At 70.0% G+C, this 43,261-nt stretch carries 44 protein-coding genes and 1 tRNA gene; 18 read left to right on the forward strand and 27 right to left on the reverse strand.

Features of this window, described 5'->3' with window-relative positions; genetic code table 11:
- Positions 1-18: 18 nt before the first annotated feature.
- From EXE41_RS14590 to EXE41_RS14610, 5 genes are all read right to left on the reverse strand, one after another.
- Positions 19-684, reverse strand: coding sequence for a translation initiation factor IF-6 (locus EXE41_RS14590; protein WP_049929508.1), 666 nt, complete (start codon positions 682-684; stop codon positions 19-21).
- A gap of 1 nt (position 685) precedes the next feature.
- Positions 686-964, reverse strand: a complete 279-nt coding sequence (locus EXE41_RS14595) for a 50S ribosomal protein L31e (RefSeq protein WP_049929507.1) — start codon at positions 962-964, stop codon at positions 686-688.
- Positions 965-1,117 carry a 50S ribosomal protein L39e gene (locus EXE41_RS14600; protein ID WP_004050128.1) on the reverse strand — a complete coding sequence of 51 codons (153 nt, stop codon included), beginning with the start codon at positions 1,115-1,117 and terminating at the stop codon, positions 965-967.
- A 102-nt stretch (positions 1,118-1,219) separates the two neighbouring features.
- Positions 1,220-2,338 (reverse strand): M20 family metallopeptidase, encoded by a 1,119-nt coding sequence (locus EXE41_RS14605; protein ID WP_086216484.1) that lies wholly within the window; start codon positions 2,336-2,338, stop codon positions 1,220-1,222.
- Positions 2,339-2,419: 81 nt separating this feature from the next.
- Positions 2,420-2,704 (reverse strand): DUF357 domain-containing protein, encoded by a 285-nt coding sequence (locus EXE41_RS14610; RefSeq protein WP_086216485.1) that lies wholly within the window; start codon positions 2,702-2,704, stop codon positions 2,420-2,422.
- Between the two features lie 71 nt (positions 2,705-2,775).
- Here EXE41_RS14610 and EXE41_RS14615 point away from each other — a divergent pair, with 71 nt between their 5' ends.
- From EXE41_RS14615 to EXE41_RS14645, 7 genes are all read left to right on the forward strand, one after another.
- Entirely contained in the window at positions 2,776-3,591 is an 816-nt protein-coding gene (locus EXE41_RS14615; protein WP_086216486.1) for a DUF6498-containing protein, read from the forward strand.
- Positions 3,592-3,714: 123 nt separating this feature from the next.
- Positions 3,715-4,467, forward strand: a complete 753-nt coding sequence (locus EXE41_RS14620; protein WP_086216487.1) for an RNase P subunit p30 family protein — start codon at positions 3,715-3,717, stop codon at positions 4,465-4,467.
- Entirely contained in the window at positions 4,448-5,071 is a 624-nt protein-coding gene (locus tag EXE41_RS14625) for a class I SAM-dependent methyltransferase (RefSeq protein ID WP_094582988.1), read from the forward strand. The genes EXE41_RS14620 and EXE41_RS14625 overlap by 20 nt, the downstream gene beginning before the upstream one ends.
- Positions 5,072-5,078: 7 nt before the next feature.
- The gene (locus tag EXE41_RS14630) at positions 5,079-5,558 is read left to right on the forward strand and encodes an Rpp14/Pop5 family protein (protein ID WP_049929501.1); all 480 of its coding nucleotides are present in this window, start codon (positions 5,079-5,081) and stop codon (positions 5,556-5,558) included.
- Between the two features lie 4 nt (positions 5,559-5,562).
- Positions 5,563-6,324 carry an archaeal proteasome endopeptidase complex subunit alpha gene (gene psmA, locus EXE41_RS14635; RefSeq protein WP_049929499.1) on the forward strand — a complete coding sequence of 254 codons (762 nt, stop codon included), beginning with the start codon at positions 5,563-5,565 and terminating at the stop codon, positions 6,322-6,324.
- A gap of 54 nt (positions 6,325-6,378) precedes the next feature.
- Positions 6,379-6,855, forward strand: a complete 477-nt coding sequence (locus EXE41_RS14640) for a GNAT family N-acetyltransferase (RefSeq protein WP_137691378.1) — start codon at positions 6,379-6,381, stop codon at positions 6,853-6,855.
- 45 nt (positions 6,856-6,900) lie between these two features.
- Entirely contained in the window at positions 6,901-7,767 is an 867-nt protein-coding gene (locus tag EXE41_RS14645; protein ID WP_137691379.1) for an SDR family oxidoreductase, read from the forward strand.
- 34 nt (positions 7,768-7,801) lie between these two features.
- Here EXE41_RS14645 and EXE41_RS14650 read toward each other — a convergent pair whose 3' ends face one another.
- The gene (locus tag EXE41_RS14650; protein ID WP_137691380.1) at positions 7,802-8,317 is read right to left on the reverse strand and encodes a hypothetical protein; all 516 of its coding nucleotides are present in this window, start codon (positions 8,315-8,317) and stop codon (positions 7,802-7,804) included.
- 221 nt (positions 8,318-8,538) lie between these two features.
- On the opposite strand from EXE41_RS14650, the gene EXE41_RS14655 reads away from it, so the two are divergent.
- The 4 genes from EXE41_RS14655 to EXE41_RS14670 all read left to right on the forward strand — a co-directional run bounded on the left by EXE41_RS14655 (position 8,539) and on the right by EXE41_RS14670 (position 11,841).
- Entirely contained in the window at positions 8,539-10,464 is a 1,926-nt protein-coding gene (locus EXE41_RS14655) for a beta-CASP ribonuclease aCPSF1 (RefSeq protein WP_049929494.1), read from the forward strand.
- A gap of 16 nt (positions 10,465-10,480) precedes the next feature.
- The gene (locus tag EXE41_RS14660) at positions 10,481-10,708 is read left to right on the forward strand and encodes a hypothetical protein (protein WP_137691381.1); all 228 of its coding nucleotides are present in this window, start codon (positions 10,481-10,483) and stop codon (positions 10,706-10,708) included.
- A gap of 117 nt (positions 10,709-10,825) precedes the next feature.
- Positions 10,826-11,206, forward strand: coding sequence for a methylglyoxal synthase (locus tag EXE41_RS14665; protein WP_049929493.1), 381 nt, complete (start codon positions 10,826-10,828; stop codon positions 11,204-11,206).
- 47 nt (positions 11,207-11,253) lie between these two features.
- On the forward strand, positions 11,254-11,841 hold the full coding sequence (locus EXE41_RS14670; protein ID WP_137691382.1) for a hypothetical protein: 588 nt from the start codon (positions 11,254-11,256) through the stop codon (positions 11,839-11,841).
- Between the two features lie 7 nt (positions 11,842-11,848).
- Here the strand turns inward: EXE41_RS14670 and EXE41_RS14675 are convergent, their stop codons facing one another.
- The 3 genes from EXE41_RS14675 to EXE41_RS14685 form a co-directional block, all read right to left on the reverse strand.
- Entirely contained in the window at positions 11,849-12,379 is a 531-nt protein-coding gene (locus EXE41_RS14675; RefSeq protein ID WP_137691383.1) for a hypothetical protein, read from the reverse strand.
- A 71-nt stretch (positions 12,380-12,450) separates the two neighbouring features.
- A complete protein-coding gene (locus EXE41_RS14680; RefSeq protein ID WP_049929490.1) occupies positions 12,451-12,771 on the reverse strand; it encodes a transcription factor S in 321 nt (106 codons plus the stop codon).
- 123 nt (positions 12,772-12,894) lie between these two features.
- Positions 12,895-13,689, reverse strand: a complete 795-nt coding sequence (locus EXE41_RS14685) for an alanyl-tRNA editing protein (RefSeq protein ID WP_086216495.1) — start codon at positions 13,687-13,689, stop codon at positions 12,895-12,897.
- A 154-nt stretch (positions 13,690-13,843) separates the two neighbouring features.
- Between EXE41_RS14685 and EXE41_RS14690 the strand changes: the two genes are divergently transcribed.
- Positions 13,844-15,673, forward strand: a complete 1,830-nt coding sequence (locus tag EXE41_RS14690; protein ID WP_137691384.1) for a hypothetical protein — start codon at positions 13,844-13,846, stop codon at positions 15,671-15,673.
- Between the two features lie 36 nt (positions 15,674-15,709).
- On the opposite strand, the gene EXE41_RS14695 is transcribed toward EXE41_RS14690, so the two are convergent.
- From EXE41_RS14695 to EXE41_RS14725, 7 genes are read right to left on the reverse strand one after another with little or no spacing between them, the layout of a single operon-like run.
- Positions 15,710-16,471, reverse strand: coding sequence for a hypothetical protein (locus EXE41_RS14695; protein WP_089307620.1), 762 nt, complete (start codon positions 16,469-16,471; stop codon positions 15,710-15,712).
- Positions 16,468-16,953, reverse strand: a complete 486-nt coding sequence (locus EXE41_RS14700; protein ID WP_089308081.1) for a hypothetical protein — start codon at positions 16,951-16,953, stop codon at positions 16,468-16,470. The genes EXE41_RS14695 and EXE41_RS14700 overlap by 4 nt, the downstream gene beginning before the upstream one ends.
- Positions 16,946-17,932 (reverse strand): hypothetical protein, encoded by a 987-nt coding sequence (locus EXE41_RS14705; protein WP_137691385.1) that lies wholly within the window; start codon positions 17,930-17,932, stop codon positions 16,946-16,948. Before EXE41_RS14705 ends, EXE41_RS14700 begins: the two co-directional genes overlap by 8 nt.
- Entirely contained in the window at positions 17,920-18,531 is a 612-nt protein-coding gene (locus EXE41_RS14710) for a hypothetical protein (protein WP_089307618.1), read from the reverse strand. The genes EXE41_RS14705 and EXE41_RS14710 overlap by 13 nt, the downstream gene beginning before the upstream one ends.
- A gap of 1 nt (position 18,532) precedes the next feature.
- Positions 18,533-19,060 carry a hypothetical protein gene (locus EXE41_RS14715; RefSeq protein WP_094494740.1) on the reverse strand — a complete coding sequence of 176 codons (528 nt, stop codon included), beginning with the start codon at positions 19,058-19,060 and terminating at the stop codon, positions 18,533-18,535.
- Positions 19,050-21,086 (reverse strand): type II secretion system F family protein, encoded by a 2,037-nt coding sequence (locus EXE41_RS14720; protein WP_086220380.1) that lies wholly within the window; start codon positions 21,084-21,086, stop codon positions 19,050-19,052. The genes EXE41_RS14715 and EXE41_RS14720 overlap by 11 nt, the downstream gene beginning before the upstream one ends.
- A gap of 27 nt (positions 21,087-21,113) precedes the next feature.
- On the reverse strand, positions 21,114-24,899 hold the full coding sequence (locus tag EXE41_RS14725) for an ATPase, T2SS/T4P/T4SS family (protein WP_137691386.1): 3,786 nt from the start codon (positions 24,897-24,899) through the stop codon (positions 21,114-21,116).
- A 108-nt stretch (positions 24,900-25,007) separates the two neighbouring features.
- On the opposite strand from EXE41_RS14725, the gene EXE41_RS14730 reads away from it, so the two are divergent.
- Positions 25,008-25,706, forward strand: a complete 699-nt coding sequence (locus EXE41_RS14730; protein WP_137691387.1) for a DUF1405 domain-containing protein — start codon at positions 25,008-25,010, stop codon at positions 25,704-25,706.
- Between the two features lie 163 nt (positions 25,707-25,869).
- Here the strand turns inward: EXE41_RS14730 and EXE41_RS14735 are convergent.
- The 3 genes from EXE41_RS14735 to EXE41_RS14745 form a co-directional block, all read right to left on the reverse strand.
- Positions 25,870-25,942: transfer RNA gene (locus tag EXE41_RS14735), tRNA-Arg, on the reverse strand.
- A 52-nt stretch (positions 25,943-25,994) separates the two neighbouring features.
- Positions 25,995-26,270 carry a twin-arginine translocase TatA/TatE family subunit gene (locus EXE41_RS14740; protein WP_049929478.1) on the reverse strand — a complete coding sequence of 92 codons (276 nt, stop codon included), beginning with the start codon at positions 26,268-26,270 and terminating at the stop codon, positions 25,995-25,997.
- 154 nt (positions 26,271-26,424) lie between these two features.
- Positions 26,425-27,342 carry a hypothetical protein gene (locus EXE41_RS14745; protein ID WP_137691388.1) on the reverse strand — a complete coding sequence of 306 codons (918 nt, stop codon included), beginning with the start codon at positions 27,340-27,342 and terminating at the stop codon, positions 26,425-26,427.
- A 149-nt stretch (positions 27,343-27,491) separates the two neighbouring features.
- Here EXE41_RS14745 and EXE41_RS14750 point away from each other — a divergent pair, with 149 nt between their 5' ends.
- Positions 27,492-27,962: a redoxin domain-containing protein gene (locus EXE41_RS14750; protein WP_049929476.1), complete on the forward strand. Its 471-nt coding sequence runs from the start codon at positions 27,492-27,494 to the stop codon at positions 27,960-27,962.
- Positions 27,963-27,997: 35 nt separating this feature from the next.
- On the opposite strand, the gene EXE41_RS14755 is transcribed toward EXE41_RS14750, so the two are convergent.
- The 3 genes from EXE41_RS14755 to gyrB form a co-directional block, all read right to left on the reverse strand.
- A complete protein-coding gene (locus EXE41_RS14755) occupies positions 27,998-30,028 on the reverse strand; it encodes an AMP-binding protein (RefSeq protein WP_137691389.1) in 2,031 nt (676 codons plus the stop codon).
- A 317-nt stretch (positions 30,029-30,345) separates the two neighbouring features.
- Positions 30,346-32,841: a DNA gyrase subunit A gene (gyrA, locus tag EXE41_RS14765; RefSeq protein WP_137691391.1), complete on the reverse strand. Its 2,496-nt coding sequence runs from the start codon at positions 32,839-32,841 to the stop codon at positions 30,346-30,348.
- Positions 32,838-34,754, reverse strand: coding sequence for a DNA topoisomerase (ATP-hydrolyzing) subunit B (gene gyrB, locus EXE41_RS14770; protein ID WP_137691392.1), 1,917 nt, complete (start codon positions 34,752-34,754; stop codon positions 32,838-32,840). Before gyrB ends, gyrA begins: the two co-directional genes overlap by 4 nt.
- 127 nt (positions 34,755-34,881) lie before the next feature.
- Between gyrB and EXE41_RS14775 the strand changes: the two genes are divergently transcribed.
- Positions 34,882-36,093: an iron-containing alcohol dehydrogenase family protein gene (locus tag EXE41_RS14775; RefSeq protein ID WP_137691397.1), complete on the forward strand. Its 1,212-nt coding sequence runs from the start codon at positions 34,882-34,884 to the stop codon at positions 36,091-36,093.
- Positions 36,094-36,108: 15 nt separating this feature from the next.
- Here EXE41_RS14775 and EXE41_RS14780 read toward each other — a convergent pair whose 3' ends face one another.
- The 5 genes from EXE41_RS14780 to EXE41_RS14800 form a co-directional block, all read right to left on the reverse strand.
- Positions 36,109-36,555 (reverse strand): nuclear transport factor 2 family protein, encoded by a 447-nt coding sequence (locus EXE41_RS14780; protein ID WP_137691393.1) that lies wholly within the window; start codon positions 36,553-36,555, stop codon positions 36,109-36,111.
- The gene (locus EXE41_RS14785; RefSeq protein ID WP_049929468.1) at positions 36,539-37,732 is read right to left on the reverse strand and encodes a potassium channel family protein; all 1,194 of its coding nucleotides are present in this window, start codon (positions 37,730-37,732) and stop codon (positions 36,539-36,541) included. The genes EXE41_RS14780 and EXE41_RS14785 overlap by 17 nt, the downstream gene beginning before the upstream one ends.
- A 78-nt stretch (positions 37,733-37,810) precedes the next feature.
- On the reverse strand, positions 37,811-38,338 hold the full coding sequence (locus tag EXE41_RS14790; RefSeq protein ID WP_049929467.1) for a hypothetical protein: 528 nt from the start codon (positions 38,336-38,338) through the stop codon (positions 37,811-37,813).
- Between the two features lie 21 nt (positions 38,339-38,359).
- A complete protein-coding gene (gene mch, locus EXE41_RS14795) occupies positions 38,360-39,298 on the reverse strand; it encodes a methenyltetrahydromethanopterin cyclohydrolase (protein ID WP_086216379.1) in 939 nt (312 codons plus the stop codon).
- A 400-nt stretch (positions 39,299-39,698) separates the two neighbouring features.
- Positions 39,699-40,175, reverse strand: coding sequence for a hypothetical protein (locus EXE41_RS14800; protein WP_049929465.1), 477 nt, complete (start codon positions 40,173-40,175; stop codon positions 39,699-39,701).
- Between the two features lie 261 nt (positions 40,176-40,436).
- On the opposite strand from EXE41_RS14800, the gene EXE41_RS14805 reads away from it, so the two are divergent.
- The 3 genes from EXE41_RS14805 to EXE41_RS14815 all read left to right on the forward strand — a co-directional run bounded on the left by EXE41_RS14805 (position 40,437) and on the right by EXE41_RS14815 (position 43,173).
- Entirely contained in the window at positions 40,437-41,171 is a 735-nt protein-coding gene (locus EXE41_RS14805; RefSeq protein ID WP_137691394.1) for a DUF726 domain-containing protein, read from the forward strand.
- Positions 41,172-41,250: 79 nt separating this feature from the next.
- On the forward strand, positions 41,251-42,093 hold the full coding sequence (locus tag EXE41_RS14810; protein ID WP_049929463.1) for a translation initiation factor eIF-2B: 843 nt from the start codon (positions 41,251-41,253) through the stop codon (positions 42,091-42,093).
- A gap of 90 nt (positions 42,094-42,183) precedes the next feature.
- The gene (locus tag EXE41_RS14815; RefSeq protein WP_137691395.1) at positions 42,184-43,173 is read left to right on the forward strand and encodes a hypothetical protein; all 990 of its coding nucleotides are present in this window, start codon (positions 42,184-42,186) and stop codon (positions 43,171-43,173) included.
- The last annotated feature ends 88 nt before the right edge of the window (positions 43,174-43,261 follow it).

Here is a 43,261-nt window from a genome sequence, read left to right on the forward strand (position 1 = left end):
GGGAAGGCGGAGCGCGGTTCAGTCGATGAAGCCGAGCGTCTCCTCGATGCGGCCGAGCTCCGGTCCGGTCGTGTCGTCACCGACGACGTACCCTTCGTCGGTGGCGAGGAGGCCGGAGCCGACGAGCGGCGCGCCGTAGTTGATGGTGCCGAGGTCGGCGCGGACGTCGAGCGCCTCCTCGACCGCTTGAAGCTCCGACTCCGTCGACTGTGGATGACACAGCACGCCCGTGTCGTTGGCGACCGCCGCGGTTCCGACCGTCCGGACGTCCCCGAGATCGCCCCGGGTCACGGGAACGTCGAGCGCGTCTTTGATCGTCCGGATCGATTCGCGCGAGAGGTCCGGGTGGACGTACGCGCCGTAGTCGTTCGCGAGGACGACGTTCCCGGCGGCGTTGATCTCGCCCGGGAGTTCGCGCACCGGGACGCCGGCGGCGTCCGCGATCCGCTCCTTCTCGCGCTCGGTCGCGCGCGAGGAGACGAGGATCCCGTTCTCGTTGCCCGTCGCGAGGGATCCGACCGTGTTGGACCTCCCGACCGTCGTCAGCAGCGGCTCCGCGCCGAGTTCCGCCCCGAGGTCCTCGGCGAGCGCCTCGTCGACGTCCGGTCGGATCAACAGGAGGTCGTCGACGGCGCGGGCGAACACGCCCACGTACGACGAGCCGGTGAAGGTCGCCCGTAACACGTTACTCGGCGTGCTCGGCCTCGACGACCGGTTCGCCGTCCTCGACGAACCGAGCCGCGCGGACCCGCACCGTGCTGGGCGGGTTCTGGCGCCCGTTCGCCCAGACGGCCTCGTTGACGGAGCCGTCGATGATCACGTCGCCCTCGTCGACGGAGAAGTGCTTCGCGAGGTGCTGCCGCGTGATCTTCATCGCGTAGTCGGCGCGCTGCTGGACGGGCTTCTCCTTGGCGTCGCGGAGCGGGACGGTGACGACGCGCTCCTCGAAGTCGTTCGTCGACATTTACTCGTCCAGGTCGTTCCGGCGCCAGTTGCGCCGCTTGGGGTTTCGCGTCACGTTCATGTCCGTCTTCATCATGACCCACGCGGGGACGCGGGTGTTCTGGCGCTCCGCCTTCGCCAGACGCTTCTTTTGAGCCTTCGACTTGTCTCCCATAGTGGCGCACACTTTCCGCGGGGCGCATAAAACCCCTTCCATACGGGTCGCGCGAGGCGCCCGTGAGTCCCCGCTCCGTCCGGGGCCTCCCCCTCGCGGCCACTACAGTTCCCGTTCGGCGACCCCCATGTAGATCCGACGACAGCGGTCGAGGGCTTCCAGGCTCGCGCTCTCAGTGTCGGTGTGTGCCTCGCCCGGCTCGGAGGCCCCGCAGACGAGACAGTCGGTCCCCGCCCCCGCGAGCCAGCCGGCGTCGGTCGCGTGCGGCTTGGTGACGTGTTCGGGCGCGTCGAAGCCCGACTCATCGTGGACTGCGCGGGCGACGTCGAGGGCGGCGTCCGCGAACGCCGCGTCGCCGCAGGCCATCGGCGGGAGGTCCTGATCGACGACGAGCTCGACCCCGGCCGTCGCGTCGGCGACGCCAGCCAGATCGGCTCGGTCGCCCGGAACGGTACGCTCGTCGACGGTCGCCTCGCAGCGCTCCGGGATCACGTTCCACGTCTCGCCGCCGTCGACGATCGTGACCGCCAGCGACCCCGACACGTCGTTCCCGAGGACCGTCGCCTCCGGGGCGTCGAGCCCGCGGACCGCGTCGATCGCGTCGCAGGCGCGGTAGATCGCGTTCTCGCCCGCCTCCGGCTCCGAGGCGTGGGCCGCCTCCCCGTGCGCGACGAGCCGCGACCCGCGGCGGCCGCGGTGGGCGACGGCGACGTCCGTCACGCCCGGCTTCGAGTAGTTCGTCGACCCCTCGGCGACGACCGCGCGTTCCGGGGCGAACCCCGCGTCGATCGCGTGGCGAGCCCCGTCGCCGCCGACCTCCTCGCCGACGAAGGAGGCGAAGATCAGCTCCCTGCCCTCCGGCGGCGTCGCGTCCCGGAACGCGAGCATCGCGGCCGCGACCGACCCCTTCATGTCGGCCGTGCCGCGGCCGTAGATCCGACCGTCGCGCCGCTCGATGACGTACTCGCCCTCCGTCCCCTCGCCGGCCGTCTGTTCGGGCGCGGGCGGGACGACGTCGTGGTGGCCGACGAGCGCGAGCGAGTCGGCATCGGGGTCGTCGGTCGCGCCCCTGACCGCGAGCACGTTGCCGGCGTCGTCGCGCTCGACGGTCGCGTCCGTCTCCGCGCGCAGCCACTCCTCGATCGCGTCGCCCGCTGCCGTCTCGTCCTCGTGCGATGGGATCGAGACGAGCCGCTCGGTGAGGTCCGCGAGTTCGTCCATGGACTCAGTGACGGCCGTCGCCGCATAAGCGCGTCCCTCACGTCGGGCGCGGCGAGCGCGGGCCCCGGAGCGGGCCGGCGCTCAGGTCGTGAACAGCTCCGTGTCGTCGGGCACCGCGAACAGCCCGAGCCGGACCCCGGCGTCGAGCCAGCCGTAGCCGTACGAGTAGGAGGCGAGCGCGTTCACCGGGTCGCCGTCGTCGCGGAAGTGGCGGCCGTCGTCGAGGTACGACTCCGCCATCTCGGTCACGTCCGCCGCGGCCTCGCCCAGCGGCGTGTCCGCCGGCGGGCGCGGCTCCGCGACGGCCAGCGCGTCCGCGAGCATCCGCTCGTAGCGGTCCGTCTTCTCCTCAAGATCGGCGGGCATGTCAGAGCGTTCCGTCGGGCGGACAAAAGCGGTCGGGTATTTTTGCGCTCGCGACCCGTTACACTGGACTGATGAAGTCCCGCCCTCCCGCAGGAGGCCGATCGGCCCTCGCCCTCGTGGTCGCGACGAACCTCCTCCCGCTCGCCGGCGTCGTCGGGTTCGGCTGGCGCGTCGGTGAACTGCTCGCGGTGTATTGGATAGAGGTCGCCGCCCTCGTGATCGCCCACGCCGCCGCCGCGATGTTCGCCGAGCGACCGATCCGGCTCGAAGGCCGCTCGTTCTACATCACCGGCTACGACGAGGACGCCGAGCGAGACGAGGTGTGGGAGACCGACGCGGAGCCGGTTCACCTCGTCTCGTGGCTCCCGCCGATCTACCGGCGGAACTTCCGCGTCGTCCGCCGGTCGCTCGGGGTGTTCGCGTTCATGATGTTTCCGCTCTTGGCGGTCGGCTGGGAGGCGCTCTCGTACCTCACGCCCACGGTCGGAGTGGCGACGCTCGGCGTCTGCGGCGCGCAGGTCGGGGAGGTGCGTCGGGAGTTCTTCGCCGAGCGCGCCTACGAGGACCAGTCGCCGTACATGGTGGTCGAGGCCGCCCAGCGCGTCGTCTTCTTCTACTTCGTCGTCGCGATACTGACGGTCGTTTCGGTGACATTCGGAATCGCCGTGATCGATGTGGTACTGGCTCCCGAGCTGCTCGACGGCGTCGCCGACGCGGTCCTCCTCGTTCCGTACCTCCTCCCGATCGCGCTCGGGAAGGCGACCGTCGAATGGAGCCGGCGGCGCGCCTTCCAGGAGGACGACCCGGACGGGATCGCGACGTGGTTTACCGGCGAGGACGCCAGGCGCGACTGGAAGAAGGACGAAGAGTCCGTCGGAGACGGCTGACGACGCGGGGCGCGGTCGCGTCGGCGATGGGAGGGAAGCGAACGCGGCGAGGAGACAGGACGCGGCCGGCGTCGCGGTGCCGAAAGCGCAACGCCGATACGCTCGGCCGCGAAACGGCGGGGCATGTACGAGGCCGTTCACGCCTATCCCGACGGGGAGGCAACCGTCGCGCGCCACGCCGCCACCGCGGCCCGGCACGGGTACGACGGGATCGTGGTGCGGACGCGCGACGCGCTGACGGCGGCCGGGGACGGCGGTCCGAGCGCTGCGGACCGCGGCGAGAGCCCGGCTCGCGACCCGGAGGCGCTCCGCGAGGAGTACGGGATCGACGTCGTCGACGCGGTCGAGATCGACGCCGACGATCCGACGAGCGCCTCGGGCGCGGTCGGAAACTACCGGTCCGACCGAACCGTGGTCTGCGTGGTCGGCGGCGACGACGCGCTGAACCGGTTCGCGGTCGAGCAGGCCCGCGTCGACGTCCTCGTCCGGCCGATGGCGGGCGGCGGCGACTTCAACCACGTCCTCGCGAAGGCGGCACGGGACAACGGCGTCCGGGTCGAGTTCGACTTCGGCCCCGCGCTCCACGAGACCGGCGGGAAGCGGGTTCGGGCGCTCGCCGACCTCCGGAAGCTCCGAGAGATCGTCGCCCACTACGACGCGCCGTACGTCGTGAGCGCGAACGCGCGGTCGCACCTCGGACTCCGCGCGCCCCGCGAGTTGGTCGCGGTCGGCGAGGCGATCGGCTTCGACGCCGAGGCCGTCCGCGCGGGGCTCCGGGCGTGGGGCGACCTGGTCGAGCGTAACCGGGAGCGGCGCTCCGAGGGCTTCATAGAGCCGGGGGTCCGACGTGGCAGGTATGAAGAAGACGGTCGCTGAACACGCCGAACGGTTCTCCGAGAAGGCCGCGTCGTACGACGACTCGAAGAGCGACGAGTACCAGGCCTGCGCGAGCCTCGTGATCGACCACGCGTCGCCGGGGGCGGACGACGTGGTCCTCGATCTGGGAGCCGGGACCGGGGCCATCGCGCTGGCGCTCGCCGAGGACGCCGAGCGCGTCCTCGCCCGCGACATCAGCGAGGGGATGATGGACGAGGGGCGGCGGAAGGCGGCCGACCGCGGCCTCGAAAACGTCGAGTTCGCGTACGGCGAGTTCCGCGACCCCGGGATCGACGCCGACCGACCGGTCGACGTGGTCACCTCGAACTTCGCGCTCCACCACCTCGCGGACGACGAGAAGCGCGAGGCGATCCGCGTGATGAGCGAGACGGGCGCTCGGCGGATCGTCCTCGGCGACGTCGCCTTCTTCGAGGAGCCGGACCCCGAGGCTCCGTTCTACAGCCCCGAGGTCGACGACCCCGCGACGGTCGGCACGCTGGTCGAGGCGTTCACCGACGAGGGGTTCGCGGTGACGGTCGTCGAGCGCATTCACGACCAGGTCGCGGTGATCGTCGCGGAGCGCGTCCGCGAACTCCCGGCGTGATCTCGCCGTGAAGCACCTCCCCAAACACCTCCGGCCGCGGTGGCGGTACCTCGCCGTCGGAATCGAGACGTGGCCCGACGCCGAGGTCGGGCGGCGCGCGTTCCAGCGCGCGCTGTGGTACAGCGCCGGCAACCTCCTCGGGGACGCCGGCAGCGCCGACGCGGACCTCACGCTGCTGTCGTTCGCGCACGCCGACGGGACCGGGGAGGCGGTCGTCCGGGTCAGACACGGCCACGTCGACGAGGCGCGCGCGGCGGTGGCCTGCGTGAGCGAGGTCGACGGCGAGCCGGTCGGAATCCGCGTGCGGGGGATTTCGGGGACGGTACGTGCCTGTGAGGAAAGATATATGGGTCGCGCGACCGCCAGTTCGACACAGCGAGACGTCGCGTTCGAGGGGTCCGAGCGGCCCGCGGTCGTGCGCGGAGACGCGTGCGACGTGGAGACCGAGTCGGACCGCGTCGGCGCGACGACGTTCGACACCGAGTGATATCATGCAGGGCCAATCCCAACAGCAGGCGTACGACCGCGGCATCACAATCTTCTCTCCGGACGGCCGACTCTACCAGGTCGAGTACGCCCGGGAGGCGGTGAAACGAGGGACGGCGAGCGTCGGGATCCGCGCCGAGGACGGCGTCGTCCTCGCGGCCGACAAGCGCGCCCGCTCCCCGCTGATGGAGCCGGAGAGCATCGAGAAGCTCCACAAGGCCGACGACCACGTCGGCGTCGCGAGCGCGGGCCACGTCGCCGACGCGCGCCAGCTCATCGACTTCGCTCGCCGGCAGGCGCAGGTGAACCGCCTCCGCTACGGCGAGCCCGTCGGCATCGAGACGCTGACGAAGAACATCACCGACCACATCCAGCAGTACACGCAGGTCGGCGGCGCGCGCCCGTTCGGCGTCGCGCTCATCGTCGGCGGCATCGAGAACGGCGAGCCGCGCCTGTTCGAGACGGACCCGTCGGGCACGCCGTACGAGTGGCAGGCGCTCTCGATCGGCTCCGACCGCAGCGACCTCCGCGACTACCTGGAGACGGAGTACGAGGAGGGCATCTCGACGGACGAGGCCGTCGGGCTCGCGCTCGACACCCTCGCGCAGTCGAACGACGGCGAGCTGTCCCCGGACGGCGTCGGCGTCGCGACGATCACCGTCGACGACCCCGAGTACGCCGAGCGGCCGGTCGACGAGATCGAGTCGATCCTCGACGAGCGCGACCTGCTCGCGACCGACGAGGACGAGGCCGACGACGAGGAGTAGCGCGGGCCAGCGCGGCACCGAAGCGACTACTTTTGCGGCCGCGAACGCCGACACATGAGCGACGACGCGGTCGATGTTGCCGACGCCGACCGGGGACTCGGCGAGTCACCGCTTTCGGACGGGTACGAGCTCCGCGAGACGACCCCCTCCGTCGAGGCGTTCCGCCGGCTCCGGCGGGAGGCGGGCATGACAGACCGGTCCCGGGAGGCCGTCGAGCGCGGGCTCCCGAAGACGACGTTCGGCGTCCACGTCGTCGAGACGGCGTCCGGGTCGACGGTCGGAATGGCGCGGCTCGTCGGCGACGGCGGGTCGGTGTTCCACCTCTCGGACACGGCGGTCGCGCCGCCGCATCAGGGCCGGGGGATCGGGACGGCGATGGTCGGCGCGCTCGTCGCGTGGCTCCGCGCGAACGCCCCCGACGGCGCGTACGTCAACCGCTTCGCGGACGTCGACGGATTCTACGAGCGGTGGGGGTTCGAGCGGACCGCGCCGGCGTCGAAGGCGATGGGGATCCGGACCGAGGAGCTGTAGCCGACCGGGACGCGGCGGGTCGGCCGCGCCCGCGTCGGGAGAGTTATGCCGTCGGAGACAGACCGGAAACGCGTGCAGAAGACGGTACTCATCACCGGCTGTTCCTCGGGCATCGGTCGCGCCGCGGCGCACGCGTTCCTCGACGAGGGATGGACCGTGTACGCCACCGCGCGGAACCCGGCGGACATCGAAGCGCTCGGCGAGGCGGGCTGCGAGCTCGCCACGCTCGACGTCACCGATCAGGACGACATCGACCGCGTGGTCGAGCGGATCTTAGACGAGGAGGGCGCGATCGACGCCCTGATCAACAACGCCGGCTACGGCCAGTTCGGCCCGGTCGAGGACGTGACCACGGAGCGGGTCCACGAGCAGTTCGACGTGAACGTGTACGGGCCGCACCGACTGATCCGGGCGGTCCTCCCGTCGATGCGCCGCGAGCGCGACGGGACCATCGTTAACGTCTCCTCCGTCGCGGGGCGGGTGTCGATCCCCGGCGGCGGCGTGTACAGCGGGTCGAAGTTCGCCCTGGAGGCAATGTCGGACGCGCTCCGCAACGAGGTCGACGACCTCGGCATCGACGTGGTCGTCGTCGAGCCGGGGCCCGTGCAGACGAACTTCTCGAAGCGCGCGGAGTCGGAAGCCGACCCCGAGGAGCGCGAGGGGATCGAGCGGACCGAGGCGTACGACGAGTTCTACGCGATGTTCGAGGACGCGCAGCTGATCGGCGGCGACGGCCCCGGCTCGGTCGAGCCGGAACTCGTCGCGAACGCCATCTACGACGCCGCGAGCGCGACGCAGCCGCCCGCGCGGGTCCAGCCGGGCACCGTCGCGAGCGTCGGCGTCCTCGCGCGGTTCCTCCCCGACGCCCTGATCGACAAGGCCTACGGGTTCATTCGGAGCTTCACCTCGTAGCGCGGGCGCGCTCCTGTCGCGCGGCGACGGCAGGTCACCCGTCCGCGTCGACCGCGAACGGGCTCTCCCCTTCCCGCCAGTTCCAGCCGGGGAGCCGCGTCTGGAACCCCGCCGCGAGCGCGGCGTCGAGGTCGTCGGCGCCGGCCGTTCCGGCGCCGGCCCCGTCCGCCTCGGCCACCGCGTCGCGGTCCACGTGCGTGTCCGCGACGTGGAACGTCGCCTGCGCGAGCAGCGAGAGGGGACGGCCGCCGGCGATCGTCGCCGCCAGCTCGCGCCCGAGGACCTCGTCGACGACGAAGCCCGGGTAGTCGCCCGCCACGTCGAGGTCGCGGAGGAGCCCGACGCAGGCCGCGACGTTGACCGCGACCTCGCCGTCGGCGAAGACGGCGTCGACCTCGCGGCGGTAGGCGTTTGGCGCCACCTCGTCCACCGTCGTCTCGAACCGTCGACCGAGGCGGTCGCGGGTGTCGTTGAGGACCGGGACGACGACGTCGGCGCGGTCGCGGACCCAGGCGTGTTCGTCGCGGACCGTCTGCGGCGTGACGCGCATGGGCGGCGTTCGGCCGCCCGGGGCTTGCCCTTTGCGAAGGCTTTTATAACGGCGGGGCAGTAGCCTGAGACAAGCGGGTTTTCGCTGGCTGTTCCCGCACGGAACACTACGGACAGTACTTCCACTATGCCTACCCGTCACGGTCGACCGATCGGCGGCGTGTCGCGGCGCGACCCGCGGCGCGATTCGACGACGGCGGCCCCGACGACCCGCAGTGAGATATGAGTCAAGTCGACAAGCAACTCGATACGTTGAAATCAGAGATCGAACAGGAGATTCCGAACGACATCACGGTCACCGACGTGAAATACGAGGGACCGGAGCTGGTCGTGTACACGCGCGATCCCAAGCGGTTCGCCGGCGACGGCGACCTGATCCGACGGCTGGCCTCGAAGCTCCGAAAGCGGATCACGGTCCGCCCGGACCCGAGCGCCCTCTCGCCGCCGGCGCGGGCAGAAGACGAGGTCCGGGACGTGATCCCGGAAGAGGCCGGCGTGACAGACCTCGACTTCCACGAGGACACCGGCGAGGTCGTCATCGAGGCCGAGAAGCCCGGCATGGTGATCGGCCGCCGCGGCTCCACGCTGCGGGAGATCACCCAGGAGGTCGGCTGGACCCCCGAGGTCGTTCGGACGCCGCCGATCGAGTCCTCCACGGTCTCGAACGTCCGCGGCTTCCTGAAGAACGAGCGCGAGGAGCGCCGCGACATCCTCGAACGCGTCGGCCGGCAGATCCACCGCGAGGAGATGTCCGACGACGAGTGGGTGCGGATCACGACGCTCGGCTGCTGCCGCGAGGTCGGCCGGGCGGCGTTCATCCTCTCGACGCCCGAGACCCGGATCCTCATCGACTGCGGCGACAAGCCCGGCGCGGAGGGCGAGGTGCCGTACCTCCAAGTGCCCGAGGCGCTCGGCGCGGGCGCGGCGACCCTCGACGCGGTCATCCTGACCCACGCCCACCTCGACCACTCCGCGCTGGTCCCGCTTCTGTTCAAGTACGGCTACGACGGCCCCATCTACACGACGGAGCCGACCCGCGACCTGATGGGGCTGCTCACGCTCGATTACCTCGACGTCGCCGCGAAGGACGGGCGGACGCCGCCGTACGAGTCCGCACAGGTCCGCGACGCGATCAAACACACCATTCCGCTGGAGTACGGCGACGTGACGGATGTCGCCCCGGACGTGAAGCTCACGTTCCACAACGCGGGCCACATCCTCGGCAGCGCGGTCACCCACTTCCACATCGGCGACGGTCTCTACAACGTCGCGTTCTCGGGCGACATCCACTACGAGGATACCCGCCTGTTCAACGGCGCGGTCAACGATTTCCCACGCGTGGAGACGCTCGTGCTTGAGTCCACCTACGGCGGCCGCAACGACTACCAGACCGACCAGGAGGACTCCGAGGAGGCGCTCAAGGAGGTCATCAACGAGACGTACGAGCAGGGCGGGAAGGTCGTCATCCCCGCCTTCGCGGTCGGGCGCTCGCAGGAGATCATGCTCGTCTTAGAGGAGGCGATGCGCGAGGGTGAGATCCCCGAGATGCCCGTCCACCTCGACGGGATGATCTGGGAGGCGACCGCGATCCACACCACCTACCCCGAGTACCTCCGCGACGACCTCCGAGACCGCATCTTCCACGAGGACGAGAACCCGTTCCTCGCCGACCAGTTCAACCACATCGACGCCGGTGAGGAGGAGCGGCAGGAGGTCGCCGACGGGGACGAGTGTATCGTCATCTCTACCTCGGGGATGATCGAGGGCGGGCCCATCATGTCGTGGCTCCGCCACATCGGCCCCGACCCGGACTCGAACCTCGTCTTCGTCGGCTACCAGGCGCAGGGAACGCTCGGGCGCCGGATCCAGAACGGCTGGGACGAGATCCCGGTCGACGGCTGGGGCGGCGGGAGCCGCGGCGACACGCTCACGCTGGAGATGGGCACCGAGGTCGTCGACGGCTTCTCCGGCCACGCCGACCGGCAGGGGTTAGAGAACTTCGTGAAGACGATGAACCCCCGCCCGGAGAAGGTGCTGTGCGTCCACGGCGACGAGAGTTCCGTCCAGGACCTCTCCTCGTCGCTGTACCACGACTACAACATGCGGACGTTCGCGCCGAAGAACCTGGAGACGTTCCGGTTCAAGTAGGCGCGCGGCGAGGGGCGTGGGCGTCTTCGGGGACAGCCGGAGGGCGGAGGCGCTCCGCCTCCCGCGTATGGGGGTAGTTCCGGGCGACATCGACGCGGCGCCGGGACTCGGCGGTCTCGTCCACCTGCTGTTGATCGCGTGGGTGTGCGTGGCGATCGCGGGCGCGATGCCGCAGTTCGCCCCGGTGTGGTCGGGGACGAGGCTCGCGGACGGAGCGCCGGTCCCGGCGGTCGCCGGCGCGTAGCCGGTGACGCTCAGTCGCTCCGGCGCGAGTCGGACGGCCCGCGGCGGGGACGGCCGCGACGGCGACAGTTCGGGCGACGAGGCCAGCGCTTAAGCGACGCCCCCGCGACTCCCCTGTATGCGCCTCGCGCTCATCGCTCACGACGAGCTGAAAGACGAGATGGTCGCGTTCGTCGAGTCGCACACCGACGCCCTCGGCGAGTGCGAACTGGTGACCACCGGGACGACCGGAAAGCGGATCGCGGAGGCCACGGGCCTCTCCGTGAACCGGCAGGCCTCCGGTCCCTTCGGCGGCGACCTCCAGATCGGCGGGATGATAGCGGGCGACCAGATCGACGGGGTCGTCTTCCTCCGCGACCCGCTGACCGCGCAGGCGCACGAGCCGGACATCTCGGCGCTGCTGCGGGTCTGCGACGTGAAGGACGTACCGCTGGCGACGAACGTCGCGTCCGCGGAGATGCTCGTCGACGGGCTGCTCGGCGGCGATTCTCTCGACTGATACCGCCGACCGCGGAGATTTAACCCGGCCGAACCAAGGGTCGACAGATGACTCGCCCCGCAGGAACCCGCGTCCGCGCCCTCGCGTTCGCGTTGCTGCTCCTCCTCGCGACCGTCGGCGCCGGCGCGGCCGCGGGCCAGCCCGCGGTGTCGGAGCACGCCGCGGGGTCGGAAACGGTCGTTCGCTTGGCGGCGGCGGGCGCCCACGCGTCGGTCGCGGGGGCCGCGGGCGGTCCGGGGACCATCGGCGCCGAAGCAAACGCGAGCGGGAGTCGGGTCGGCCCGATCACGCGGTGTTTCGCCGGAACGGGGTACCCGATCGCGATCGGCGGCGACGAGGGGAGCGCGACGATGGAGACGGTGATCCACCTCTCCGTACTCACCGACCCCGCCGCGGGCAACGAGTTCGGCGTCGAGACCGCCGGGCGACTCGGCGGCGAACCGATCGTGACGCTCGCCGCGGGCGTGCGACTGACCGCGCGGCAGGCGATCGCTGAGGGAGACCCGTTCGCGGCGTTCGACGTGCTGTACACCTACGAGCTACGGTTCCCGATGTTCACCGGGTCGGTGGGCGACGCCGACTACGAGGACGACGGATCGCCGATCGGTTCGAGCGCCGGCGCGGTCGACTGCTGACGGGTCCCTACCGCTCGACCGCGTCGTCGTCCGGGGGACGAACCCCGCGGACGAGCGACAACACCTCCCGTCGGGTCGCCTCGAAGTCGTCACCGCTCGGGTACGCGCCGCCCGCCAACAGGTACTCTCCGGCCTCCCACACCGCGAGCAGCGCCTCCACCGAGACGCGTTCGCCGTCGACCTCGCAGCGCCCGTGGGACACGGTGAGCGTCGCGCGCGACGCGTCCGGATCGTCGACGTCGATGCGTCGCTCGTCGCGCCGCGCGAGGTCGGTGATGTCCCGCTCGGCGAGGCGGTCGCGGAACCCCTCGCGGGCCCGCGACTCGACGAGTCGCGTGAGCGCCGGGTTCGGTCCGGTCTCCGGCGAGACGCGGAGTCGACTCGCGAAGAAGAACGGCCGCGGCGGCGGGGTCTCGCGCTCGTAGCGCGCCGTGCCCGCGGTGACCGAGACCGGTCCCGCCTCGAAGGGGCGCTCCGTCGCCTCCGCGACGAGCGTCCAGCCGTCGAGGCGGTCGCGGGGGACGACCGGTGGCTCCATGGACTCGTATCTCTCCGGACGGGAATAAAACGGACGGGCAGCGGGAGGCGGTCAGAGGGTCGAAGAGCCGGTCAGTGGTCGTCTTCGCGCCACTTGTGTTCGCACTCGGTACAGACGAAAAAGCGGGTCTCAGACTCGTCGGCCGCGCGGATCTGCTGCATGTACCAGTACGCCTGATCGTTGTCGCACTCGGGACACTGCGCGGTCGTCGTCGGGAGCCCCTTGTCCTCGGCGTCGCTCACGTCGACGATCTCGGACTCGACCTGCGACTGGGTCGTCCACTCGTCGTCGCCGTCCTCGCGCCCGATCTCGTACCCGCAGGAGTCGCACACCCAGTGGTCCTCGCCCGCGCCGGATTTCATCATGGATCCGCACTCGTCGCAGAACTTCATGCCCGAACCTACCGCGGATCGTATATAAACGGCGGGATCGCAGACGGACGCCGGGTGGAGGCGTTGGCGAGCGCCGGGGAGAGTCGCGGGCGGACGCCGACCGGGCCGCCGGCGTCTCCCCCGTCATTCCACGTCGACGTGTTCGGCGAGCGCGAAGCGGACGCGCTCCTCCTCGGGCCCCTTCGTCTCTCGACCGGTGACGACGACCTCGCCGATGTCGGACGTGTTCGCGACGTGCGTCCCCGCGCAGGCGGTGCGGTCATACGGCTCGTCGCCCTCGTCCGCGCCAGCTATCTCGACGATCCGGAGCTCCTCGATCGAGTCGGGGAGGAGGTCGATCCGCGTCCGGTCGGTGTCGAGCGTCGCCTCCGCGGTCTCGCGGTCCATCGTGTAGCTCGACACCGGTCGCGCGTCAGCGACGAGCTCGTTGAGCCGCGCCTCGATCCGGTCGAGGTCGTCGTCGGTGAACCGCTCGTAGGCCGCGTCGAGACGCGCCCGGTCGGCGTACAGCTGGTTCCCGGTCGTCTGCGCGTCGAACTCGTCGAGCAGCAGCGCCGACAGCAGGTGCTGTGCGGTGTGGTACCGCGAGTGCGCCACGCGGCGGTCGGCGTCGATCTCGCAGGTTACGTCGGTTCCCGGCTCCGGGAGCGCGGGTGCCTCGTCCGAACTACCAGCGTCTCCGGTCGGTTCGACCTCGTGGTGGACCGTGTCCGCCATCTCGGTGTCGACGACGCGCCATGGAGCGTCCCCGTCGCCGTCGGTCGCCCGGATCGTCCCGGTGTCGTGCGGTTGCCCGCCGCCGGTCGGGTAGAAGTGGGTCCGGTCGAGGACGATCCGGGCCGGGTCCGAGAGGACGCGCTCGACGGTCGCCTCGAACGTCGTCACCGCGTCGTCCGCGAGGTAGAGTCGCTCGGTCACGGATACAGGAAGGGTCGCCGCCGAGATATATCCACGGCTCTCCGCGGCGGCCACCGAGCGGGACCGCGGGGCGTCCGCGGACGCCCCCGTCTCGGCTATCGAGACTGATAGCCGAGAGTCCACGCTTATGCGTGCGCGAGTGCGAGGGCCGAGTATGAACGGGGGAGCGGGCGGCGCAGCGGCCGAGCGCGCGCAGAGCGAGGTGCTCGGCACCGTGTTGCTGTTGGGACTGACCGTCGCGGTCGTCGGCACCACGGTCGCGCTCGGCGGCGCCGCGCTCGACGACTCCCAACAGACCGCGGACCTCCAGCGCGTCGAGGGCGCGATGACGCAGTTAGACTCCAAGGCGAGCCTCGTCGCGCACGGCGGGTCGCCGTCGCAGCGCGCACGGGTGGATGTCGGCCGGGGCGCGGACCTCCGCGTCGACGAGGACGCAGGGTGGTTAGAGATCGAGGTGAGCGGCGGGGCGAACGGGACGTACACCAACCGGACGTCGCTCGGCGCGATTGTCTACGAGCGCGGCGGCGAGACCGTCGCGTACCAGGGCGGCGGCGTGTGGCGCTCGACCGGTGGCCGCTCCGAGATGGTGTCGCCGCCCGAGTTCCACTACCGCGGAACCGACGGGCCGGAGACGCTCACGCTCCCACTGGTGACGATCGAGAAGGGTTCGGCGGGGCTGAGCGAGACGGTTCAGATCAGCGAGAGCGCGACCGACGCCCGGCCGGTGTTCCCGAACGCCGACTACGGGAACCCGCTCGCCGACAGCAACGTGACCGTCGAGATCACGGTTCAAAGCGAGTACGCCGACGCGTGGGGTCGGTTCTTCGAGTCGCGGACGAGCGCGTCGGTGACTGATCTCACGGACGACCGGGTGCGGATCGAGCTACGGACGGCGACCGTCCACCCGACGCTCAGCGCGAGCGTCTCGGCGACGGGGCGTGCGGAGCTCCGGATGGGCGACATCGACTGGCTCTACGCCGACAGCTACAACTCGACGAACGGGACCTACAGCTCCCAGCCGCCCGGCGAGAACGCGAGCGTCCAGACCCGCGGCGAATTCGCGCTCACGAGGGGGGGTGGCGGGAACACGGAGAGGATCAAGATTCGCGGGAACCTCACGGCCGAGTCGTTCAACATCCCGCCCGGTCAGTCTGACAAGCTGAACGTTACCAATAAAAGTACGGAGACGGCGTTCGACGAGCTCGCGCCGGTCGAAGGCGGGATCAGACAGCGCATCGCCGGCGTGCGAAACCGAAGCCTCGCTGACACAGCGCCGAAACAGTCGACCGGCATCGATCTGTCCGGCGACGAGACGGCGGTGATAGACGAGACCACGTACGTCGACGGCGACGTCTCCCTCTCCGATCGGGCGACGCTCAGCGTCACCGACGGCGCGACGCTCCACGTCGCCGGGGAGCTGACCGGCGACGGGTCAGAGAGCCGGATCGAGCTCGACACGTCGAGCGGGAATATCACCGTCTTGGTGGACGAAGCGGTCGACCTCAGCGGAAACAGCACGATCAGGGCCGCCGGGAACGGTCGAGCGACGCTGTACGTCGACGACTCGATCAGCCTTCGGGACACGGCCGCGGTGACGACGGTAAACGACACCCGGATCGACATCCACAACACCGGCAGGATCGATCTGACCGGGAGCGTGAACATCGCCGCCGACCGCGACGTGGCGAGCAACCTCTGGCTGTATTCGAGCGGGGACGATGTCGACATGGAGGGCGGCCAAAACGACGCCGAGCGTATCCGGTTCACCGGCGTCTTCTACGCCCCGCAAAGCGAAGTGACGCTGAAAGACCGGATGGAAATCAACGGTTCGTTCACCTTTAGGCGGTTCTCCTTCGAGGATGGCTACATCGAGATCCACTACGACGAGGCGCTGCGAACGCGGCGACCGTTCAACGGCGAGACGGTCCCCGTCGTGAGCTACCTCCACGTCTCCAGGCACGGCGTGGTCGTCGAGTCCGGCTGAGTCCCGCGACCGCTGTCCGGCGCGCTCAGCGCCCGGTCAGTCGGAGAACTCGACGCGGGCGGTCGTTCGGTGGACGACGAACCGATCGTAGTCGTCTGCCGCGAACGTCACGGTGAGATCTGCGGGGCCGCTCATGTTCGTCGTCACCCCGTCGAAGCCGTCGTAGTACCGCTTCCAGACCGTCGCCTGCGTGGAGTTGATAGCGAGCGTGACGTTCTGGTCGGCGGTCCGATCGTCTATCGCCACCTCGCGGTCCGTGCGTTCGGCGACGACGAGGACCGTCCGGTCGCCGCTCACCGACTCCGCCGGGGGGCTGAGCCCGTACAGCGAGTAGACAATCGTGTCCCCGACGAGTAGGTCCGGTTCCTTAACCATCACGCCGTCGTTGCCCTCCATCCGGAAGACCGCGCCGTTCTCGTAGACGATCCGGGTGTCGCCGGCACCGTAGTACGTGATCGATCCGCCCTCGACTATCGCCGTCTCCGTGCCGGTGTCGTTGAGCCGGAACTCTGAGACCCGGTCGAACGCGAGCCGCCCACCGCCGAGCCGGAGTTCGGTCGCCCGGCTCGGTACGCCGTCCCGGCCGATGTCGTTGAAGTTGTCGTGGAGGACGTCGAACGCGCGCTCGACGTTGTCGTCGCGCTCCGCGAGCTGGGCGTCCTCCAGCCCCCCGAGGCCGACGGTGAACGTGACGGCGATGGTGGACGTGATCAGCGCGAACACCAGCACGAACCCGACGGTCTCGCTGACGCCGCGGTCGGCGGTCAAGAAGGCCGCCCCGCGATCTGCCCCCGTCATCGCTCGCTCACCACCACTTCGCCGTTGTCGCCGCCGGCCGGGTCCCACCAGATGCGGAGATCGCCGCCGGCGACGGTCGTGTTCCGGACGTCGACGGCATCGCTCGTGCGGAACGGGACCTCGACGGTCGCGTCGGTGCGGTCGCTTTCGAGCGCGAGCGTCCCCCGGGTGTCGCCGGCGCGCACGCGTATCCGATAGACGGTGCCGGCCGCCCTGTCGGGGAGCGTCAGCGATCGGTTGACCGTGAGTTCTCCCCGGGCCGACGCGCTCGCCGCGAGCCGGTCGACGGTGCCCAAGTCGGCCGCGACTCGCTCGCCGACGACCGTGAGTTCGCCCTGCGCCGCGCGCTCGCGCTGCGTCTCGACGAACGAGCCGCCCGCGACGAACAGGCCCGAGAGCAGCAGCGTCGATATGGCGAGCGTCATGACGTATCCGACGGTGACGGACACGGCGCGGTCCGTCCCGCCCGGGCCCTCACGCATCGCGCTCACCCGGCGCGAGCCGGACTTCCTCGCCGTAGGTCAATTCGGGCGTCCGGTGACGGATCTCGACATTGACCCTGTATAGCGCGTCGGCGACGTACGGCCGCGAGGACCAGTCCGAGGCCGTGTCGTCGGGGTCGTCGATGACGAAGCTGTACGTTCCAAACGCTTCGTCGCCGTTCCGGTATCGGATGTCATAGGTATCGTTCCCGTTCTGTACCCCCTCGGCCCAGACGAGTTGGGAGAATCGATCGCCGTCGACCGTCCCGGCGGTCAGGTCGATCGTGACGTTCGCCCCCGTTTCGTGCGGGAACCGCTTCGAGACGTTTGTGGTGCCGTTGCCGGTCCCGTTGCTCACCGTGACGTTGATGGCGTCGGGCGCGTCGTTCGACAGCGTCACCGACCAGTTCGCGCCCGGCCGCTCGGTCACGACCGCGAACGCGCCGGACTCGTCGTTCGAGACGCGCGTCGAGTCAACCGTCAACTGGTAGTCTCGGGTTTGGTTGATGTCGCTGGCGACGGTCCAGTCCGGGGTCGTCCCGCTGCGGTTAGTCATGTTGCGGAGTCCGGTGCTCGTTTCGTTCTGAAAAATCAGGGTACCGGGTTTCGTGCCCGTGACGGTCACGTCGGCTATCACCCCGTCACGGGCGCGGAGGTCGGCGACCGTTCGGGCATACGTCGCGACGCGCGCGTCGAACTCGTCGCCAACGTCGCCGGTGCTCGCGTTGCGGTGCTCGCGGTACATGATCTCGATGAGATCCTCGGTGACCCCGTCGCGGAACTCGATCGCCTCCGCGCCGCCGGCGTCGGCGCCACGGGTCGCGAGGTTCTCGGTGTAGATGACGGTGTTCAACAGGAGGACGACGGCGACGAACAGGACCGCGAGCGTCAGCCCCGTGATGAGGATGATCTGCGCCCGGTCCTCGACGCTGTCGGCGTCCTCGCGGCCGTCGCGGCGGAAGAGACTCACATCTGCCATGCGGTGATTCGCACCTCCACGACCGTGTACAGGACCTCACCGGTCCCGTCCGCCGGGGCGGCGAAGTACCCCTCGTTGGAGCCGTTCTTCGCGAGTTCGTACTGGTCGTCGGCGCCGAACCGATCGTCGCCGTACAGCGCCACGCGGATGCTGGCCGTCGCCGCGTTGTCGGTCGGCGACCCCATGTCGACCATCTCGACGTCCGTCGTCCTGTTGCCGCCGTCTGCTGGATAGTACACGTCGATGTCGAACGCGACCTGGCGCTCGCCGAACGCCTCCGTCAGCGGGTCGTGGAGCGGGTGCGTCTCCGGCGGCACGCCCGCGTAGATACCGTCGTCGCCCCCGCCGACGAAGCTCCCGTTGTCGTAGTAGAGCAGCGCGGCCGTCAGGTTCCCGCTCTCCTCGGTCGTCGCCAACAGGTCCTGAGCGGCGATCGACGCCTGGTTCTCGACGTGCTGGTTCGACGTGCTCGCCGACAGCGGCGTGACGGCGGTCGCCTGCGTCGCGAAGATGAGGCCGGTGACCAACAGCAGCGCCGCCGTGAACGCCTCCAGCGTATGGGCCTGCCCGCGGTCGTCCGGGAAGTGTTCAACGAACATCTCACCACACCCGGAGCGTGAGCCGGTAGGTCTGCGCCCCCTCCGAGTCGTTGGGGTCGTCAATGGCGACGATACGGCTCGCGGCGGAGACGCTCTCGCCCCGCGGCGGCGCGGGGCCGGCGCGCATGTGGGCGCTCGCGGCGCCCGATCCGATCGACTCCACGGTCCCGTTCCGCGTCACGGTGAGGTTGAGCCCGCGGACCTCGTCGACGCCGAGTTCGGCGTGGAGGTCGTCCGCGTTCGCCGTCCAGTCGCAGCCGAACGTATCCGCCGCCGTCGCCGGGTCCGTCCCGTTGAAGAACGCGACCGTACAGGCGTGCGACAGCGTCGCCGTCGACCCGGCGCCGACGAGCGACGACTCCGCGAGCCGCGCGGCGCCGCGCTCGGCGACGATGACGGTCGCGCCCTCACCGACGGCGTACGGCTCCAGAAGCGACGGGACGAACGCGAACGTGAACCCGACCGCGACGAGGAACACCGACATCCCGACGACGAAGTCGAGGACCGTCTGCGCGCGGTCACCCGACATAGATCCACACCCCCAGCGCCAGCGTCATCAGGACCACGGCGTACTTGACGCCGGAGACGAGCTCCGCGTCGCGGATGTAGCCGCTGATGAACCCCGAGAGGATCGCCTGGATCGTCACCGCGTGGAAGAAGAGCATCGAGAGCACGTCCGGGTCGACGCCGCCGCCGCCGCCGAACCCCGCCCCGCCGGCGCTCCCGCCGCCGTCGCTCTGGGAGACCAGATCGCCCATCACGTCGATGAACTGGGTCTGGAGAATGGCCATCACGCCGAGCAGGGTGATGTACGTCATCACGATGATCGCCACCTGCATCCGGGTGCGCGACTTGCGCTCGCGCTCGATATCGTCCTGGTTCTCCGAGGCCTGCGCGGCCGTCGTCAGCACGTCCGTGATCTGCGAGGAGGCCTCCTGCGCCTCGGCGATCAGCTTCACCGTCCGTGCGAGCCGGGGCACCGCGTACGAGTTGTTGAACTCCACTAAGGCGTCGCGCAGGCTCATGCCGTAGTTCACCTTCGCGTGGATCACCTCGAACTCCTCCGCGAGCTTCCCGGTCGACGTGTCCGAGACCGTGCGCACGGATTCGAGCAGCGTCTGCCCGGTGTCGTTCGCGGAAGAGAGCTTCCGGAGCGTCTCCGAGAGCTTCCCGGTCACCGCCCGCCGCGAGCGCTGGTGCCACTCGTAGAATACCCCGAGCGGGATCATCACGACGTAGGCGGGCACGTAGAGCCAGACGAACGCCGACCACACCGGCCGGGCGATCCAACCGTCGACCGTCGTCGGCGCCGAGCCGGCGGCGACTGCGACGCCGACCAATGCGAGCGCCGCCGGCACGGTCAACGCGAGGGTGTACAGGGGGTTCTCGCGCAGAAAGATGTGCGGCGCCGAGAGGATCTCCCTCGTCTTGTGGGTCCCCTCTCGGTCGCGGATGCGGTCGAAGACCCCGAAGCTCCCGACGAACGACTCCACGAGCCCGAAGTGGAGCAGCCCCTCCCGACTCGTCTGCCGGAGCCGCTCGCTCCCGCCGTCGGGCTGGAGGTAACCGTCGCCCGGGTCGTCCTGTTTCACCGTCGAGACCAAGACGAGGAAGCCGACGCCGACGAGCGGGATGAGCAGGTACACCGTGACGTACAGGAGCCGGTCGTCGGCCTCGCCCATCATCCCCATGATGACGAGGATGATGATGAGGAGGAGCGGGAACAGGGAGAGCGTCATGTACATCTCGCCGAACAGCTCCAGTGTCTCTAAGGTCATCTCGCGCTCCTGTTTCGACGTGCGGAGGTGTTTCTCCTTTTTGTCCTTCAGGAAGCCCTCCATGTCGCCGCCGGAGTTGACGATAGAGAGCATGTCAGCGAGGAACTGCGAGAGCTCGTCGGAGGGGGTCTCCAGCGACTGCTGGCGGATCGCGTTTCGGTAGTCGGTCCCGAAGTACTCCGTCTCGTTGACGATGCTCTGGAACTCGCGGGACACCTCCCCGTAGGTGTCCTCGGCGGTCGCCATCGCGCGGAGGATCTCGAGCTGGTTGAGCCCGCCGACCGATAGCGCGTACATGAACGACACCGAGTCCGCGAGCAGGAGGTTGATCTCGCGCTTCCGCGAGGAGGCCCGCGAGTACGGGACCGCGACGAGCCCCCCGAATCCCACCGCGAAGCCGATCGAGCCGAAGACGAGCCCGCTGAGGAGCACGGCCGTCGGCACGACGAGCGAGCGCAGCGTCGCCTGAACGCCCGGCGTCGGCGCGGGGATCCCGAGCGAGAGCGCCTCCGGATCGATCAGCCCGAGCGAGAACACGCCGTAGCCGACCAGCGTGCCGAGCGCCCAGAGCGCCCCGCCGACGAGGAGGCCGACGGCCAGCGCCAGCGAGACGTACATCTCGACCTGGTCCGGCATCCGCGCCTCCGCCAGCTTGCGCTCCACGTCCGCGACGAAGTCGCCGTCGGCGTCGAACAGCAGCTCGAATATCGGGTAACACAGCTCTGCGAGCACGTTCGCGTCCACGCCGCCGTCGCCCGCGTCCACGTCGAGGCTCACGGCTCGGCCCTCGCGACGGACACGGCGCTACCCCTCCTCCGCGGGCTCGACGGCGCCGAACCCCCAGTCGTCGATGTCGTCGGTCGCCGCGCCGTCGGCGTCGTCGGTCGAGGCGCTCTCCGCGTCGTCGGACTCCGCCTCACGGTCATCGGAGTCCGCCTCGCCGCCGGAACCGACCGCGCCGCCGTCGGCCTCCGCGTCGGCGGTCTCGTCCGTTTCGGGGTCGGCGGCGCTGAACCCCTCGCCCACGTCGGCCGACGCGTCCCCCTCGGACCGCGCCGACGGGGCCGAGAGTACGTCGACCCCGTCATCGAACGGCTCGCCGAAGTCGATGTCCCCCGGCGCGCCGGAGCCGTCGTCGGCGGGAGCGGCGCTCGCTTCTGGAGTCCGTTCGAAATCGGCGTGACTCGGGTCGGTAGGCGGCTCCGGCGAGGAGTCGGCGGCGGGGTCGGGGTCCGTCTCCACGGGATCGCTTCGGCCCGAGTCCGAGCCGCTCGGCGCTCCGTCGGCCGCGGTCGCCTCCGTGGCCGCCTCGGCGAGCGCCTCGCGGTCGCCCGTCGACTCTGCCTCGATGTCGCGGGCGTGGTCCATCTCGAGGAGCGCGTCCGCGACGGAGTCCGGCACGTCGCCCCGATAGGTCTCGAACAGGTCCTCGGCCGCGTCGAGTATCTCCGCGGCCTCCTTCTCGCCGGCCGCGTCCGGCGTCGGACGAGGGACTAGCTTCTCCTTCTCGCGGTCGACGTTGATGAGCACCGACTCCATCTCGCGGAGGTCCTCCAGCGACCGCTCCAGCTCGTCGTTGGCCATCAGCGCCAGCACCGTCTCCGGGTCGTTGATGAACGCCTGAAACGTCGCCGCCACCTGCGCGTAGCTGTTGAGTCCGCGGTCGATAAGGTACGCCAACACGACCCGGCGTTTGCGAAGCTCCTCGTCTAGCATCGCCCGACTCCAACCGCGGTCGAACATGATGTCTTCGAGCGTGTTCGAGTCGCCCATCTGGAGGAACTCGTCCGTCTCTGCCTGCCACTGGAACACGTCTTGGACGTTGATTTCGTCGTTTTCGGCGTCGTAGTGGTTGATCTCGGTGATCGACTTGTTCCGGCGCACCTTCTTGCCCTGAACGCGGGTGGAGGTCTGGATGGAGACCAGGTCCAGCGCCGTGAACATCGTCTTCGAGACGTTGATCGGGTCGGTGGTGAACCGCTTGAGCACCTCGCCCACGGAGTCGGCGTGGAACGTCGTGTAGGTGGTGTGCCCCGTGGACATCACCTGGAAGGCGGTCCGCCCCTCTTCGCCGCGGATCTCGCCCATCACGATGTAGTCCGGTCGCTGCCGGAGCGCGGCCTCCAGCAGGTCGAACTCGTCGATGTCGCCCTTGTCGTCGTCGGAGAAGGAGGGACGGGTGACGGAGGCGATCCAGTTGCGCTGGGGGAGCTCCACCTCGCGAGTGTCCTCGATGGAGACGATCTTCGCGTTCGAGGGGATAAAGAGGGAGACGGCGTTCAGACTCGTCGTCTTCCCGGAGGCGGTACCGCCGGCGAAGATCAGGCTCTTGTGGTTCTCGATCGAGAGCCAGAGGAACGCCATCTCGTCGAGCGAGAAGGTCTTCCAGTTGATCAGGTCGATCGGGGTGAACGGGACGTCGTTGAACTGGCGGATCGTGTAGTTGGTCCCGTGGTCGGAGACTTCACTCCCGAGCGTGAGCTGCGCGCGCGAGCCGTCCGGGAGGGTGGCGTCTACCTGTGGCCGGCGCTTCGAGATCCCCTTTCCTGACCGTTGGGCGAGCTTCACCACGAAGTCGTCCAGCTCGTCGGTGCCGTGGTGGACGTTCGAGATGATCTGCTCGTACTCGGAGTGGTAGACGAAGACGGGGGAGTTGTAGCCGTCACAGGAGATGTCCTCGACGTTGATGTCGTACTTGATCGGGTCGATGCGCTCGTAGCCGACGAAGTCCCGCTTGAGGTAGTACAACAGCTTCTCGACCTGGTGCGCCGAGAGTGTCCGGGCGTCCTCCGCGAGGACGGCCGGCTCGGGGCGGGCGCTGATCTCCGGCGGGTTCGCCGGCGACTCGACCGGGGGCTCGTACCCCAGTGACTCCGCGATCCGCCCGGCGATCCCCGCTGTCGGGTCGATGCCGAACCGGTCGACCAGCGTGTCCGCGATCCCCCGCTCGTCGCCTTCGTCCTCGTAGAGCCCGTAGCGGTCGAGCAGCGTGCGCGCCTCCTCGACTATCACCTCCTCGCGGAACGACTCGTCGCCGCCGGCGATCGACTCGTCGGCGTACTTGATCGAGGTCCGGAGCTTGCCGGTGAGGAACTCCGTGAGGTCCGCCTCGATATCGGTCCGGTACGGCTGGACGACGTAGTACTTCGCCTCGTTCTCCTTCCGCGACCGGAAGACGATGACGAACGCGTACGGCTTGTTCACCCAGTAGCGCTCCTCCTCGCGGAAGTGCGTCTTCTTCTGCATCGGCACCGCCTTCTCCAGGTCGTACCGGTTCGTCAGGGTGGTGTGACCCTCGTCGGTCGAGAAGAAGGCGTCCTCGTCGAGATCCGGGTTGACGTCGACGGTGCGCTCGTCGACGAGGTCCGCGAGGTCGGCCGCGGCCTCGCCGCCCGCGCCGAGTAGCTCCTCCGTGCGGTCGGGGTCGAAACCCAAGGCCTCCGTCTTGTCCTCGTGGGTGAACGACAGCGGCTCGTCCTCTCCCTCCTCGTTCTCCTCGGTCGGCCGGTTCCCGTCCTCGTCGAGGAAGAACTCCTCGCGGTAGTCGTCCCAGGTGTAGTACCCTTTCAAGACGGGGACGGAGTAGGGGTCGTAACGGGCCGCGCACAGGTCCCAGAGGGCGTCGCCGACCGCCGCGGCGGCGCGGAAGCGGTAGTCCGTCTCGCTCGGGTCGAAGCCGAGCAGCGTCGCCGGATCGAACGCGACTCGGTCCCACTCCTCGGGGGTCGGCGGGCGGGACGGGACCGACTCGACATCGGCTCCATGCGCAACGACGACGCCGGAGACGCCCTCGCGACCGACCGACCGGTCGAAGACGGTTCGTGGGATCGGTTCCGCGGCCGCTGCGGTCTCGGCACCGGCACCCGATGTCGCCTCCACGCCGTCGCGTTCGTCCTCGAAGGAGAACGTCGCGTCGTCCGGGTCAGCGTCGGCATCGACCCCCTGTCTTTCTGCGTCGTCGGTGCCGTCGCCGCCCCTCCCGTCGCCGTTGGCACCGTCTCCCTCGCCTTCGGTCTCGTCCTCACCCGCGGCGGCTGCGGGCGGGGTCACCCGCCGATCGCCGGTCGGCACGACGGCGGCACCGCTAAGAACGACCGCGTCGGGACCGACGACGAGCGTCCCTCGATCCGGAGTGCCGTGTCCGGGAACCGCCGTCTCGCCGTCCGCCGCGAACGGCTCGTCGACCCCGGCGGTTCGGATAACCCCGTCGACGCCGTCCGGCAGGTGGAGGGCGACGGCGTCCGCCGGGACTACCGGCGCGTCCGGCACGTCCGCGTACACCCGCGCCGCTGCGTCCTCGTCCCCGCGATCAGCGAGCAGCGTCCGCCACGTGTACCGGTCGGTGACGACCGGCGAGCAGTCGCTCGTTCCGTCCCCCTCCTCGAAAATCACGTTCTCGAACGCTCGGTCGTCCGTTTCGTCTGTTTCGTCCGCATCGCCCGTCTCGTCCGTCGATACCTCCTCAGCGCCTCGCGTCTCCGGTTCGGCAGGGTCCGCGTCCGAATCGGCTGACCCGGACCCGTCGGACGCCGATCGACCGCCCCCGGTGTCGGATTGGAGGGCGGATCGTTCGACATCCTCGTCGCTCATAGTTCCGGGAACGCGCGGTCCGTTGAAAAAGGTGTCTCGCAAAACACCGCGATTGATAATCGACCGCGGACGGGCGGATTTTAGTCCCCCGCCCGCCGACCCTCCGTCGTGTCACGCTCCGACAGGTTCCCGCGACTCCGCCGACTGCGTCAGCGCGCGGTCAGGCGGCGCGTCCGGGCGGCGATCGCCGAGGAACTGCTCGGAACCCCGCGGAGCCTCGCCGTCGTCTGCGCGTTTACCGCGTTCATGTTCGCGGTCGGAGTCGGGTACTACGCGCCGACCGCGGACGAGGTGCCGGTCGTCCTCTGGCCGCTGTACGCGGACTCCGCGGTCGCGGTCGCGCTCGGCGGCGGCGTCCTCGCCAGCGTCGTCCCGACCGTCCGACGCGGCGGCAGCGTCACCGCGGACGCGCCCACCTCTCGCGGACTCGCGTACCTCCACACGGTCGCGTTCGTCTGGCTGGTCCAGTTCGGGCTCTGGCCGCTGGTGTCGCTCAACCTCGCCGTCGGTCAGTACGTCTCCGCGCCCGACGCGCTGATCTACTACTGGGGCGTGATCGGGACGCACCTGTTGTTCGTCGGACTCGCGCTCCTGTTCCCTGCGTTCGGCCGCACGACCCGCGGGGCGCTCGCGACCGCGCTGGGGCTCGGCGTCGCGAACGCCGTCGCCGACTACGGACTCGGATATCACCCGCCCCTGTTGTACGAGCCCGGCCCGGGCCTCACCGCCGCGACGCTCGCAATCGCGGTCGGTGCCGTCACGCTCGCGGCGCGCTCGTTCTGTCGGGTGGGTAAGGGACCGGCGTAGTACATCGTCTGAAACGGTAGATCCCCTACACGGTGTTAAATCACAAACAGGATACGCTGATCCGAGCGCAAGCGGTACGAAAGGGCACGGCGGGATCCACGCGAGCGAACGCAGTGGGCGAGCGTGGAGCCAGTCGCGCCCGTAGCCGAGCGAGGCGAAGGAACGGGCGCGACGGGATTCGAACCCGCGATCGAGAGGTTAGGAACCTCTCGCCCTGTCCGCTAGGCCACGCGCCCAAGACGGGAGGAGAAAACGGGACCGCGGTGATCGGTCGGCGTCGGGGACGACTTACGCGCTGGTTTCTTTGTCGGTCTCGGTCTCGAGGTCGTCGAACTCGTCGTCCTCGTCGTCGAGCGTCGAGTCCGCCTGCTCGCCATCTTGCATGTCTTTCAGCTCCTCTTCGACCTGTTCGCGCCCCTTCCGGAACTCGCCCATCGCCTGGCCGGTCGACCGCGCGAGCTTCGGGATCTTGTTCGCCCCGAACAGCAGGACCAGAACGAGCAGGATGATGAGGAGCTCCGGGCCCGCCGGAATGCCGCCGATCAGTGGAATCGCACTTATCATCTCTACTCCGCTCTAGCCCTGTGGCGACTATAGTCTTTTTGCCTTATCGGGTCGGCGCGGGCGCCGCGCACGGCCGCAGCGAACGCGAGCGAACGGCGCCGCCGCTCGGTAAGCGAATGGCTGAGATCTGTCGTCAGCACCCGGGAGGACCGAATCAGTCGGAACGCGCGAGCCGTGCGAAGTACCAGTCGCCGTCGTAGCGGACGAGCGGAGCGACGCTCTCCTCCGTCGCGATCGCGTCGATGACGGCCGCGAACGCGTCGGAGTGCGGCGGGGCCTCCGCGTGCTCCGAGTCGATCGCCGCGTCGAGGACCGCGCGTTGGTCCGCGGTCGGGTCGTCGATCGATCGGCCGCGCTCCTCGCCGACGGCCCGGCGGAAGTCGCGCTGCGACGAGGCGACGCGGTCGGCACGGACGGCGACGGTCCGCACCTCGACCGACCGCTCCCCGTCGAACGCGAACCGCAGCAGCTCGCCGTCCCACTCGACCCGCTGGTCGTCGTTCCCGGGGACGAACAGCGAGCGCTCTCGCCGCTCGGCGGACGCGTACGCGAACTTGACCCCGAACGGCGGGTAGTGCGGCGCGTGGACGAGCGACGCGTCCCCGAGCGCGTCGAGGACCGTGTCCCGGTCGTGGTCCGGGAGGTCCGCGAAGGGGACGCTCGACGGGGGACCGAGGAGGAAGGAGTCGACGGCGTCGACCTCCACCGTGTACGCGTAGCCCGGTGCCGCGACGGAATCGACCGTCTCGGTTTCGATCCGGTAGTACTCGGGGCCGTCGGTGACGACGTACGGTGCCGAGACGCCGGGCCCGTAGTACCCGTCGACGGTCCCTTCTCCGCCGTCGATCGCGGTCCGGACGGCCGTCCGTCCCGCGTGTCCGACGAAGTCGACTGGGGTGCTAAACTCGTTTGAGACGCCGACCAGCGAGGCCTCGTCGAGCCTGAGCACCGTCTCCGCGCGGGGGGCGTCTCCGCCGTCGTCCGTGAAACAGCCCGACAGCGTCGTCAGCGATGCGGTCGCCGTGAGCAGTGCCACCGTTCGACGTGAGAGGCGGCGTGGAGGGCCGGACATCACCTGTCCTGCGTCGGTGGTACACTTAATTCTCCCCCCGGCTCGCCGATCTGGCGCCCTCCGGCGTCACACGACGCGAGTCGGTACCCGAGCCGGCGGCCGAGTGCCGCCGCCGAAACGGTGATACGCCCGGCCGACGACGACCCGGTATGCCAGACGTCGGCGACGACGCCCCAGACTTCACCGGATCGGTCGTGGACGGCGACATCGAGCCGTTCGAACTCTCCGAGCACGTCGGCGACGAGCCGGTCGTGCTCGCCTTCTTCCCCGCCGCCTTCTCGAACACCTGTACCGACGAGATGGAGGCGCTACGGGACGGGTTCGACCGCGACGACTGTACGCTGTTCGGCGTGAGCACCGACCTCCCGCACGCGCTCGTCGCCTACCGCGTTCAGTACGACCTCCCGTTCGCGCTCGTCGCCGACCCGGACCACCGCGCGGTCGAGGCGTACGATGTCGTCGAGGACTTCGCACACTACGGCGTGGAGACCGTCGCGCAGCGCGCGGTCTTCGTGATCGACGCCGACGGGACTGTGACGTATCGCTGGCTCGCGGACAACGCCGGGCAGGAGCCGGACTACGACGCGCTCGCCGAGGCGGTGGCGGACGCGGCCGCCTGACCGGAGGGCGGACCGAGCGGTCGGGCGGGCCGCGCTCAGGCCGGGTCGCGCAGCGAGTCGAGCGCCTCGGGGTTCTCCATCGACGAGAGGTCGCCCGGGTCCTCGTCGTTGTACACCGACTCGATCGCGCGACGGATGATCTTCCCCGACTGCGTCTTCGGGAAGGCCTCGACGAACAGGAGTTCGCGCGGCCGGAACGGCTTGCCGTGTTCGTCGCCGACCAGCGCCCGGAGCTCCTCGCGGAGGTCGTCGCTCGGGTCGGCGCCCGGTTCGAGGACGACGTACGCGACGACCGCGGTCCCGGTGGTGTCGTCGGGGACGCCGACGGCCGCGGCCTGATTGACCGCGTCGTGGTCGATGAGGACGCCCTCGATCTCGGCCGGGCCGACCTTCCGCCCCGCGACGTTGAGCGCGTCGTCGGCGCGGCCGTGGAGGAACCAGAAGCCGTCCTCGTCCTTCTGCGCGAAGTCGCCGTGGTCCCACAGGTCGGGCCACGTCGACCAGTACTCGTTCAGGTAGCGCTCGTCGCCTGACCACAGCGACTTCGTCATCGACGGGCAGGAGTCGCGCGCGACGAGATAGCCGCGCTCGCCCGACTCCCGCACCGACTCGCCCGACTCGTCGACGATGTCGATGTCCATCCCGAGTCCCGGCCCCCCGAGGGTACAGGGCTTGAGGGGTTGGTTCGGCATCGGTATCAGGAAGCAGCCGCAGATCTCCGTCCCGCCGGAGATGTTGATTATCGGGCAGTCGCCCCCGCCGACCGCGTCGTGGAACCAACGCCACGACTCTGGGTCCCACGGTTCGCCGGTAGAGCCGAGGATACGGAGCGAGGAGAGGTCGTGCTCGTCGACCCACTCGTCCCCGTGCTTTCGGAGCGCGCGGATCGCGGTCGGCGAGATGCCGAACTGCGTGATCCCGTGCCGGTCGATCAGCTCCCAGAAGCGGTCGGGCTCCGGGTGGTCGGGCGCGCCCTCGTACATCACCACCGTGCCGCCGAACGCGTGGTTGCCGATCAGCGTCCACGGCCCCATCATCCAGCCGATGTCGGAGACCCAGAAGAACCGGTCCGCGGGCTTCTGGTCGAAGCCGAAGTGGATCTCCTTCGCGCACTGCGTGAGGACGCCGGCGTGGGTGTGGACGATCCCCTTCGGCTCGCCCGTCGTCCCCGAGGAGTACAGCAGCATGGACTCCTGGTCGCTCGGGAGCCGCTTCGTCTCGAACGACGACGGCTGCGAGCCGACCGCCTCGTCCCAAGTTCGGTCGCGCTCGTCGTTCCACGGGACCGGGTCGACGTCGCTCCCGCTGTCAGCGGAGTCGGCCGCGGGCGTCGCCCCCAGCCGGTCGTACACGACCACGTCCTCGACGTGACCCGCGTCGGCGACGGCCTCGTCAGCGGTCCCCTTCAGCCGGACGCCGTCGCCCCGGCGGTAGAACCCGTCGCCGGTGAACAGGACGGACGGCTCCGCGTCGTCGATCCGCGTCGCGGTCGCCTCGCGGCCGAACCCGGAGAAGATCGGCACGGCGATCGCACCGACCTTCAGGCAGCCGTAGAGGATCGAGACGACCTCGGGCACCATCGGCATATACAGCCCGACGGTGTCGCCGGTCTCGATCCCCGCCTCGGTCAGGTAGTTCGCGACGCGGTCGCTCTGCCGGCGGAGCTCGTGGAACGTGATCTCCCGGACGTCTCCGGGCTCGCCCTCCCAGATCAGCGCGACGCGGTTGCGGTTCGGCGAGTCGACGGCAGCGTGGCGGTCGACGACGTTGTGCGCGACGTTGACCTCGCCGCCGAGGTACCAGTCCGAGAACTGCGGCCCGTCGGCGTCGTCCCGGACCGCGTCGTAGTCGGTGAAGAACTCGATGTCGAGATAGTCGACGATCTCGTCCCAGAACCAGTCGACGCCCGACGCGGGCTCGCCCGGGACCTCCGAGGTGGTGCGCTCGATGAGCTCCTCGTAGTCGTCGATCCCGTACTCGCGCATGAACGCGGCGACGTTCGTCGACTCGGCGAACGCCTCGCTCGGTTCGTGTACGACCTCGTCTATCCCCTCGTACTCGTCCATCTCGCTCGGTGATTTTCGCGGCGACAGTAAGTAACTTTCCTGAAGGACTCGCCGGAGGTGTACGTACTCGCCCGCGACCTCGACGGTCCCGCCACGTCCACCGGTGCGTCGCCGTCGTCGCGGACCGGCAGGTCGAGGCGGCTCGGCTCGGCGCTGTTCCGCCCGAGGCAGCCGGCAGTCGCGCCGGCGAGCGCACCGATTCCCGCGACGAGGCCGCTGCGTCGTTCCGTGGGCATCGCTCGTCGCGACGGAAGTTCAAGCCCGCACAGAGGACCGGTGGCGCCTGGAAAGCGAACGGACGCCGCCGAGCGCGGTGCCTACTCGTCGTCCGTCTCCGCCTCGTCGTCGCCGTCCGCGGCGGCGTGGATCGACTCGGGGACGATGTCGACGGAGGCGACCTCGTCGTCGGGGTCGAGGTTCATCACGATGACGCCCTTCGTGTTGCGGCTCACCGTCGATACCTCCTCGACGCGGGTCCGCATGATCTGACCGTCGGCGCTCATAGCGATCAGGTGGTCGCCGAGGGTCACCGCCTCGATGGCGACGACCTCGCCGTTCCGGTCGCCGGTCTTGATGTCGACGAGCCCCTTCCCGTTCCGCGACTGCGGGCGGTACTCGTCGAGGTCGGAGCGCTTCCCGTAGCCGTTCTCGGTGACGGTGAGCACCCAGTTGTGGTACTCCTCGTCGATGGCGGCGACACCCGCGACGGCGTCGCCCTCGCGGAGGTCGATGCCGATCACGCCGCGGGCCGTCCGGCCCATGGCGCGCGCCTCGGTCTCCTCGAACCGGATCGCCATCCCGTCCCGGCTGCCGATGACGATGTCTGTGTCGCCGTCGGTCACCTCGACGTCGACGAGTTCGTCGCCGTCCTCCAGCCGGATCGCCCGGATCCCGGTCGAGCGGATGTTCCCGAACTCGTCGACCGCGGTCCGCTTGATGTAGCCGCCGCGGGTGACCATCGTGAGGTACTCGTCGTCGTCCAAGTCCTCGGTGTTGACGACCGACTCGATCTCCTCGCCGTCGTCGAGGTCGAGGAGGTTGACCGCGGACTTCCCGCGCGCCGTGCGGGACATCTCCGGGATCTCGTAGGTCTTCAGCTCGTAGATCTGGCCGTGGTTCGTGAACACGAGGAGGTAGTCGTGGGAGTTTGCCGCGAACACCGAGGAGACGCGGTCCCCCTCTTTGAGCCCCGTGCCGATGATCCCCTTGCCGCCGCGGTTCTGCGCGCGGAACGTGTCGAGCGACATCCGCTTGATGTAGTCGTCCTCGCTCATCACGACGACGCACTCCTCCTCCGGGATGAGGTCCTCGTGGGTCACGTCGCCCGCGTCCTCGATGAAGCTCGTCCGGCGCTCGTCGTCGTACTCGGCTTTGATCTCCTGAAGCTCGTCGACGATCACCTGATCGAGCTCAGCGGGGTCGGCGAGGATCGTCTCCAGCCGCTCGATACGCGCCTTCACCTCCTCGTACTCCGACTCGATCTCCGCCGTCTCCATCGACGTGAGCGAGCCGAGCTGCATCCGGACGATGTGGGCCGCCTGCGCCTCGGTGAAGTCGAACGCCGACTCCAGCGCGGCCTTCGCGGCGTCGCGGTCGTCGGAGTCCTGGATCGTCTCGACGACGCTGTCGACGTTGTCGAGGGCCTTCAGCCGCCCTTCGAGGATGTGTGCGCGGTCCTCGCGCTCGGCGAGCTCGTGTTCGGAGCGCCGGCGCACCACCTCGCGGCGGTGGTCGACGTAGTGTTCGAGCGTCTGCTTGAGGTCCAGCACCTGCGGCGAGCCGTCGACCAGAGCGAGGTTGATGACGCCGAACGTGCGTTCGAGGTGGCTCTCCAGCAGCTGGTTCTTGACGACTTCCGCCATCGCGTCGCGCTTGAGCTCGACGACGATCCGGATCCCGTCGCGGTCCGACTCGTCGCGCAGGTCGCGGATCCCTTCGATCGCGCCCTCGTTGACGTCCTCGGCGATGCGCTCGACGAGCCGCGACTTGTTCTGCTGGAAGGGGAGCTCGCTGATGACGATCCGTCCCTCCTCCTCGTGGACCTCGAACTCCGCGCGGACGCGGATCCGTCCGCGCCCCGTCTTGTACGCCTTGTGGACCGCGTTCCGCCCGACGATGTTCGCGCCGGTCGGGAAGTCCGGCCCCTTGACGTGTTCCATCAGATCCTCGACGGTCGCGTCGGGGGTCTCTATCAGCTCGACGGTGGCGTCGATCACCTCGCCGAGGTTGTGGGGCGGGATGTTCGTCGACATTCCGACGGCGATACCCGACGAGCCGTTGACGAGCAGGTTCGGGAACGCCGCGGGCAGCACCTCCGGCTCCTCGAGGCGGTCGTCGTAGTTCGCCTGGAAGTCGACGGTGTCGCGCTCGATGTCCGCCATGAGCTCCTCGGCGATGGGGGCCATCCGGGCCTCCGTGTACCGCATCGCGGCCGGCGGGTCGCCGTCGACGGAGCCGAAGTTCCCCTGCCCGTCGACCAAGGGGTAGCGCATCGAGAAGTCCTGCGCCATCCGGGCGAGGGTGTCGTAGATGGCGCTGTCGCCGTGCGGGTGGTAATCGCCCATCGTCTCGCCGACGACGGAGGAGGACTTGCGGTGCGCGGAGTTGCTCGTCACGCCCGCCTCGTTCATCGCGAAGAGGATCCGGCGGTGGACGGGTTTGAGCCCGTCGCGCACGTCGGGGAGCGCGCGACCCGCGATGACGGACATCGCGTAGTCGATGTACGACTGCTCCATCTCGTCTTCGATGCGGGCGTTCGTCACCTGTGCTGCGCGGACGTCGCCGGGGTCGGCGTCGGGCGTCTCCGAGCTCATATGTCCACCCACTCCGCTTCGGTCGCGTGCTCCTTGATGAACTGCTTGCGCGGCTCGACCGCGTCACCCATCAGCACGTTGAACATGCGGTCCGCGGCGGCCGCGTCGTCGATGGTGATGCGCTTGAGCCGGCGGTTCGTCGGGTCCATCGTGGTGTCCCACAGCTGGTCGGGGTTCATCTCGCCGAGCCCCTTGAACCGCTGGACCTGCGTGGGGTTGCCGTCGCACTCCTCCTCGACGATGCGGTCGCGCTCCGCCTCGGTCATGGCGTCGTACGTCTCGCCGCGGTACCGGACGCGGTACAGCGGGGGCTGGGCCGCGTACACGTAGCCGGCCTCCAGAAGTGGCTTCATGTGCCGATAGAGGAGCGTGAGGAGCAGCGTCCGGATGTGGGCGCCGTCGACGTCGGCGTCAGTCATCAGGATGATCTTGTTGTACCGGACGTCGTCGAGGTCGAACTCCTCGCCGATGCCCGCGCCGATCGCGGTGATCAGCGCGCGGATCTCGTCGTTCTCTAGGATGCGGTCGAGGCGGTGTTTCTCGACGTTGAGGATTTTCCCCTTCAGCGGGAGGATCGCCTGGTTCTCGCGGTTCCGGCCCTGCTTGGCCGAGCCGCCCGCGGAGTCGCCCTCGACGACGAACAGCTCCGCCTCGGTCGGGTTGCGGGTTTGGCAGTCCGCCAGCTTACCGGGGAGCGCGGTCGACTCCAGCGCCGACTTGCGGCGGGTGAGCTCCTCGGCCTTCTTCGCGGCCTTCCGGGCGCGCGCCGCCTCCGCGGCCTTGTGGACGACCTTCTCGGCGGTGTCGGGGTTCTCCTCGAAGAAGGTGCCGAGCTTCTCGTGGGTCGCGGACTCGACGACGCCGCGGACCTCGCTGTTGCCGAGTTTCGTCTTCGTCTGCCCCTCGAACTGCGGGTCCGGGTGTTTCACCGAGACGACCGCCGTGAGCCCCTCGCGGACGTCTTCGCCCTTGAGGTTGGCGTCGAGGTCGTTGACGAGCCCCTGTTCGTTGGCGTAGTCGTTGACGGTCCGCGTGAGGGCGGTCTTGAAGCCGGTGAGGTGGGTGCCGCCCTCGCGGGTGTTGATGTTGTTGGCGAACGCGTGGACGGAGCCCTGGAGCTCCTCGGTCGCCTGCATCGCGACCTCGACGTGGACGCCGTCGGTCTCGCCCTCGAAGTAGATGACCTCCTCGTGGATCGGCGAGCGCGTCTCGTTGAGGTACTCGACGAACTCGCGGATGCCGCCGTCGTAGCGGAACGTCTCCTCGCTGTCGTCGCGGTCGTCGGCCAGGCGGATCTCGACACCGGAGTTGAGGAAGGCGAGCTCGCGGAGTCGGTTCGCGAGCGTGGAGGTCTGGAACTCCGTCGTCTCGAATATCTCCTCGTCGGGCCAGAACCGGATCTCGGTCCCGGTCGACTCGCCGGCGTCCATGTCGCGGACGCGCTCGAAGCCGTCCTCGTCGGGTTCGCCGCGCGCGAACCGGTGGCGGAAGACGCCGCCGTCACGTTTGACCTCGACCTCGAGCCGCTCGGAGAGGGCGTTGACGACGCTGACGCCGACGCCGTGGAGCCCGCCGGAGACCTGGTACGACTTGGAGTCGAACTTCCCGCCGGCGTGGAGGACCGTCAGGATGACCTCGAGCGCGGGGCGGTCGTACTCCTCGTGGGTGTCGACGGGGATGCCGCGCCCGTCGTCGCTGACGGAGACGGAGCCGTCGTCGTGGATCCGTACCTCGATCTCCTCGCAGTAGCCCGCGAGGGCCTCGTCGATGGAGTTGTCGACGACCTCGTAGACGAGATGGTGGAGCCCCCGACCGTCCGTGGACCCGATGTACATCGCCGGTCGCTTACGGACGGCCTGCAGGCCTTCGAGGACCTGAATTTGGCCGGCTCCGTATTCGCTCTGCTCTGACATAGGAACTTACACTCGCTAGTCGCTGTCGGGTTATAAACCCGGCGCACGCGCGCGTGTGAGCCCCCGACGGCGACGTGTGCCTAGCTCTCCCACAGCTACAAACCGCGCCCTCGCGTACCCGTCGCCGATGCTACCGATGGCGGACTCCTTCGACCACGTTCACCGCGGCTGCGAGATCCGGTACGGGCGGGGACGAGTCGCCGACCTCGGCGCCTGGCTCGGCGATCGCGGCCTCGACGGCGCGCTCGTCGTCTGCGGCTCGAACACCGGCGCGAACGACGCCCTGATGGATCCGGTCCGAGACGGCCTCGGCGACCGACTCGTCGGCGTCTTCGACGGGACAACGCCAGACAAGCGGGTCGAGACCGCCTACGACCTCCTCGACGCGCGGGCCGAGGCGGACGCGGACGTCCTCGTCGCGGTCGGCGGCGGCGCCAGCCTCGACGTCGCGAGACAGGCGACGCTGCTCGCGGCCGACGGCCGGGATCTCGACGCCCTCCGCGGCGACGCGGAGGCCGGCGCAGACGCGCTCGGCGACCTTGCGCCTGAGAGCGGCCCCGCCCTCCCGGCTGTCGTCGTGCCGACGACATTCGCGGGCGCGGACGTCTCGACAGGCGGCTCGCTGGAGGTCCTCTCGGCCGACGAGTCGCCGACCGGACAGCCGGTGACCGTCAGCGGGAGCGGCGCGTGGCCGATCGTCGACGTGGCCGACCCGGCGCTGTTCGAGACGACGCCGGCCTCGGTGCTGGCCGGGTCGGCGATGAACGGGTTCGACAAGGGGATCGAGACGCCGTACGCCCGCGACGCCTCCCCGGTGAGCGACGCGGCCGCGGTCCACGGACTCCGCCTCCTCTCGGACGCGCTCCCCCGCGTGGCCGGCGACCGACCGGGCGGCGAGGACGCGATGGACCGCGCGGTCGTGGGGTCGCTGCTCGTCCAGCTCGACTCCAAGATCAGCGTGATCCACGCGTTCGGCCACGGGTTCGCGCGGCGATACGAGGTTCAGCAGGGCGCGGTCCACGCCGTCGTCGCGCCGCACGCGCTGGCGTACCTCTTCGACGAGGTCGACGCGAGCCGGCGGGCGCTGGCCGCCGGGCTCGGGATCCGGACCGGCGGCCGCGACGAGGCAGCGATCGCCGAGGATGTCGTCGCGGCCGTCGCCGAGGTCCGGAACGCGCTCGATGTCCCGAGCCGCCTCCGGGATCTCCCCGAGACCGACGAGGACGACCTCCCGGCGATCGCCGAGTTCGTCGCCGAGGACCCGCCGATGGAGCGCGCGCCGGCCGACCTCGACGCGACTCCCGAGGAGATCCTCGGCGTGTTGCGGGCGGCGTGGTAAGGCCGGGGAGACGGCCTATCCGTCGGACGACCCGGCCCCGTACGTCTCAAGCGAGGTCAACCGCCCGGCCTCGGTCTCAAACACGTCGACGAACGCGAACAGCACGTCGCCGTCAGCGTCACGGAGGCGGCCGCAGACCGCGACGCCGGGACCCGACGGATAGACGCGGTCGACCGCGTGGGTCGTGTCGGTGTTCGGCCGCCCGTCTCGCATGAACGCGACGAACCGGTCGCGTCCCTCGAACGTCCTGTCGCCGCGCCGCTGGACGAATTCGGGGTCGAGCAGCGACGCGAGCCGCTCGTACTCGCCGGCGTCGATCGCGTCGTAGTAGGCCCGGGCGAGCGCGGCGGGGTCGGCGCTTTCGCCCGCCGGATCTCCGCTGTCCGCGTCGGCGTTCGCTCTGCTGTCCGCGTCGGCGTTCGCTCCGCGCTCTGCGTCGTCCGCCTCACGCCGCGAGGGCATCGAACTCCTCGGCTGAGGTCCGGGTTCCCTTCGAGATGATCACGTCGCCGCCTCGCAGCGTGGTGTCGATGTCGTGGCCGACCAGCCACCCCTCGTCCGGGCGGCGGATCGCGAGGACGCTCGTCGAGATGTCGGTCGCGGGCACGCCGTCGGCGACGGCGGTCCCGTCGAGTTCGCTCCCCTCGACGACGACGGTCCGGGTGATTATCTCGTCGGACTCCTGGACCGCCATCTCCACGACCGGGTGGACGTCGAGGTCGCGGAGGACTCCCTCGGTGATCGCCAGCGCGGCGTCGGATATCTCCTCGGTCGCGACGCCGAGGTGGATGAGTCCCCGCAGCGACACCGGGTCGTCGGCCTCGGCCGCGGCGCGGAGCGTCCACGCCTCGAACCGCGACTGGAGCGCGTCCACCTCGATCTCGAGGTTGCTCACCTCCTCGGCCAGCTCCTCGTTGTCGAAGAGGACCGACCCGTACGCGAGGTCGACGGCGAGCTCGGAGAGGTTCTTCATCAACACGATCGAGTCGACCGCGCGCTCCAAGTCGTCGATCGCCGGCTCGGGCGCGGGCTCGGGCTCGAACGGGTCGCCGCTCAGCTCGGGGTACACGTCCTCGACGCCCGCTTCGGGCCCCCGAAGCAGAGTCACGTCGCCGGGCGCTAACCGGGTGGTCGGTCCGGGGTTGAGGATCCAGTCCTCGTCGCGCCGGACCGCGATGACGCGGACGCCGGTCTCCGATTCGAGGTCGATATCGTCCAGCGTCCGGCCGGCGTACGCGGACTCGCCCCGCACGGTCCCGCGGACGAGCGTCTCCACGCCCGCGGAGAGCGCGCCCCGCATCGCCTCGGGGAGCCCGATCTCCTCGGTGACGATCTTGGCGATGTCGCCCGCGGCGTCGGCGACCTTGTCGGCGGCCGCGATGACGCCGAGCACGGGCGCGAGCGTCTCCGCCTCGTTCGGGTTCCGCGCGGCGAGCATCAGGCTCATCCGGGCGCGCATCTGGAGCACGTCCATCCGGTGTTCCAGCTCGACGACCTCGTGCGCGACCGTCGGGCTCGCGTGGAGAACCGCCGAATAAGACAGATCGATCAACAGCTCCGCGGTGTCCTTCATTTCGACGAGCAGGTCCTTGACGCTCGTCGGCTCGTAGCGGACCGTGCGCTCGTCGAATCGTCCCATGTGACTCCCTCTCCGGCACCGAGTAAAAGGCTTGTTGCGGGAGTTCGAACGGTCGGAGCGGAGGAGACGACCGCCGCGTCAGAGCGCGTCGCCGGCGACGTAGCCCGGCGCATCCTCTGGCGATTCCGTGCCGTCGCCGACGGGCGCGGCGAGGTCGACGAGCGCGAGCCATCCCAGCAGCCGGGCCGCGCGGCCCCGCCACGTCGCCTCCCAGTCGGGATCGCGGGCCCTGTCGTGCCGCGGAACTCGGTCGCGGGTCGCGGCGAAGAGGTCGGGGGCGGTCAGCGGGTCGTCGGTCGAGGCCTCCCGCAGCGCCGCGAGCGCCTCGGGGCCGAACAGGACCTCCTCTCGGAGCCCCTCGCGGACGCGCTCCGGCGTCGGCTCGGCGTCGGCGCGGACGAACCCCCGAGAGGTGTCCTCGGCGAGGTCGAGCGCGCGCAGGAACGCGAGCCAGTCGTTCGCGGTCTGACGGTCGGGGAGGTCGCGTCGCCGCCGGAGGCGGGCGCAGCAGTCGTCGGCGGTACCCGGGACGAGCGGGACCGCGCGCTGGTACTCGCGGAGGGCGTCGAGGTCGGCCGGGGGTTCGGGGACGGGTTTGAGTCGCATCAGTCGGAGACGCTCGCGGCGTCAGCGGTAGCCGAACGACTCGGCGAGCAGCTCCTCGTCGGTCTCACCGACGGTGTAGACGGGGCCGTCGACGACGTCGACGGTGACCCGCGCCGGGGCGAACACGCTCTCGGGCACGTCGTAGAAGTCCCAGTCGGCGTCCTCGAACACCTCAACGAAGGGGGTGCCGTACTCCTCGCCCGCGGTCGAGACGATCTCGCCGAAGCGGTCGTCGTCGCGCGCGACCTGGAGGTGGACCTCGCCGCCGTACGCCAAGGCGTCGTTGGTCCGGCCCATCGCCTCGGTCTCGTCGCGGGTCGGGGGCGCGAGCGGCGCGGAGCCGGAGGCGTGGAGCACGTCCGTGGGCTCGTAGCCGACCTCCAACAGGCGGAAGACGGCGAGTTCAGCGGCGCGGGCCGCGGTGGTGACGGAGCCCGCGGTCGAGCCGGTGGCGAACGTCGGGAGGAACACGCCGTCGGTGTCGACCTCGGCCAGCTTGGCGACCTGTTCGGCGACCTCCTCGTCGGGGAGCGCCGTCGACTCGACCGCCAGCGTGGCGAACTCGGAGGAGTCGTAGTAGCCGACGCGCTCGAACTCGGTCTCGCGGCCGACGAGCGCGCGGGCGGGGCCGGAACCCAGCCCCTCGAAGCCGCCCTCGGTCGTCAGCTCCCAGCCGGCCTTCTGCGAGCAGAGCAGCGCGACCGCGGGGTGGTCCGTCGACAGCTCGACGTACTGGCGCGGCGCGCCGGCGAGCCGGCCCATTCGCGTCTGGAGGTTCGCGAGCCCGGCGGTCTGGATCTCCGCGAGCAGGAGTCCCGCCTCGACGCCGCCGGCCGCGTCGACGCCGAAGTCGACGACGGTGGCGCCGTTGTCCAGCTCGTAGCCGACGACATCCAGCTCGCCGGCGAAGTCGAGCGCCTCGTCGACCAGCTCGATCGCGGTCCGATTGATGCTTTCCATAAACGAGCGTACTCGCTCCCCGTTTAAGGGGTTTGGCTGTTCGGCTCGGGGCGTCGCAAGAGATCCGGTGGACGTTACTTATAAACAACCGAGGCGGTGGCGCGTGCCTCCGAACGCCCGCAGGGCGTGAGGAGCACGCGCGAGGGAGTCGCTCGCCCGCGGCGAGCGACGCGGCTGGGGAGGTGTGAGGCTGCGGTGCTGCGCGTTCCCGCGAGCGAAGCGAGCGGGAGCACGGAAGTCGCAGCCCGCGCAGCAAAGCGAGCAGGAACGTCTTCCGGTGGGGCTTTGCCGGTGTCTGTCGCCGGTCCACCAGCGACTATTTAGAATTGAGCGAGCGCGATTTCGGGAGCGTTCGACCGAAATGCTTCGTCAGCCGGATGTAAGCGAGCGTTCCGAGTCGTCACCAGAAGCCGTCGGAGTCGCTCGGGCCGCCGGCCTCGCCGGGGCCGCTCGGACCGCGGGGCCCGCTCGGTCTCGGATCGGGGTTGATCTCGACGGGGGCAGACTCAGCCCGCGGGTCGATCTCGCGCCCCTCGTCGTAGCGGACGAACGAGAGGTAGAACGCCTCGCCGCAGCCGACGCCCTCGGCGTCCGGCTCGCGGTACGGCTCGTCGCCGCCGACGTCGGTGCCGCGCACGCCGTCGTGCGGGTCCCACTCGACGCCGTCGCTCTCGCCGCAGACGAACCGGACGCCGTCGGCGTCGGCGGTGTCGCCGTCTTCGGTCGCCTCGTCGGCGTCGAACGGCTCGGTCGGCGCGACGTACGTCCACCCCTCCAGCGGGTACGGCGTCACCGACTTGTCCGCGAGGTACCCCTCGCGTTCGAGCGCGACGAGCGTCCCGCAGTGGGGACAGTAGTACGTGACCGGGTAGCTCATACGTCTCGTAGGGGACCCGTTTATAAACAGCCGTCGCCGCCGCGTCAGCTATTTGATCGCTCGGGCCGACGATTCGACATCTCATCCGATACCACTCCTGACAGCTCGGACGCATCGGACGACTCGTCCGGCCCCGTTACCCGCCGCCGGCTCCTCTACGGCGTCGCGGGCGGCGTCGGTCTCCTCGGGGGCGGCGGACTGTACGTCGCCAACGCGCTCGACGGCGACTTCGGCGGGTACGAGGCGCCAGAGTCACAGCCGATGGTCTCCACCCGAGGGCGGCTCGACGCCGACGAGCCGACGACGCGCTCGGGGTCGTGGGAGTTCGGCGGCAGCGACGCGGTGGTCCTGTACGTCCACGGCCTCGGCGCGGACGCAGAGTCGGCCCGCGATCAGGCGTACGCGGCGCGATTGGGGCTGGCGGCGGCGTCGGACTCGGCGGGCGGCGACGACGCGGCGGCGAGCGTCCCGCCCGTGATCGGCTACTCGTGGTCGTCGAACGACGACTGGGGACCGGCGAAGCGCACCGCCGACGCCAACGCCGCCCCGCTCGCCGACTGGCTGACGGCGTGGGCGGACGAGGACGGCCGTCCGGTCCACCTGTTCGCGCACTCGCTCGGCGCTCGCGTGACCGGAGCGGCGCTGCGCGAACTCGCGGACAGGGGGCGGACGGACGCCCTCGCCTCGGTGTCGCTGTTCGGCGGGGCGATCCCGCACGACAGCGTCGGGACCGACGGGGCGTACGGGGCGGCAATTGGGGCGCTCGACGCGCCCCTCTACAACTTCCACAGCCGGAACGACCGCGTCCTCGGGTGGGTGTACCGCGCCTCCGACCGGACCCGGGCGGTCGGCCACGGCGGGCTGTCCGGCGCCGCGACCGCGCCGGACGGCTACGCCGACATCGACGTCAGCGATCTGGTGGCGGACCACTACTCGTACCTCGAACCGGACGCGGGCTGTCTGCCGCGCGCGATCGGCCGGATCGGGTTCGAGTAGTGCGACGGCGCACTCCGGGGCGCCTCGCCGCCGACTCGCCCCCGGAACCCCTTTTACCGGCGCGGTCGACCCTTCGGGCATGATCGACGAGACCGTCGCCGAGATCCGGGCGATGCGGACCCACAGCACGTCCGCGGTGGCCGTGAAGGCGACGCGGTCGCTCGCGGACCTGTTAGACCGGGAGTACGTGACCGTCGACGAGTTCGAGCGCGACCTCGAACACAACGCGGGCGTGCTGCGCCGGTCGAACCCCTCCCACGCCGCGCTCCACAACGCGATGCGCGAGGTCGAGCGATCCATCGTCGGCGAGGCGACGAGCGTCGAGGGCGCGAAGCAGCTGTTGGAGGACGTGATCGCCCGCGTCGTCGACGACATCGAGACGGCGAAGGGCGAGGCGGCCGCCAACGCGGCCGAGCACATCGAGGACGGCGACACGCTGCTCGTCCACGACTACTCCACGACGGTGCTGGAGGCGATCGAGAACGCCGCGCGCGACGGGGCGCACCTGACCGTCTACGTCACCGAGGCGCGCCCGCGGACGCTCGGCCGCAAGACCGCGCGGATTCTCGCCGGGGTGTCCCGCGTCGACGTCCGCATGGTCGTCGACAGCGCGATGGGGTACGCGCTCCGCGACTGCGACCGCGTCCTGCTCGGTATCACCTGTATTACCGGGGGAACCTACTACAACCGGATCGGCACGTTCCCCCTCGTCGTCACGGCGCGCGAGCTCGGCGTCCCAGTCACCGCGGTCGGCTCGGGCGCGAAGACGATCGAGGAGTTCCGGTTCGAGAACGAGTTCCGCGACGCCGTCGAGGTGATGCGCGAACCCGTCGAGGACGTCGAGATCGAGAACCCGAGCTACGACGCCACCCCGATCGGGATGATCGACACCGTGATCACCGACGACGGCGTCCGGGACTGAGGGCCCGACGAGGCGAGAAGACGAGCGCTGCCGGCGAACCCCGTCGAGCGGACAAAAGCGCTTTGTGTGTGTACCGTGTTAACAGGCGTAATGAGCGTTCGTACGGGTTCGACGACGGTGTTTCAGATCCCCGATCAGGGGGTGACGGCGGCGGGGTGTTCGAGCGGCTGGTGCGACCTGTGGGCGGTCGCGACCGATCCGGGCGTGCTGACGGCGGTCGCGATCGTCGGTCTCGCCGCGCTGGTCGCGTTCGCGTACGTCCGGGACGCCGAGGCGGCCTGTCACCGCGAGCGACGCCGCGTCCTCGACGAGCGGGACGCGTTCGAGTCGTTCGCCGACCGCGTGGCCGACATCGACACCATCTCGGCCGCGACGGACTCGACGCCGTCCGGCGTGCCGGCCGGCTCGCTCCGCGGAATGGGCGCTCCCGGCGACGGGGCGCGCGGCCCCGGCGGCGGATCGCCCGGGAGCAGCGTCAGCCTCAGACGGGTGATGGCCGCGTACGACGACACCGTGCTGTCGCTCCCTCACTACCGGGCCGAGTACGACGAGACGCCCGCGGAGAGCCTGGCGGCCGAACTCGGTCCGGACGCCGTGACCGCGCTGGCGTCGGACGGGGGGCTCTCGGGCGCCGCGCAGTCGGCGCTCGTCGACCGGAGCCGCCGCGCCGTCGACGCACGCGAACGCCTCGCCGACGCGATCGACGAAGAGATCGACGCGATCGGCGACAGGGAGTCAGCGCTGTCGGCGATCGACCGCCGTCGCCGCCGGCTGCTCGGTCACTTAGACGGGGTCCGACCCGGCTGCGAGGCCGAGGCCGCCGTCGACGTCTGGAGCCGGCTGGCGGAACTCGAAGGGGAGTGCGACGACCTCGCCGCCGACCGACAGCGCTCGTTGGACGATCCCCCGTTGACGCCGCGCACGCCGCTCGACGCCGACCGCGAACGGCCGTTCTACGCCTACCTCTACGGCCCGACCGACGGGCCGCGGTACCCGGTGTTGGCCCAGATCGCGGAGGTCGCAGACCGGATCCGCGCGGATAAGGACCGCGTCGGGGGACGAATCGCCCGCGGCCGCTGACTCTCCCGGGCGCCCCGGACCGGCGGAAACTCCAAACTACCGGATTGTTTATGAAGGTAGGGCGGGTCTGGGGGGGTATGAGTTGGCA

The sequence above is a fragment of the Halorubrum sp. SD690R genome (assembly GCF_005435035.1).
GTDB classification, from domain to species: Archaea; Halobacteriota; Halobacteria; order Halobacteriales; family Haloferacaceae; genus Halorubrum; species Halorubrum ezzemoulense.

Coding starts and splice junctions, on each gene's coding strand:
- EXE41_RS14610 (WP_086216485.1), bottom strand. CDS start 2,704: ATGCCCGCCGATCTTGAGGAGAAGACGGACCGCTACGAGCGGATGCTC.
- EXE41_RS14640 (WP_137691378.1), top strand. CDS start 6,379: ATGAGCGACGACGCGGTCGATGTTGCCGACGCCGACCGGGGACTCGGC.
- mch (WP_086216379.1), bottom strand. CDS start 39,298: ATGGAAAGCATCAATCGGACCGCGATCGAGCTGGTCGACGAGGCGCTC.
- EXE41_RS14805 (WP_137691394.1), top strand. CDS start 40,437: ATGGTCTCCACCCGAGGGCGGCTCGACGCCGACGAGCCGACGACGCGC.
- EXE41_RS14710 (WP_089307618.1), bottom strand. CDS start 18,531: ATGTTCGTTGAACACTTCCCGGACGACCGCGGGCAGGCCCATACGCTG.
- EXE41_RS14705 (WP_137691385.1), bottom strand. CDS start 17,932: ATGGCAGATGTGAGTCTCTTCCGCCGCGACGGCCGCGAGGACGCCGAC.
- EXE41_RS14780 (WP_137691393.1), bottom strand. CDS start 36,555: ATGCCCTCGCGGCGTGAGGCGGACGACGCAGAGCGCGGAGCGAACGCC.
- EXE41_RS14785 (WP_049929468.1), bottom strand. CDS start 37,732: ATGGGACGATTCGACGAGCGCACGGTCCGCTACGAGCCGACGAGCGTC.
- EXE41_RS14625 (WP_094582988.1), top strand. CDS start 4,448: ATGAAGAAGACGGTCGCTGAACACGCCGAACGGTTCTCCGAGAAGGCC.
- EXE41_RS14645 (WP_137691379.1), top strand. CDS start 6,901: ATGCCGTCGGAGACAGACCGGAAACGCGTGCAGAAGACGGTACTCATC.
- EXE41_RS14715 (WP_094494740.1), bottom strand. CDS start 19,060: ATGTCGGGTGACCGCGCGCAGACGGTCCTCGACTTCGTCGTCGGGATG.
- EXE41_RS14810 (WP_049929463.1), top strand. CDS start 41,251: ATGATCGACGAGACCGTCGCCGAGATCCGGGCGATGCGGACCCACAGC.
- EXE41_RS14690 (WP_137691384.1), top strand. CDS start 13,844: ATGAACGGGGGAGCGGGCGGCGCAGCGGCCGAGCGCGCGCAGAGCGAG.
- EXE41_RS14700 (WP_089308081.1), bottom strand. CDS start 16,953: ATGCGTGAGGGCCCGGGCGGGACGGACCGCGCCGTGTCCGTCACCGTC.
- EXE41_RS14620 (WP_086216487.1), top strand. CDS start 3,715: ATGTACGAGGCCGTTCACGCCTATCCCGACGGGGAGGCAACCGTCGCG.
- EXE41_RS14725 (WP_137691386.1), bottom strand. CDS start 24,899: ATGAGCGACGAGGATGTCGAACGATCCGCCCTCCAATCCGACACCGGG.
- gyrB (WP_137691392.1), bottom strand. CDS start 34,754: ATGTCAGAGCAGAGCGAATACGGAGCCGGCCAAATTCAGGTCCTCGAA.
- EXE41_RS14605 (WP_086216484.1), bottom strand. CDS start 2,338: ATGGACGAACTCGCGGACCTCACCGAGCGGCTCGTCTCGATCCCATCG.
- EXE41_RS14665 (WP_049929493.1), top strand. CDS start 10,826: ATGCGCCTCGCGCTCATCGCTCACGACGAGCTGAAAGACGAGATGGTC.
- EXE41_RS14790 (WP_049929467.1), bottom strand. CDS start 38,338: ATGCGACTCAAACCCGTCCCCGAACCCCCGGCCGACCTCGACGCCCTC.
- EXE41_RS14695 (WP_089307620.1), bottom strand. CDS start 16,471: ATGACGGGGGCAGATCGCGGGGCGGCCTTCTTGACCGCCGACCGCGGC.
- EXE41_RS14680 (WP_049929490.1), bottom strand. CDS start 12,771: ATGAAGTTCTGCGACGAGTGCGGATCCATGATGAAATCCGGCGCGGGC.
- EXE41_RS14670 (WP_137691382.1), top strand. CDS start 11,254: ATGACTCGCCCCGCAGGAACCCGCGTCCGCGCCCTCGCGTTCGCGTTG.
- EXE41_RS14600 (WP_004050128.1), bottom strand. CDS start 1,117: ATGGGAGACAAGTCGAAGGCTCAAAAGAAGCGTCTGGCGAAGGCGGAG.
- EXE41_RS14800 (WP_049929465.1), bottom strand. CDS start 40,175: ATGAGCTACCCGGTCACGTACTACTGTCCCCACTGCGGGACGCTCGTC.
- EXE41_RS14650 (WP_137691380.1), bottom strand. CDS start 8,317: ATGCGCGTCACGCCGCAGACGGTCCGCGACGAACACGCCTGGGTCCGC.
- EXE41_RS14655 (WP_049929494.1), top strand. CDS start 8,539: ATGAGTCAAGTCGACAAGCAACTCGATACGTTGAAATCAGAGATCGAA.
- EXE41_RS14615 (WP_086216486.1), top strand. CDS start 2,776: ATGAAGTCCCGCCCTCCCGCAGGAGGCCGATCGGCCCTCGCCCTCGTG.
- EXE41_RS14750 (WP_049929476.1), top strand. CDS start 27,492: ATGCCAGACGTCGGCGACGACGCCCCAGACTTCACCGGATCGGTCGTG.
- gyrA (WP_137691391.1), bottom strand. CDS start 32,841: ATGAGCTCGGAGACGCCCGACGCCGACCCCGGCGACGTCCGCGCAGCA.
- EXE41_RS14745 (WP_137691388.1), bottom strand. CDS start 27,342: ATGTCCGGCCCTCCACGCCGCCTCTCACGTCGAACGGTGGCACTGCTC.
- EXE41_RS14775 (WP_137691397.1), top strand. CDS start 34,882: ATGCTACCGATGGCGGACTCCTTCGACCACGTTCACCGCGGCTGCGAG.
- EXE41_RS14595 (WP_049929507.1), bottom strand. CDS start 964: ATGTCGACGAACGACTTCGAGGAGCGCGTCGTCACCGTCCCGCTCCGC.
- EXE41_RS14755 (WP_137691389.1), bottom strand. CDS start 30,028: ATGGACGAGTACGAGGGGATAGACGAGGTCGTACACGAACCGAGCGAG.
- EXE41_RS14675 (WP_137691383.1), bottom strand. CDS start 12,379: ATGGAGCCACCGGTCGTCCCCCGCGACCGCCTCGACGGCTGGACGCTC.
- psmA (WP_049929499.1), top strand. CDS start 5,563: ATGCAGGGCCAATCCCAACAGCAGGCGTACGACCGCGGCATCACAATC.
- EXE41_RS14815 (WP_137691395.1), top strand. CDS start 42,184: ATGAGCGTTCGTACGGGTTCGACGACGGTGTTTCAGATCCCCGATCAG.
- EXE41_RS14740 (WP_049929478.1), bottom strand. CDS start 26,270: ATGATAAGTGCGATTCCACTGATCGGCGGCATTCCGGCGGGCCCGGAG.